Annotated in this window: 41 protein-coding genes and 1 pseudogene (1 of these 42 running past the window's edge); 29 read left to right on the plus strand and 13 right to left on the minus strand. The window is 70.9% G+C overall.

Annotated elements, in window-relative coordinates; translation table 11 throughout:
- On the plus strand, window positions 1-1,031 hold the 3' portion of the coding sequence (locus tag ACIQCJ_RS26360; protein WP_402712708.1) for a Gfo/Idh/MocA family protein. The gene continues 178 nt to the left of window position 1, outside the view; 1,031 of the gene's 1,209 nt are visible here — the last part of the coding sequence; the start codon falls outside the window, past its left edge; it ends in the stop codon at window positions 1,029-1,031.
- Window positions 1,032-1,073: 42 nt separating this feature from the next.
- Here ACIQCJ_RS26360 and ACIQCJ_RS26365 read toward each other — a convergent pair whose 3' ends face one another.
- On the minus strand, window positions 1,074-3,308 hold the full coding sequence (locus tag ACIQCJ_RS26365; protein ID WP_402712709.1) for a glycogen debranching N-terminal domain-containing protein: 2,235 nt from the start codon (window positions 3,306-3,308) through the stop codon (window positions 1,074-1,076).
- A 165-nt stretch (window positions 3,309-3,473) separates the two neighbouring features.
- On the opposite strand from ACIQCJ_RS26365, the gene ACIQCJ_RS26370 reads away from it, so the two are divergent.
- The 5 genes from ACIQCJ_RS26370 (at window position 3,474) to ACIQCJ_RS26390 (ending at window position 9,571) form a co-directional block, all read left to right on the plus strand.
- The gene (locus ACIQCJ_RS26370; RefSeq protein WP_401314143.1) at window positions 3,474-4,559 is read left to right on the plus strand and encodes a LacI family DNA-binding transcriptional regulator; all 1,086 of its coding nucleotides are present in this window, start codon (window positions 3,474-3,476) and stop codon (window positions 4,557-4,559) included.
- A gap of 222 nt (window positions 4,560-4,781) precedes the next feature.
- Entirely contained in the window at window positions 4,782-6,023 is a 1,242-nt protein-coding gene (locus ACIQCJ_RS26375; RefSeq protein WP_355343536.1) for an extracellular solute-binding protein, read from the plus strand.
- A gap of 49 nt (window positions 6,024-6,072) precedes the next feature.
- Window positions 6,073-7,290 (plus strand): sugar ABC transporter permease, encoded by a 1,218-nt coding sequence (locus tag ACIQCJ_RS26380; RefSeq protein ID WP_355343533.1) that lies wholly within the window; start codon window positions 6,073-6,075, stop codon window positions 7,288-7,290.
- A complete protein-coding gene (locus ACIQCJ_RS26385; RefSeq protein WP_355343530.1) occupies window positions 7,287-8,204 on the plus strand; it encodes a carbohydrate ABC transporter permease in 918 nt (305 codons plus the stop codon). Before ACIQCJ_RS26380 ends, ACIQCJ_RS26385 begins: the two co-directional genes overlap by 4 nt.
- A 188-nt stretch (window positions 8,205-8,392) precedes the next feature.
- Window positions 8,393-9,571 (plus strand): isocitrate lyase/phosphoenolpyruvate mutase family protein, encoded by a 1,179-nt coding sequence (locus ACIQCJ_RS26390; protein ID WP_402712710.1) that lies wholly within the window; start codon window positions 8,393-8,395, stop codon window positions 9,569-9,571.
- Here the strand turns inward: ACIQCJ_RS26390 and ACIQCJ_RS26395 are convergent.
- The 3 genes from ACIQCJ_RS26395 to ACIQCJ_RS26405 form a co-directional block, all read right to left on the minus strand.
- Window positions 9,551-10,351, minus strand: a complete 801-nt coding sequence (locus ACIQCJ_RS26395) for an SAM-dependent methyltransferase (RefSeq protein ID WP_402712711.1) — start codon at window positions 10,349-10,351, stop codon at window positions 9,551-9,553. The two genes, ACIQCJ_RS26390 and ACIQCJ_RS26395, sit on opposite strands and share 21 nt — an antisense overlap.
- A 23-nt stretch (window positions 10,352-10,374) precedes the next feature.
- Window positions 10,375-10,785: a MazG nucleotide pyrophosphohydrolase domain-containing protein gene (locus ACIQCJ_RS26400; RefSeq protein WP_402712712.1), complete on the minus strand. Its 411-nt coding sequence runs from the start codon at window positions 10,783-10,785 to the stop codon at window positions 10,375-10,377.
- A 152-nt stretch (window positions 10,786-10,937) separates the two neighbouring features.
- Complete coding sequence (locus ACIQCJ_RS26405) at window positions 10,938-11,516, minus strand: CGNR zinc finger domain-containing protein (RefSeq protein WP_402712713.1); 579 nt, start codon at window positions 11,514-11,516, stop codon at window positions 10,938-10,940.
- A 56-nt stretch (window positions 11,517-11,572) separates the two neighbouring features.
- Here ACIQCJ_RS26405 and ACIQCJ_RS26410 point away from each other — a divergent pair, with 56 nt between their 5' ends.
- From ACIQCJ_RS26410 to ACIQCJ_RS26440, 7 genes are all read left to right on the plus strand, one after another.
- Window positions 11,573-12,772 (plus strand): MFS transporter, encoded by a 1,200-nt coding sequence (locus tag ACIQCJ_RS26410; RefSeq protein ID WP_402712714.1) that lies wholly within the window; start codon window positions 11,573-11,575, stop codon window positions 12,770-12,772.
- Window positions 12,773-12,815: 43 nt separating this feature from the next.
- Complete coding sequence (locus ACIQCJ_RS26415) at window positions 12,816-14,000, plus strand: NAD(P)/FAD-dependent oxidoreductase (RefSeq protein ID WP_402712715.1); 1,185 nt, start codon at window positions 12,816-12,818, stop codon at window positions 13,998-14,000.
- Window positions 13,997-14,257: a (2Fe-2S)-binding protein gene (locus tag ACIQCJ_RS26420; protein ID WP_401314159.1), complete on the plus strand. Its 261-nt coding sequence runs from the start codon at window positions 13,997-13,999 to the stop codon at window positions 14,255-14,257. The genes ACIQCJ_RS26415 and ACIQCJ_RS26420 overlap by 4 nt, the downstream gene beginning before the upstream one ends.
- The gene (locus tag ACIQCJ_RS26425; protein WP_402712716.1) at window positions 14,244-15,785 is read left to right on the plus strand and encodes an FAD-dependent oxidoreductase; all 1,542 of its coding nucleotides are present in this window, start codon (window positions 14,244-14,246) and stop codon (window positions 15,783-15,785) included. The genes ACIQCJ_RS26420 and ACIQCJ_RS26425 overlap by 14 nt, the downstream gene beginning before the upstream one ends.
- Before the next feature lie 10 nt (window positions 15,786-15,795).
- Window positions 15,796-16,725, plus strand: a complete 930-nt coding sequence (locus tag ACIQCJ_RS26430) for a dihydrodipicolinate synthase family protein (protein ID WP_355343503.1) — start codon at window positions 15,796-15,798, stop codon at window positions 16,723-16,725.
- Window positions 16,726-16,800: 75 nt separating this feature from the next.
- Window positions 16,801-18,249, plus strand: a complete 1,449-nt coding sequence (locus ACIQCJ_RS26435) for an aldehyde dehydrogenase (NADP(+)) (RefSeq protein WP_402712717.1) — start codon at window positions 16,801-16,803, stop codon at window positions 18,247-18,249.
- Between the two features lie 329 nt (window positions 18,250-18,578).
- Window positions 18,579-19,256 (plus strand): GntR family transcriptional regulator, encoded by a 678-nt coding sequence (locus tag ACIQCJ_RS26440; protein ID WP_355343494.1) that lies wholly within the window; start codon window positions 18,579-18,581, stop codon window positions 19,254-19,256.
- Window positions 19,257-19,267: 11 nt separating this feature from the next.
- Here the strand turns inward: ACIQCJ_RS26440 and ACIQCJ_RS26445 are convergent, their stop codons facing one another.
- The 3 genes from ACIQCJ_RS26445 to ACIQCJ_RS26455 form a co-directional block, all read right to left on the minus strand.
- A complete protein-coding gene (locus tag ACIQCJ_RS26445) occupies window positions 19,268-19,804 on the minus strand; it encodes a TetR/AcrR family transcriptional regulator (RefSeq protein WP_402712718.1) in 537 nt (178 codons plus the stop codon).
- Window positions 19,801-20,124 (minus strand): multidrug efflux SMR transporter, encoded by a 324-nt coding sequence (locus ACIQCJ_RS26450; RefSeq protein WP_188282846.1) that lies wholly within the window; start codon window positions 20,122-20,124, stop codon window positions 19,801-19,803. Before ACIQCJ_RS26450 ends, ACIQCJ_RS26445 begins: the two co-directional genes overlap by 4 nt.
- Before the next feature lie 181 nt (window positions 20,125-20,305).
- Window positions 20,306-20,710, minus strand: coding sequence for a MerR family transcriptional regulator (locus ACIQCJ_RS26455; RefSeq protein WP_355343487.1), 405 nt, complete (start codon window positions 20,708-20,710; stop codon window positions 20,306-20,308).
- Window positions 20,711-21,141: 431 nt separating this feature from the next.
- On the opposite strand from ACIQCJ_RS26455, the gene ACIQCJ_RS26460 reads away from it, so the two are divergent.
- Window positions 21,142-22,644, plus strand: coding sequence for a SulP family inorganic anion transporter (locus ACIQCJ_RS26460; protein WP_402712719.1), 1,503 nt, complete (start codon window positions 21,142-21,144; stop codon window positions 22,642-22,644).
- 48 nt (window positions 22,645-22,692) lie between these two features.
- On the opposite strand, the gene ACIQCJ_RS26465 is transcribed toward ACIQCJ_RS26460, so the two are convergent.
- Window positions 22,693-23,526, minus strand: a complete 834-nt coding sequence (locus ACIQCJ_RS26465) for a tat (twin-arginine translocation) pathway signal sequence (protein ID WP_402712720.1) — start codon at window positions 23,524-23,526, stop codon at window positions 22,693-22,695.
- A 488-nt stretch (window positions 23,527-24,014) separates the two neighbouring features.
- On the opposite strand from ACIQCJ_RS26465, the gene ACIQCJ_RS26470 reads away from it, so the two are divergent.
- The 7 genes from ACIQCJ_RS26470 to ACIQCJ_RS26500 all read left to right on the plus strand — a co-directional run bounded on the left by ACIQCJ_RS26470 (window position 24,015) and on the right by ACIQCJ_RS26500 (window position 31,564).
- Window positions 24,015-25,247 (plus strand): ROK family protein, encoded by a 1,233-nt coding sequence (locus ACIQCJ_RS26470; protein ID WP_391164298.1) that lies wholly within the window; start codon window positions 24,015-24,017, stop codon window positions 25,245-25,247.
- Between the two features lie 5 nt (window positions 25,248-25,252).
- Entirely contained in the window at window positions 25,253-26,539 is a 1,287-nt protein-coding gene (locus tag ACIQCJ_RS26475) for an extracellular solute-binding protein (protein ID WP_391051737.1), read from the plus strand.
- A 16-nt stretch (window positions 26,540-26,555) separates the two neighbouring features.
- A complete protein-coding gene (locus ACIQCJ_RS26480) occupies window positions 26,556-27,536 on the plus strand; it encodes a sugar ABC transporter permease (RefSeq protein WP_355343472.1) in 981 nt (326 codons plus the stop codon).
- Window positions 27,533-28,375, plus strand: a complete 843-nt coding sequence (locus ACIQCJ_RS26485) for a carbohydrate ABC transporter permease (RefSeq protein WP_355343469.1) — start codon at window positions 27,533-27,535, stop codon at window positions 28,373-28,375. Before ACIQCJ_RS26480 ends, ACIQCJ_RS26485 begins: the two co-directional genes overlap by 4 nt.
- Window positions 28,376-28,440: 65 nt before the next feature.
- Window positions 28,441-29,910, plus strand: coding sequence for a glycoside hydrolase family 3 protein (locus tag ACIQCJ_RS26490; protein ID WP_402712721.1), 1,470 nt, complete (start codon window positions 28,441-28,443; stop codon window positions 29,908-29,910).
- The gene (gene nagA, locus ACIQCJ_RS26495; protein WP_402712722.1) at window positions 29,907-31,079 is read left to right on the plus strand and encodes an N-acetylglucosamine-6-phosphate deacetylase; all 1,173 of its coding nucleotides are present in this window, start codon (window positions 29,907-29,909) and stop codon (window positions 31,077-31,079) included. The genes ACIQCJ_RS26490 and nagA overlap by 4 nt, the downstream gene beginning before the upstream one ends.
- Window positions 31,080-31,195: 116 nt before the next feature.
- Entirely contained in the window at window positions 31,196-31,564 is a 369-nt protein-coding gene (locus ACIQCJ_RS26500) for a VOC family protein (protein WP_402712723.1), read from the plus strand.
- 700 nt (window positions 31,565-32,264) lie between these two features.
- Here ACIQCJ_RS26500 and ACIQCJ_RS26505 read toward each other — a convergent pair.
- Window positions 32,265-32,444, minus strand: coding sequence for a hypothetical protein (locus tag ACIQCJ_RS26505; protein ID WP_402712724.1), 180 nt, complete (start codon window positions 32,442-32,444; stop codon window positions 32,265-32,267).
- A 40-nt stretch (window positions 32,445-32,484) separates the two neighbouring features.
- Here ACIQCJ_RS26505 and ACIQCJ_RS26510 point away from each other — a divergent pair, with 40 nt between their 5' ends.
- The gene (locus ACIQCJ_RS26510; RefSeq protein WP_402712725.1) at window positions 32,485-32,997 is read left to right on the plus strand and encodes an AAA family ATPase; all 513 of its coding nucleotides are present in this window, start codon (window positions 32,485-32,487) and stop codon (window positions 32,995-32,997) included.
- A 531-nt stretch (window positions 32,998-33,528) separates the two neighbouring features.
- Here the strand turns inward: ACIQCJ_RS26510 and ACIQCJ_RS26515 are convergent.
- The gene (locus ACIQCJ_RS26515; protein WP_401857982.1) at window positions 33,529-33,978 is read right to left on the minus strand and encodes a transposase; all 450 of its coding nucleotides are present in this window, start codon (window positions 33,976-33,978) and stop codon (window positions 33,529-33,531) included.
- Between the two features lie 176 nt (window positions 33,979-34,154).
- Entirely contained in the window at window positions 34,155-34,655 is a 501-nt protein-coding gene (locus ACIQCJ_RS26520) for a hypothetical protein (protein WP_402712726.1), read from the minus strand.
- 240 nt (window positions 34,656-34,895) lie between these two features.
- On the opposite strand from ACIQCJ_RS26520, the gene ACIQCJ_RS26525 reads away from it, so the two are divergent.
- From ACIQCJ_RS26525 to ACIQCJ_RS26535, 3 genes are all read left to right on the plus strand, one after another.
- The gene (locus ACIQCJ_RS26525) at window positions 34,896-35,477 is read left to right on the plus strand and encodes a dihydrofolate reductase family protein (RefSeq protein WP_402712727.1); all 582 of its coding nucleotides are present in this window, start codon (window positions 34,896-34,898) and stop codon (window positions 35,475-35,477) included.
- Window positions 35,478-36,694: 1,217 nt separating this feature from the next.
- Complete coding sequence (locus ACIQCJ_RS26530) at window positions 36,695-36,937, plus strand: hypothetical protein (RefSeq protein ID WP_355343450.1); 243 nt, start codon at window positions 36,695-36,697, stop codon at window positions 36,935-36,937.
- An 887-nt stretch (window positions 36,938-37,824) separates the two neighbouring features.
- Entirely contained in the window at window positions 37,825-38,865 is a 1,041-nt protein-coding gene (locus tag ACIQCJ_RS26535) for a hypothetical protein (RefSeq protein WP_402712728.1), read from the plus strand.
- A 920-nt stretch (window positions 38,866-39,785) separates the two neighbouring features.
- Here the strand turns inward: ACIQCJ_RS26535 and ACIQCJ_RS26540 are convergent.
- Complete coding sequence (locus tag ACIQCJ_RS26540) at window positions 39,786-41,477, minus strand: FG-GAP repeat domain-containing protein (protein WP_402712729.1); 1,692 nt, start codon at window positions 41,475-41,477, stop codon at window positions 39,786-39,788.
- A 134-nt stretch (window positions 41,478-41,611) separates the two neighbouring features.
- Window positions 41,612-44,584, minus strand: a complete 2,973-nt coding sequence (locus tag ACIQCJ_RS26545) for a VCBS repeat-containing protein (RefSeq protein WP_402712730.1) — start codon at window positions 44,582-44,584, stop codon at window positions 41,612-41,614.
- 553 nt (window positions 44,585-45,137) lie between these two features.
- On the opposite strand from ACIQCJ_RS26545, the gene ACIQCJ_RS26550 reads away from it, so the two are divergent.
- The 4 genes and pseudogenes from ACIQCJ_RS26550 to ACIQCJ_RS26565 form a co-directional block, all read left to right on the plus strand.
- Entirely contained in the window at window positions 45,138-51,359 is a 6,222-nt protein-coding gene (locus ACIQCJ_RS26550) for an RHS repeat-associated core domain-containing protein (RefSeq protein WP_402712731.1), read from the plus strand.
- A 91-nt stretch (window positions 51,360-51,450) separates the two neighbouring features.
- Entirely contained in the window at window positions 51,451-51,735 is a 285-nt protein-coding gene (locus tag ACIQCJ_RS26555; protein ID WP_366823769.1) for a hypothetical protein, read from the plus strand.
- 338 nt (window positions 51,736-52,073) lie between these two features.
- Window positions 52,074-52,355, plus strand: a complete 282-nt coding sequence (locus ACIQCJ_RS26560; protein WP_402712732.1) for a hypothetical protein — start codon at window positions 52,074-52,076, stop codon at window positions 52,353-52,355.
- Window positions 52,307-52,651: pseudogene (locus tag ACIQCJ_RS26565) on the plus strand (IS701 family transposase); the annotation flags it as partial. The gene ACIQCJ_RS26560 and the pseudogene ACIQCJ_RS26565, both read left to right, overlap by 49 nt.

Here is a 52,651-nt window from a genome sequence, read left to right on the forward strand (position 1 = left end):
CCGAAAGCACCGCCGACTGGCGGGAGTTGATCGCCCGCGACGACATCGACCTGATCGACATCTGCACACCGGGCGACAGCCACGCCGAGATCGCCGTCGCCGCGCTCGCGGCGGGCAAGCACGTCCTGTGCGAGAAGCCGCTCGCCAACTCGGTGGCCGAGGCCCGCGCGATGTGCCGGGCCGCCGACCGGGCGCGGGAGTCGGGCGTCCGCGCCATGTGCGGCTTCACCTACCGGCGGGTCCCGGCGCTCGCGCTGCTGCGCCGCCTCGTCGCCGACGGACGGCTCGGCCGCATCCGGCACGTACGCGCCGTGTATCTCCAGGACTGGATCGTGGACCCGCGGTTCCCGCTGGTGTGGCGGCTGCGGCGCGAGCACGCCGGATCGGGCGCGCTGGGCGACATCGGCTCGCACATCGTCGACCTCGCCCAGCACCTGACGGGCGACCGGCTGTCGGGCGTCGCCGCGCTCAGCGAGACCTTCGTGCCGACACGACTGCTGCCCGGAGCCGTGCCCGCCGCGCGGGGCGAGGTGACCGTGGACGACGCGACGGTGTTCCTCGGCCGTTTCCACGGCGGCGCGCTGGCCACCTTCGAGGCGACCCGTTTCGCCACCGGCCGCAAGAACGCCCTGCGGATCGAGATCAACGGCTCCCTCGGCTCCGCCGCCTTCGACCTGGAACGCCTCAACGAACTGGAGTTCCTCGACGCCGCCCAGCCACCGGCGGAACAGGGCTTCCGCCGCATCCTGGTCACCGAACCCGACCACCCCTACCTGTCGGCCTGGTGGCCGCCGGGTCACGGACTCGGCTACGAGCACGCCTTCACCCACCAGGCCCGCGACCTGGTCACCGCCATCGCGGAGGGGCGCGACCCCGAGCCGTCCTTCGCGGACGCCCTGGAGGTCCAGCTCGTCCTGGACGCGGTCCAGCGCAGCGCCGAGCACGACGCCGCCTGGACCCCGCTCCCTGCCCGTACCGCCGAGAACACCGGCCCCGGACCGGGACCGAAGCCCACCGACCGGGGGCAGTGACCGAAGGAACGGCCCCTCGCGGCTACGCGGGCGCGGCGGCGCTCAGCCCGCCGCGCCGAAGCGGTCCGCGCCCTCCACCGTCAGGGTGTCCGGAGCGTCGGCCCCCGCCCGGCCGTCCGCGTCGAGCCGTACGGCCAGCGGCTGTTCGCCGACCCGCAGACCGCTCATGGTCAGCGGGCCGAGACGGCCCGCCGCCAGCGGGGACATCCGCAGCGACCCGCCGGGCACATCGGCCTCCAGCCCGAGCGCGGCCTGGACCAGCAGGACGGCGGAGGCCGCCGACCACGCCTGCGGACGGCAGGCCGCCGGATACGGGGCGGGCGCGCTGTCCAGCTCGGAGCCGTGCCCGGCGAAGAGCTCCGGCAGCCGTCCGTCGAAACCGGCGGACGCGGCGATCAGGCCCTCGGCCAGCTTGGCGGCCTCGCGGGGGAATCCGGCGCGGACCAGGCCGTGCACCGCGATGGCGGTGTCGTGCGGCCAGACCGAGCCGATGTGGTAGCCGAACGGGTTGAAACCGGTGGAGTCCGTGCTCAGCGTGCGCAGCCCGAAACCGCAGTCCAGCTCGGGTCCCGCGATCCGGGCGGCCAGCAGGGCGCTCTCCCGCGGGTCCAGCAGCCCGGTGCCCAGCAGGTGGCCGAAGCCGGAGGTCACGGCGTCCACCGGACGCTTGTCGGCGTCGAGGGCGACGGCCGGGTAGCGGCCCTGCTCGTCCTCGACCCAGAAGCTCTCCCGGAAGCGGCTGCGCAGCCGGTCCGCCCACTGCTCCCAGCGCTCGGCGCCCGGCCGGTCGAAGGCCCGCAGCAGCGCCGCGCCCGCCATCGCCGCCTCGTAGCCGTACGCCTGGACCTCGCACAGCGCGATCGGCGCCTTGGCGAGACGGCCGTCGCGCCAGCGGATCGAGTCGCCGGAGTCCTTCCAGCCCTGGTTGGCGAGCCCGTGGCCGGTGGTGTCGATGTACTCCAGCAGCCCGTCGCCGTCCGCGTCGCCGTACGTGGCCAGCCACTCCAGGGCGGCCTCGGCGTGCGGCAGCAGCTCGCGCACCTGCCGCGGGTCGAGACCCCAGCGCCACGCGTCGTGCAGCAGGATCACCCACAGCGGGGTGGCGTCCACGGTGCCGAAGTACACCGGCGGGAGCTTCGCGCCCTCGGCCAGGTGCAGGGTCTCGCGGCGCACCTCGTGCAGGATCTTGCCGGGCTGCTCCTCGGTACGGGGATCGGTGACGGTGCCCTGGCGGCGGGCCAGCGTGCGCAGCGTCCCCGCGGCCAGGTCCGTGCCCAGCGGCAGCAGCATCCGCGCCGCCCACAGCGAGTCCCGGCCGAACAACGTCAGGAACCACGGCGACCCGGCGGCCAGGAAACGGTCCTCGGGATGCAGCGGGTCCGACAGAAGCAGCCGCTCCAGGTCGCCCACCGACCGGGCCAGCAGCCGGTCCAGACGGCCGTCGGCGCTGCGCAGCTCGGTGGGCGACCACGGTACGGCGTCCCGCGCGACGGCCGGGAACTGGTCCGGCTCCGCGTCGCTGACACCGCACTCGACCGTCGCCCGCCAGGTGCCGCCCGACGGCAGCTCCACGGTGTAACGCAGCTCACCGCTGTCGGCGTGGGCCAGCGGCTCGCGCGGTCCTGAACCGTCGCCGGAGTCCTGTTCCGGCATCGGCGGGCGGCCGGACGCCGGACCCGACACCGTACCGGCACCGGCACCGGCACCGGGAGCGGTCACGGCCACCGACACCGGCCGCAGCCGTACGGTCAGCTCGTCGTCGCCCCAGGTCAGCCCGGTGTCCTCGGCCCTCGCGGGGAGCGCGGCGACCGTGCGCCCGGACTTGACGTCGGTCATCCGCGCCAGGTCCGTGGCCGCGGCGACCACCACGTCGAGACGGATCCGCCGCAGCCCCGCGTTGACGATCTCCAGCTCCTCGCGGAGCGTGCCCGGCGCCACCGAGCGGACCCGGCGCAGCGTGACCGCGGGGTCGGCGGTGTGTTCCCCGACACCGCGCAGGATCGCGCGGAAGGCGGTCCTGTCGGCGGGGCCGAGGGTGTGGCCGACCGGGATCAGGGGGACGCCCTCGACCCGGACCGCCAGGCTCGACAGCACCCGGCGGTCGCCGTGGAAGAAGCCGTCCGCACCGGCGGAGATGTCCCCGCCTGGTCGGGACAGCACCAGGCTGGGCGCGTAGAGCGTGGTGCAGGCGTCGTGCAGGAAGGGCTGCAAGCCCTCGGTGACGACGTCCGTGGGAGACGGGTTCGCGGTGCTGTGCCCTTGGACGGCCGTGTTCACAGGGTGGTGCCTCTCGTCGGTGGACCGAGATGGTGCCTCAGAATTTGGATCGATCAAAATTCACTCTAACCCTTGCCAACCAGCAGTGAAAGGGAGTTTTATCGATCCATCGAAGATGCAGCGCCGCATTTCGAGTGGTGCGGCGCATGGACAACGGAGGCCGTGGTGCCGCGTACGACCAGCTCAGGCGGGCGCAACAACAAGCCGGTGACACTGGCTCTGGTCGCCCAGCGCGCCGGCGTGTCCGTACAGACCGTGTCCAACGCGCTGAACTCGCCCGATCTGCTGGCGCCCCGCACGCTGGAGCGGGTCCGTGAGGCGATCACCGAGCTGGACTACCGGCCGCATCAGGCCGCCCGCTCGCTGCGCACCCGGTCCAGCCGGCTGATCGGCTATGCCATCCAGCCGACGTTCGCGGGGGAGTCCACCCCCGTGCTCGACGACTTCCTGCACGCGCTGTCGGACTCCGCGGACAAGGCGGGGTACCGTGTGCTGCTGTTCGCGGCGCGGTCCGGCGCGGACGACGAGGTCGACCGCTACGACGCGCTGCTGCGCGACCACTCGGTCGACGCGTTCGTGCTGAGCAACACCCACCGCGGCGACCGGCGCCCGGCCTGGCTGCACAAACGTGGCGTACCCTTCGTGGCGTTCGGCCGGTCCTGGTCGGCCCGCGACACCGGCGACTGGGTCGACGTGGACGGCGCGTACGGTACGTCGGCGGCCGTCGACCAGCTCGTGGCCGCCGGACACACCCGGATCGCCTTCCTCGGCTGGCCGCGTGGCTCGGGCGTCGGCGACGACCGGGCCGCGGGCTGGCGAGAGGCGATGCGGCGCCACGACCTGCCCGTGCGTGACCTGCGGGTCTCCTCGGTGGGAGACGTGAACGCGGCGCGGGACGCGGTGGCGCGGGTCCTGCCCCGCGTGACCGCGGTCGTCACGGCCAGCGACACCCTGGCACTGGGCTGCTACCGGGCGCTGCGGGACAGCGGCCGGACCCCCGGCCGGGACGTGGCGGTGGTCGGATTCGACGACTCCCCGGCGGCCGGTCTGCTCAGTCCTGGCCTCAGCAGCGTCCGTCAGCCGCTGGAGGAGGTCGGCCGGGTCTGCACCCGGCTGCTCATGGCGCGCATCGGCGACCCGCAGGCCGATCCCGAGCATGTGCTGCTGACGCCGGAGCTGATCGTCCGGGAGAGCTCCGCGGCGGGACCGTCCGCCGCGACGTCGCCCGACGACCGGCCGTCGGCCCCCTAGTTCCCGACGGACCGCCTGGTCCGAAGGGTTGAAGGACCGTGGGGTGACATGGACCGCGCCCCACGGTCCTGACCTGGCAGACCGGACACGTCTGTCACGCCATAAAGCTACAAAGCGATAAAGCGGCACGGCCACGCTGGCCCACCGCATCGGGCGCCCTCATCGCCCGGCTCGCGGAGTTCCGTAGGTTCCGGATGATCCGGACAGTCCTGGAGAGAAACGATGACAGTACGCAGAGCCGCGACCGCCACCGCCGTGTGCGGGGTGTTCTTGGTCGCCGGGTGTTCGTCCAACTTCGGCAGCGACAGCAGCGGCAAGCAGGACTCGGGCGGCAAGCAGAGCCTCACGGTGATGATCGGCTCCTCGGGCGACAACGAGACCAACGCCGTGAAGCAGGCCGCGACCGCGTGGGCGAAGAAGACCGGCAACACCGTCTCGGTGATCGCCGCCCAGAACCTCGACCAGCAGCTCGGCCAGGCCCTCGCGGGCGGCAAGCCGCCGGACGTCTTCTACGTCGGCTCCAGCGTCTTCGCCAACTACGCCAAGGGCAACTCGCTGTACGCCTACGGTGACCAGCTCTCCGACAAGGACGACTTCAACAGCGCGCTACGCGCGTCCTTCACCTACGACAACAAGTTCGTCTGCGCGCCCAAGGACAGCTCCACGCTGGCGCTCGCGGTCAACACGGCCATGTGGAAGGAGGCCGGGCTCACCGACGCGGACTACCCCAAGACGTGGGACGACCTGGAGAAGGTCGCCAAGAAGCTCACGACGAAGAAGACCACCGGTCTGGTCGTGAACGCCTCGTACAACCAGCTCGGCCCCTTCATGAAGCAGGCCGGCGGCTGGGTCACCAACGCCGACCAGAGCAAGGTCACCGCGGACAGCCCCGCGAACGTCGAGGCGCTGACGTATGTGAAGAAGCTGCTCAACGAGGGCGTGATGAAGTTCCCCAAGCAGGTCGACACCGGCTGGGGCGGTGAGGCACTGGGCACCCAGAAGGCCGCGATGACCATCGAGGGCAACTGGCTGACCGGCGCGATGACCGCGGACTACCCGAAGGTCGGCTACAAGGTCGTCCCGCTGCCCGAGGGTCCCAAGGGCAAGGGCACGCTGTCCTTCAGCAACTGCTGGGGCGTGGCCAACAAGAGCGCCCACCACGACGCGGCCGTCGATCTGGTGAAGGCGTTCACCACCGTCGACCAGCAGTTGTCCTTCGCCGACGCCATCGGTGTGCTGCCCTCGCGCGACAGCGCGCTGGCGACGTTCAAGGAGAAGCACCCGGCGAGCGTGGCGTTCGCCGACGGCACCGCCTTCGCGCAGGGTCCGGTGACCGTCCCCGGCTTCACCAAGGTCCTGGCCCAGTTCGACACCGACCTGTCCGGGCTGGCCACCGGCGATCCCAAGAAGATCCTGTCCAGCCTCCAGACCAACGGCGACCAGGTACTCAAGAGCGACAACTGACCGTACCGGCCGGGCAGCACCGCGGGGGCAGGAGCAGGAGGAGAAAGAGATGAGCCAGCACGGCAGCGGCGCCGTCGCCGCACCGGCGGGGCCGGGAGCCCCGCCGGGAGGCACGGGCACACGGGGCGCCCGCGGCGGCGGGACGGCGAGCGCCGGTACGCGCCGCGGTCCCCGCTTCGGCGGCGGGCGCCGCGACCGGGCGATCAAGGGGCATCAGGGCCTGTGGGGCTGGCTGTTCGTCAGCCCGATGGTGGTCGTGCTCGGCCTCTTCCTGCTCCTGCCCATCGGCATGGCGCTGTGGGTCAGCCTGCTGCACTGGAACGGGCAGTCGAACCCCTTCAGCGGCGCCGCCGACTTCGTCGGGGTGCGCAACTACTCCGATCTGCTGACCCGGCCGGGTCAGGACCGACAGCTCTTCATGACGTCGATCCGCAACAATCTGTACTACGTCCTGCTGGTCGTCCCCGTCCAGACGGCCCTGGCCCTGGCTCTGGCCGTGGCGGTCAACAGCCGCCGCGTCAAGGGCAAGAGCCTGTTCCGCACGGTCTTCTACTTCCCGTCCGTGACCAGCTCGATCGCCATATCCACGGTGTTCCTGTTCCTCTTCCAGGGCAGCGGCGCGGTCAACGCGCTGCTGAAGTGGGTGGGCATCACCGGACCGAAGTGGTTCACCGACGCGCACGGCCTGGTGTGGACCGTGCTCGGCGGCCTCGGCATCGTCGACCCGGACAAGCCCGTGCCCGCGCTCGCCGCGCACGGCTTCCTCGGACTGTCCTGGTGGGACTGGCTGGCCGGGCCCTCCATCGCGATGTGCACCATCATCATCCTCGCGATCTGGACCAGCTCGGGCACGTACATGCTGATCTTCCTCGCCGCGCTCCAGGACGTACCCGCGGAGCTGGAGGAGGCCGCGCTGCTCGACGGCGCCAACCGCTGGCAGTCGTTCCGCAACGTGACGCTGCCCGCGCTGCGCCCGGTGCTCTTCCTGGTCGTCACCCTCGGACTGATCGGCACCTGGCAGGTCTTCGACGCGGTGTACGTCATGAGCCAGGGCGCACCCGCCAACACGACCCTCACCCCCGCCTACCTGTCGTACACCGCGGGATTCCAGGACGCCGACTACGGGCGCGCGGCGGCCATCGCCTTCCTGCTGCTGGCGATCATCCTGGTGATGACGCTGGTGCAGCGCGTCCTGCTGCGCGACCGCGACGCGGTCACACGATTCAGCCGACTGCGGGCGCGGCTGGTGCGAGGGAGGACGTCATGAGCGCCGGGACGATGGAACGACGCTCCTCCGGCCGGTCAGCGAAAGGCCGTCCCGGCGGCCGGTCCTCCGGCAGCCGGGTGCTGCGGATCGTGGTGTACGGGCTGCTGATCGGCATGGGACTGCTGTACGCCCTGCCGTTCTTCGTCCAGATCGCGACCTCGCTCAAGACGGACCCGGACGCGGCGGCCCATCCCCTGTCGCTGCTGCCGAACCCGTTCTCGCTGGACTCCTACCGGCGCCTGTTCGGCCTCGGCGGCACCGGCGACGCGGTGCCGTTCACCCGCTGGCTGGCCAATTCGATCGTGGTCACGGTCTTCATCACCGCCGGACGCGTCTTCTTCGACTCGCTCGCCGGATACGCCCTGGCCCGGCTGGACTTCCGGGGCCGCAACCTGCTGTTCAACGGGCTGCTGACGATCATGTCGGTGCCCGGCGTGGTCCTGCTGATCCCGAAGTTCCTGGTGCTCAACCAGCTCGGGATGTTCGACAGCTACGCCGGAATGATCGTGCCGCTGCTGGTCGACGCGGCCGGGGTGTTCATCATGCGGCAGTTCTTCGTGTCGGTGCCCAAGGAAGTTGAGGAAGCGGCGCGGATCGACGGCGCGGGCGTCTTCCGCACCTTCTGGTCGGTCGTCCTGCCGATGGCCAAGCCCGCGCTGATCACGCTGACCATCCTGTCGTTCCAGGGCTCCTGGAACGAGTTCACCCACTTCCTCGTCGCCACCCAGTCCCCGCAGTACGAGACCCTCACCACGGGCCTGGCCCACCTGGTCTCCGGCGGCCTCAGCGCGGGTACGCAGTATCCGCTGAAGCTCACCGCGGCCCTGCTGTCGACGATCCCGGTCGCGCTGCTGTTCTTCGTCTTCCAACGGCACTTCGTCCGCAGCGCGAACTCGGGCGCGGTCAAGGAGTAGCTTCCCGACCCGCACTCCGCACCCCGCCCACGGCCTCCGGGCCCCTCAGCCCCCCCGGCGGGCGCCCACCTGACAGGGCGCCCGCCGGGTGTGGTGTGCCGGCGTCCGCGTCGGGCCGCCGAGGGTGCGGCGGCGCGGCGGGGACGCTTCGGCCGGCGCCGAAACGATCCGGTCGTAGCGTCGGGGCCATGAGGCATCAGACGCATGAGTTCGACCGCTGGGCGGACGTGCGGGCGGCGCTCGCCGATCCGGCGCTCGTACCGGAACCGCCGGCCGGGGACGTCGGGTCCGCCGGGGCGAGCGTGGCGTGGCTGCGGTCCGCCGTCGCCCGCTTCAGCTCCGGGCGGACGCACCGCCGACGGCGCGCTCTGGTCGAGGCGGAACTCGCGCGGCTGGAACCCGTGACGCTACGGGACGCGGCAGCCGCCGAGGGCTCGGAAGGTTCGGAGGGCTCGGAAGGTTCGGACAGCGAGACACGAGTGCGGGTGGTGTGTGTCCTGGCCGAAGCCCTGGGGATGCCGGAGCCCGGCGCGGTGGCGGAGGAGTCATCGCGACACGCGCTCGCCCTGGCAGAAGGGCTGCTCCGGCGCCCGCTCACCCCCTTCGCCCGCCTGCACCACCAGGCCGCCCCGCTGCTGCTGCCCAACGCCTGGGACTACGCCAGCGCGGCCGCCCTGGCGGCGGACGGCTTTCCCGCCATCGGCACCTCCAGCCTGGGCGTGGCCGCGGCCCTCGGCCTGCCGGACGGCGCCGCCGCCACCGCGGACGCGACCGTGGCCCTGGCCCGCCGACTCGGCCGCGGCTCCTTCCTGTTCACCGTCGACGCCGAGGGCGGCTTCAGCGACGACGTGGCCGAAGTCGTCGCACTGGCCGAGCGGTTGTACGCGGCGGGCGCGGCCGGGATCAATCTCGAGGACGGCCGCGCCGACGGCACGCTCGCCCCCGTCGCCCTGCACGCCGCGAAGATCACCGCCGTCAAATCCGCCGTACCGGCGCTGTTCGTGAACGCACGCACCGACACCCACTGGCTCGGCCGCGAGCAGGACACGACCTCGTCCCGCCTCGCGGTCTACGAACAGGCCGGTGCGGACGGGGTGTTCGTCCCCGGACTGTCGGACCCGGACGAGATCACCGCCCTGACGTCGTCCCTCGTCGTACCGCTGAACATCCTGTACGCGCCGAGCGGACCGCCCCTCGCCGAACTGGCCGCGATGGGCGTACGCAGGGTCAGCCTCGGCTCCCTCCTCTACCGAGGAGCCCTGGCCTCGGCGGTCTCCACCGCGACGGCTGTCCGGGACGGGCGGCCGACGGATCTCACCGCCCCCTCGTACGCCGAGGTCCAGCGGCTAGGGAACCCGGGCGAGTAGCGCGTAGAGGTTGACCTGCTCGGCCGGTACGGGGGCGTCGCCGGGGCCGGGGCGCCAGTCGGCAGGATTGACGACACCGGGGGAGACGACGTCGAGTCCGCCGACGAGCGCTTCGATCTCGGCGCGCGAGCGGGCGCCGCCGTCCGTGACGTCCTCGCGGTACAGCCGGACGAGGGCGTCCATGACCTCCGGCGCCCAGTCGCGCGTGATGTGCGTGAGGGTGAGATGCGAGCCCGCCGCCAACGGCCCGGTGAAGGCTTCGACCAGCCCGCGCGCCTGGGCGTCGTCCGCGAAGAAGTGCAGCAGCGCGTTCATGCCGAGCGCCACGGGCCGAGTGAGATCGAGGACGCCGGCGATCTCCGGACGCTCGTACAGCGCCGCGCCGTCGGTGACATCGGCCTCCACGTACACGGCCCGGCCCTGCGGTGTGCTGGTCAGCAGTTCGGCCGCGTACGCGCGGACGGCCGGGTCGTTGTCGACGTACACGACACGGCAGGCGGGGTCGACGGCCTGCGCGCTCTCGTGCAGATTCGGGTATTCGGGCGTACGGGTCGGGATGCCCGATCCCAGGTCGAGGAACTGCGTGATCCCGCGGGAGCCGACCAGATACCGCACCGACCGGTCGATGAACCGCCGGTTCACGCGCGCGCTGGTGATCAGATGCGGATTGACGTCCAGCATCCGCCGTGCGGCGGCGCGGTCGGCGGCGGTGTGCAGGGTGCCGCCGAGGTAGAAGTCGAGCATGCGTCCCGCGTGCGGCCTCGCGCTGTCGGCGTCCATGGACGGCGATTCTCCCGGAGTCCTCAACTCGCGCCGCCGGGCGCCCAGCCCTGGCGGCGCAGCACCGCTGACACGTCCGGGGCTTCGTAGTGCTCCCCCTTGAGCACCTTGCCGTCGGCCCGGCGCGAGACCTGTCCGTCGGGGCCCAGCTTGGTCATGTTGGACCGGTGGATCTCGGCGATGACCGCGTCGAGGTCGATCCCGTGCACCAGGGCCGTGCCGTACGCGATGTAGACGACGTCGGCCAGTTCGTGCGCCAGATGGTCCAGCGGACCGGTCACCGAGACCTCGGCGACCTCCGTCGCCTCCTCGGCGAGCAATTCCCCGCGATGCGCGGCGAGAGCGGGCGACACCTCCGTCGGCGTATCGCGGACGTCGAGTCCGAAGGCGCGGTGGAACGCGCGGACCAGGTCGGCGGGTGAGGAAGCGCTCATGCGCCGACTCTAGCCAACCGCGTTGTCGACACGGGCTGTTGGTGTTCGCCACCGCCACCGCCACCGCCACCGCCACCGCGGCCCGCCCGCCCGGTCCCGGTCCTCGCGCCCCGGAGCGCGCGGACGGTCCGCCGGTCGGCGCCCGCGACGCGCTACGTGACCTCGCCCGACTGTCCGGTGGCGTGCGCGCGCCGATGGGCCGCGACGCGTTCGCGGGTCGCGCATCGGCGTGAGCAGTAGCGGCGTTCGGGACCGCTGCCCTGCGCGAGGAAGACGTTCCGGCAACTGGGGGAGGCGCAGATCCCGCCGGGCGGGCGCTGGCGGTCCCAGACGAGAACGGTCAGGGCCATGCACGACGACGCGAGGAGCCATTCGTCCCAGGGGGCTTCGTCGTCGTGGTCGAGGTGCGGATGCCACGGCGTGCCGTCGCCGTGCGAGGACAGGCGCAGCGGTCCCGTGTGGTCCTTGAGCAGGCGGTTGAGGACGGCCGCGGCGGCGTCGGCGTCCTCGGCGGCGAAGGCGGGTCGCAGCAGGGCGGCGGCCGCGCGCATGGCCGCGACGTCGCCGGTGGTCAGGTCGATCGGCTCCGCCTCGCCGTACGCGCGGAGCGTGTCGGCGACCCCGGCCGGGTCGGGGCGCTCGTCGGCGAGGACGTTGAGCAGGGCGGCCGTCCGCCGCGCGGTGGCCAGCACCGAGTGCCGGGTGGACCAGTCGTCGCTTTGGGAGGACATCCGTCGAATGTAACGCATCTTGCCGATATTTAAGTTACCCGCGTAACGTCCTGGAGATGAATAACCGTTACACGCTCCGCCGTTATCTCACCGGAGCGGTCGCCGCCCGCACCGGCGACGAGATGTCGGGACCGGCCCTGATGCTGGCGGGCTTCGCCCTCGCCGGTTCGACCACCGCCGCGTCCTCGCTGCTCGCGGGCATCACGGTCTCCGCCGCGGTCGGCGGGCCGCTGCTCGGCGCATTCCTCGACCGAGCCGTACGACCGGGGCGCCTGCTCGCCTGGGCCCTCGCCCTCTACGCGACCGGGCTCGGCGTGATCCTCGCGGGGCTCGCCCGCCTGCCGTTCCCCGTCACCATCGTGATCGCCGTGGCGACCGGACTGCTGGGACCTGCCCTGTCCGGCGGATGGACGGCCCAACTCCCGCGCGTGGCAACGGGCGACCGCCTGCCCCGCGCGAACGCCCTCGACGCGATGACCTTCAGCGCCGCGAGCCTGGCCGGTCCGGCTCTCGCGGGCGGTGTGGCGGTGGCGCTCGGCGCCTCGACAGCCGTGGTCGTCTCCCTCACGCTCATCGCCCTGGCGCTGCCCGCCGCGTGGACGCTGCCCGGCCGCCCAGGTCCGGCGCGTGGTGTCCGGGCCACGTCGGTGCTCCACGACCTCGCCGCCGGAACCCGGGTCATCCTCGGCCGACCCGCGCTGGCCCGGGCGACCCTCACCTCGGTGATCTCCTGCGTCGCCCAAGGCATGGTGACCGCGTGCCTCCCGCTCCTGGGCGAGCGGGTCCTGGGCGGCGCCGGCCGCGGCGCCCTCCTGCTGTCCTGCGCGGCGGTCTCCGCACTGCTGGCCACCACCGCGCTCGCGCGCTTTCCCCGTGCGGCGGCGCCCGACGCGATCATCTGGGCCGGAGCCCTCGTCCAGTCCGCCGCCTGGGCCCTGGCCGTAGGGGGCCACCCGGCCGCGCTCGTCGCGGCCTTCCTCCTGGCGGGAATCGGCGAAGGCCCCCAACTCGCCGCCCTGTTCGCCGTCCGCCACCGCGAGGCCCCCGCGCACCTGCGAGGCCAGATCTTCACCACGGGCGCCAGTCTGAAGATCACCGCCTTCGCCCTGGGGGCGGCCACCGCCGGACCCCTGGCGAGCCGGTCCCTCTCCTGCTCGCTGACCCTCGCCGCGATCACGGCGCTGCTGGCCGCCCTGGCGTTCTCCGTCATCCCCGCGTCGGGCCGCGTGTCCGGTGGCCTGCGCGTATCGCCCTGAGCCACGTCTATCAATGACACGTGACATGTGACATGCTACAGAAATGCGGAGTGCGGACGTCGTCATCGTGGGGGCCGGGATCATCGGGGCCGCCGTGGCCAGGAAGTTGGCCATGGGCGGATTCCGGGTGACCGTCCTGGACCGCGGCGCGTCCGCCGGAGGGACGTCGTCCAGCGGGGAGGGCAACATCCTGGTCTCCGACAAGGGCCCCGGCGCCGAACTCGACCTCGCGGTGCTGTCCGGCCGCCTGTGGACCGAATTCGCCGCCGAACTGGGGGAGGAGCTGGGGCCCGGCTTCCCCGACCTCGAGTTCGAGGCGAAGGGCGGCCTGGTGGTCGCGACGACGGGGGCGGGGGCGGACGCGCTCCTGGCATTCGCGTCCACCCAGCGGAAGGCGGGCGTGGACGCCCGTGCGGTGACGGCGGCGGAGGCCGCCGAGCTGGAACCCGACCTGACGCCGCGCGTCGAAGCGGCCGTCTTCTATCCCGGCGACGCCCAGGTGCAACCGGCCGTCGCGACGGAGGCGCTGCTCGCCTCTGCTCGTCGGCACGGCGCACGGGTACGACAGGGCGTCACCGTTCTCGGCGGCGTCGTGGACCGCGGACGGCTCGTCGGCGTGGAGACCACGGCCGGGCGCTTCGCCGCCGAGCACACGGTCGTGGCCGCCGGACCCTGGTCCGCCGAGGTCGCGGCCGGCCTCGGCGTCCGCCTCCCGGTGCTGCCCCGACGCGGGACCGTCCTGGTCACCGCGCGCATGCCGCACCGCGTCCGGCACAAGGTGTACGACGCGGATTATGTCGGAGCCGTCGAGTCGGGGGACGCGGCCCTCCAGACGTCCAGCGTCGTCGAGTCGACGGCGGCCGGGACCGTACTCATCGGCTCCTCGCGCGAGCGCCGGGGATTCGACGAGCGGATCGAGGCCGCGGTGGTCGGCGAACTCGCCGCCAAAGCCATGCTGCTCTTCCCCTTTCTGGCCGACGTTCCGGTCATGCGCGCGTACGGCGGCTTCCGGCCGTTCATACCCGACCACCTCCCGGTCATCGGGCCCGACCCCCGGTTGCCCGGCCTGTGGCACGCGACCGGACACGAGGGCGCGGGCATCGGGCTCGCGCCCGGCACAGCGGAACTGATCGGCGCGCTGATGACCGGCGCGGAGCCCGAGATCCCGGCCGCCCCGTACGCCGTGACCCGACCGTCGCTGGGACTGAAGGAGGAGACCACCGGATGAAGATCTCCGTGACGCTGGACGGCGAACGGCTGTCCGCCCCGCAGGGACAGACCATCGCGGGACTGCTGATGACGCGGGGCCGGGTCTCCTGGCGCACCACCGCCGGCACCGGTCGGCCCCGCGGCCTGTTCTGCGGCATCGGCGTCTGCTTCGACTGCCTGGTGACGGTGAACGGCCTCGGTGACGTGCGGGCCTGCCAACGGCTGGTGGCCGACGGCGACATCGTCGAGACGGGGGCGAGCGATGTCGAGCGTTGACGTGCTGGTGATCGGAGCGGGACCGGCAGGGCTCGCCGCGGCTCGGGCGGCCCGGCTCAGCGGGGCGCGGGTCGTCCTGCTCGACGCGTCGGCCGTCCTGGGCGGCCAGTTCTGGCGACACGCGGCGACCGGGAATTCCGCCCCGGAAGGCCATGCGCCGACCGGGAATTCCGATGAGGACAGCCACGCGGCGGCCGGGACTTCCGCCCCGGACAGCCACGCGCCGCAGCACAAGTGGTCCCGCTTCACCGCGCTGCGCGCCGCGCTGACGCGGGACCCCGACTGCGAGATCGTCACCGGCGCCCAGGTCTGGGCGGTGGACCGCCGCGACGCGGGGCCGCCGGTCGTCCACACGCTGGTCGGCCCGGCCGACGGCGCTGACCGGCGCCGCCGGGTCTTCGAACCCCGCGCCCTGGTGATCGCCACCGGAGCGCACGAGCGCACGCTGCCGTTCCCGGGCTGGGACCTGCCGGGCGTCTACACGGCGGGCGCCGCGCAGGCGATGGCCAAGGGCGACGGCGTCGCCGTGGGCAGGCGAGTCCTGGTCGCGGGCACCGGCCCGTTCCTGCTTCCCGTGGCCACCGGCCTCCTCCACGTGGGCGCGAGCGTGGTCGGCGTCGTCGAGGCGAGCACCTGGCGGCGGATCGCCCGCGGCTGGCTGCCCCGCCCGTACGAGATGCGGCCGAAGGACGTGCTGTCCAAGTCCGCCGAACTCGGCGGATACGCCGGCGCGTTGGCCGTACGGCGCGTCCCCTACCGCACCGGCGCGGCCGTCGTGGCCGCGCACGGCGACGACCGGGTGACAGCCGTCACCGTCGCCCGGATCACCGACGACTGGACACCGCGCGAGGGCACCGAGCGGCGTATCGAGGTCGACGCGGTGTGCGTCGGCCACGGGTTCGTCCCGCGCACCGAGATCGCCATCTCGGCGGGCTGCGCGCTCACCGCCGACGGAAGCGTGCGCGTGGACGACGAACAGCGCACCTCCGTACCCGGTGTCTACGCGGCCGGTGAGATCACCGGTATCGGCGGCGCGGACCTGGCCCTCGCCGAGGGCGAGGCGGCGGGACGAGCCGCGGCCGGTCGGGCTGCGGCCGGTCGGCCCGCTGTGGGCCGGGCCGGTGGCACCGCTGAGGTGACCCGCCACCGCGCCTTCGCCGACCGCATGCACCGCGCACACGGCATCCGGCCCGGCTGGCGGTCATGGGTCGACGACAGCACCGTCGTGTGCCGCTGCGAGGACGTGACCGCGGAGCGGTTGCGCGCCGCGGCCACCGCCACCGGGAGCTGCGGGCTGCGTTCCCTCAAGCTCAGCTCCCGCGCGGGTCTTGGCATGTGCCAGGGCCGCACCTGCGGCCGGAACGTCGAGGACCTCCTGCCGACCGCGCCGCTGGACCAGGGACGTATGGCCCAGCGCCCGATCGTCGTACCGGTCCGGCTCGGCGACATCGCCACGGTCCAGCCGGCGGCGGCCCCATCGACCACCACCCCCCTCCCGCCGACCCACCTCAGAACACCCCACCGATGAAAGGCAGACCATGACCAGTGAGCACTTCGACCTCGGCGGCGTCATCGTCGCGACGGCGCTGCCCTACAAGCCGGACAGCTCCGCCCCCGCAGGGCTCGCCGTCGACTACGAGCGATACGCGGAGCACTGCGACTGGCTGATCAGCAACGGCTGCCGCGGCGTCGGGCCGAACGGCTCGCTCGGCGAGTACTCGTCGCTCACCGACGAGGAGCGCCGCCGCGTGGTGCAGGTGGCCGTCGAGGCCGTCGGCGGGCGCGGACTCGTACTGGCCGGTGTGCACGGCGCGGGCTGGCACCAGGCCGAGCACTGGGCCGAACTGGCCAAGGCAGACGGCGCGGACGCCGTACTCGCCCTGCCGCCCACCCTCTACCGGGCCAGCGACGAGCAGGTGGTCGAGCACTACCGGCACATCGCCGGGGTCGGCCTGCCGACGATGATCTACAACAACCCGGTCGACACCAAGGTCGACCTCCTGCCGCCCCTGATCGCGGAACTCGCCGAGATCGACGGGGTGGTTGCGGTCAAGGAGTTCAGCGGCGACGTCCGGCGGGCCTTCGAGATCAGCGAACTCTGCGACATCGACATCATCGCGGGCGCCGACGACGTCCTCCTGGAGCTGATGCTCGACGGCGCCGTCGGCTGGTTCGCGGGCTTCCCCAACACCTTCCCCGCCGAGTCCGTCGCGATCTACGAGCACATGGTCGCCGGGCGGTACGACCAGGCCCGGGAGCTCTACAAGCAACTGGTCACCGTCTTCCGCTGGGACTCGCGGACGGAATTCGTGCAGGCCATCAAGGTGGGAATGGACATGGTCGGCCGATACGGCGGCCCGTGCCGCCCGCCGCGCGGACCGCTCACCCCTGACCACGAGAAGCAGGTGCGCGCCGCGATGGACCGCGCGATCTCCGGCATCGAAGCGCTGTCCGCGGAAGCGGCCTGACATGCGGGCGCGACGACGGCTGCGCCCGGCAGCCGGCCCGTGCCCGGCGGCTCTCACGCCGTCCGAGGAGGCGGCATGGATCTGACCGAGACCTCCCCGGCCGAGCGCGCGGCGCTGCTCAACGCGATCGCGGACGCGCTGTCGTCCGCGGCCGACGAGCTGATCCCGCTCGCCATGGCGGAGACCGGACTGGCCGAGGCACGCCTGACCGGAGAGCTGAAGCGCACGGTCGTACAACTGCGGATGTTCGCCGACGTGTGCGCCGAGGGGGAGTTCCTCGACGTGCGGCTCGACGCGGCCGACCCGGACTTCGTCCTGGGCCCCCGTCCCGACCTGCGGCGGTTCAATCTGCCGGTGGGGCCGGTGCTGGTGTTCGCCGCGAGCAACTTCCCCTTCGCGTTCTCCGTCGCCGGAGGCGACACGGCTTCCGCGCTGGCGGCCGGCTGTCCGGTGATCCTGAAGGCGCACCCCGGCCACCCGCGGCTGTCGGCGCTGACCGCCGAGAAGGTGCGGGCCGCGGTGGCCACGGCCGGCCTGCCCGCGGAGACCTTCGACGTGGTCCACGACCAGGACGCCGCCGTGCGGCTGCTGCGCGACGACGACCGGATCGCCGCGGCGGCGTTCACCGGCTCCTACAAGGTCGGCCGACTGCTCGCCGCGATCGCCGCCGGACGTGAGCGCCCGATCCCCTTCTACGGCGAACTGGGCAGCGTGAACCCGGTCGTCGTGACACCGGGCGCGCTGGCCGAGCGGGCCGACACCCTCGCGACCGGCTTCGTGGCCAGCGTGTCCGGCTCGGCGGGACAGCTCTGCACCAAACCCGGCTTCCTCTTCCTTCCGGACGGCCACGGCCTCGCCGACACGCTCGGCTCGGCGGCGGGCGCGGTGCCCGGCCACCCGCTGCTGCACGAGGGCATAGCCGCCGCCTACGCCGCGCGCCGCGCCGCCGTGCTCGCGACCCCGGGCGTGTCCGTACTGGCCGAGGGATCGGTGGAGGTCGAGGTATCCGGCCGGAGCCTGGCCGCACCGACCCTGGTCGAGGTCGGACTCGGCGATCTGCTGAAGCACCGCGCCACACTGCTCGACGAGGCGTTCGGTCCCCTGTCGGTCGTCGTGCGCTACGACCCCGACCGCCTCGACCTCCTGGTGGCGGCGGTCGGGGAGTTGTTCCCCGGCGCGCTCACCGCCACGGTGCATCGCGCCGCGGGGGAGAGCGACGCGTGGCTGCGCGGCCTTGTCGCGGTGCTGAGGGAACGGGTGGGCCGCCTGCTGTTCGACGGCTGGCCGACCGGCGTCGCGGTGACCCCCGCGATGCAGCACGGGGGGCCATTTCCCGCCACCACCTCCCCGGCGACGACGTCCGTCGGCACGGCCGCGATCCAGCGCTTCCTGCGCCCAGTGGTCTTCCAGGACTGCCCGCCGGAGCTGCTGCCCGCGCCGTTGCGCGACGACAACCCCTGGCGGGTTCCCCAGCGGCGCGCGGCGGCGGGTGCGTCGCAGAACTGGGGACACCGCTCCGCCTGACAGCGGCTGGCGGCGGTCACCGGGCGGAACCGGAATCCGGACACGTCGATCGCCGCCATGGCGCCGGGCAAGCAGATCCGGCGCACCGCCCAGGTGGCACTCGACGCGACCCGTCCGTTCCACGACCGGGACACCTACCGCCGAGGACGCGGCAGCGGCCGGATTGGACGGACTCACCGTGCGCGGGCCACGCCCCGACGGCCGGGGCGTTCCGGCCGCCGCATTCGACACGGTCGTCCCGACACACGCCGCGTGCGGGACCTGACCGATCGGTAAGATGTGCCATTGCACTGACAGGGAATGGCTGTTGACTGGTGATGGGGACGATCATGGCGATTGAGGACAGCACATCTCTGGGGCTGCTCACCCCCTCGACCAGCCTGCGCGAGCGGGTCGAGGAGGCGATCGCCGCGGCCATCGTCTCCGGTCAGATGCCCGCGGGCGAGGTGTTCTCCGCGCCGACCCTCGCCGCCCGCTTCGGCGTCTCGGCCACCCCGGTCCGCGAGGCCATGCTCAACCTCGCCAAGCGCGGCATGGTCGAGATCCTGCGCAACAAGGGCTTCCGCGTCACCGCCGTGAGCGAGGACGATCTGCGCGCGATCGTTGACGTCCGCCAACTGCTCGAAGCCCCGGCGGTCCGCCGCCTGTCGGGCCGGCTCACCCCCACCGACCTGGCCCATCTGCGCGGCCTCGCCGAGGAGATCGTGCGCGGCGCCCGTGACGGCGACCTCGCCCGCTACCTCCAGGCCGACACGACCTTCCACCTCACCCTGCTCAAGCTCGTCGGCAACACGCGCCTGCACGACATCGTCGCCGACCTCCGCGCCCAGACCCGCCTCACCGGCCTCGCCGACCTGGTCGCCACCGAAGAACTCCAGGCATCCGCCCGCGAGCACCTGGAGATGCTCGACCTCCTCGAAGCGGGCTCCGCCGACGCGTGCGAAGACCTCATGGTCCGCCACATCGGCCACGTCCTCGGCTGGTGGTCCGGCCACACCGAAGCCTGACTTCTTCCCCCTTAGCCGAGCAGGGCGGCGAGGGTCGCCGACAGCGAAGCCGCGCTCAGGGGCTCGTCGCGGGTGAGTCCGTGGAGGAGAGCGCCGTCGAGGTACGTGACGGCCGCTCGCGCGGCTCGCGGGCTGGCGTACGCGGTGAGGATGTCGGTGAGGCCGTCGGTCCAGACACGGGCGGCGGGGCGGAGTTCGGGGCGGTAGGCGGCGGCGAGATAGAGCTGCATCTCGGTCAGGGCGCGGGGACGGTCGGCGAGATACGCGGCGGTCAGCTCGGCCAGCGCGGCCGGAACGTCGGCGCTGTCGTGGAGAGCCGTCTCCCAGGCGCGCAGTTCCTGCGCCGAGAGGTCGGCGGCGTAGCGGAGCGCGGCGGCGGTGAGGTCGTCCAGGCTCGCGAAGTAGTACGTGGTCGCGCCGAGCGGCACCCCGGCGCGCGCGGCGACGAGGCGGTGCGTGACGGCGTCCACCCCGGACTCGGCGATGACCTGGCACGCGGCCTCGGTGATCCGCCGCCGACGCCCCTCGGGATCGCGCCGCCCGGTCAATGCGCACCGCTGAGGTTCAGCACCGCCACCCCGGCGACGACCAGGGCCACCCCGAGGACCTTCACCGCCGTGACCGGCTCGCCCAGGAAGAGCGCCCCGATGATGACGATCAGCGTCGTCCCCAGCCCCGACCACACGGCGTACCCCACACTGACCTGCAACCCCTTCTGCACGGCCACCGCCAGGGCGACGAACGCGCCCGCGTACGCGACCAGGCACACCACCGTCGGCCACAGCCGGGTGAACCCCTCGGTGCTCTTGAGCAGGCTGGTGCCCAGCACCTCCGCCACGATGGCCAGACCGAGCAATACGTACGGCACGCCGGACGCCTCCCGAGTAGTACGGATGTACAAGTACAAACGTACTACTCGGTGGTCTCACGTCGTGGCCCGGGAGCCGACGAGAAGACGCGCGAACGGCGGGACAGAGGTCGGCGAGCGCCCTCCTGAGAGCCGCTCACGGCAAGGACCGCTCCGGGTCCGGACGGGCGGTGACGGGAGGTCAGGGCCGGGGAGCGCGGTCCAGGCGTACGCGGAGGGTCGCGGCGAAGTCCTCGGCGCGCGCCAACTGGACGCGCAGATCGTGGATCTTCTGGACGGCGGCCTGCTCGTAGGCCCTGACACGCTCCAGGAGCGCGTCGCGCTCGGCGCCCGGAGCGAGGTCCGCCGCGTCGAGCCGGTCGGTGGCGTCGAGGAGGTCGCGCATCTCCTCCAGGGTGAAGCCGAGCGGCTTCATCCGGCGGATGACCATGAGGCGGGCGACGTCGGTCTCGGTGTAGAGCCGGAAACCGCCCTGGGACCGGGCGGAGGGGGTGACCAGTCCGGCCTCCTCGTAGTGCCGGATCGTCCGCAGGGACAGCTCGGTTCGTTCGGCGACCTCGCCGATCTGCATGTGTGTGCTGCCCACGACCGTCTTCTCGGCCCCTTCTCGTCGCGGGACGCCGCCCCGGTGGTGAACCGCCGCGTCCCGTGCGGCCCTGAATCCATCTCTACCCTAACGTTAGGGTAGAGTCGCTGCTGTTGAGGACGACGTGCGTCGTTCCCCAACGGTGCGCGGCTCCGTCGTGTCCGCCCACCGCCGTGTCGGGGCCGACGACGCCCCCGCTCATTTCGCGAGCAGGAGAGACGAAGCGTGCGCATGCCACAGCCGTACGCCGCCTGCTGCCCGCCGTGACATCACCAGCGTACTGAGTCGCCTCCGCCAACTGCCGTGCGGCTCGGCCGCGCTCCCGGACGTCCGCCCGCGCCGACGGGCGATCCGCGCACCGCCGTCCCGGCCCTGCGCCCCACGACCGCGCTGCCCCGACCGGCCGCGCCCGAGCACGACAGGTCACCCCGGTGTTGCCGACCTCCTTCCCGTTCTCGTCCGCGCGCCTGCGCGCTCTGCCCCCGCCCCCGTGGCTGTCCCCGAAGGTCTTCCGCGTCGAGGTCCTGGCCGGTCTGGTCGTCGGACTCGCGCTGATCCCGGAGGCGATCTCGTTCTCCGTCATCGCGGGCGTCGACCCCAAGGTCGGCCTGTTCGCCGCCTGCACCATGGCGATGGTCATCGCGTTCGTCGGCGGCCGGCCCGCGATGATCTCCGCCTCCACCGGCGCGGTCGCGCTCGTCGTCGCTCCCGTGGCCCGCCAGCACGGCCTTGGCTACCTCATCGCCACGGTGATCCTCGCCGGGATCATCCAGATCGCGCTGGGCGCGCTCGGCGTGGCCACGCTCATGCGGTTCGTACCGCGCGCGGTGATGGTCGGCTTCGTCAACGCGCTCGGCATCCTGCTGTTCGCCGCGCAGATCCCCAACCTCCACGACGTGCCCTGGCAGGTCTATCCGCTGGTCGCGGCCGGTCTGGCGATGATGGTCTTCTTCCCCCGGCTGACCAGGGCGGTGCCCGCGCCGCTGGTCTCGATCGTGATCCTCACCGTGGTCACCGTCGCCGCCGGTATCGCGGTGCCCACCGTCGGGGACAAGGGCAAACTGCCCTCCTCGCTGCCGGTGCCAGGACTGCCTGACGTGCCCTTCACCGTCCACACCCTGACCGTCATCGCCCCCTACGCGCTGGCGATGGCGCTGGTGGGGCTGATGGAGTCGCTGATGACCGCCAAGCTCGTGGACGAGATGACCGACACCCACTCCAACAAGACCCGTGAGTCCATCGGGCAGGGCGTCGCCAACATCGTCACCGGCTTCTTCGGCGGCATGGGCGGCTGCGCGATGATCGGCCAGACGATGATCAACGTCAAGAACGGCGCGCGGACCCGCCTGTCCACCTTCCTGGCCGGGTTCTTCCTGCTCATCTTGTGCATCGTGCTCGGCCCGGTCGTCTCCCACATCCCCATGGCCGCCCTCGTGGCCGTCATGGTCCTGGTCTCGGTCGGCACGTTCGACTGGCACTCGATCAAGCCCGCCACCCTCAAACGGATGCCGGTCGGGGAGACCGTGGTGATGGCCGTGACCGTCGCGGTCGTCGTCGCGACCAGCAATCTGTCCATCGGCGTCGTCGTCGGCACGATCACCGCCATGGTGATCTTCGCCCGCCGCGTCGCGCGCTTCACCGAGGTCACCGCCGTCACCGACCCGGACGGCGCCAGCGTCGTCTACGCCGTGACCGGCGAGCTCTTCTTCGCCTCCTCCAATGACCTGGTGACCCGCTTCGACTACGCCGCCGACCCCCGCACCGTCGTCATCGACCTGACCGACGCGCACATCTGGGACGCCTCCTCCGTCGCGGCCCTGGACACGGTCACCGCCAAGTACGCCGCCCGCGGCAAGAGCGTGGAGATCGTCGGCCTCAACCGGGCCAGCGCCCAGATGCACGGCAATCTCACCGGTGAACTCACCAGCACGTGACACGCGTGTCCGGGGCGGCCGACCTCAGCGGCGGTCGCCCCGGACGGGTCACCACCCGCCGGCGAAGAAGTCGGCCAGCGCCTGCGGCGAGTGCGCCGCGCTGCTGGCGTTCGCGAAGGCGATGACGAGCACGATGAGCGTCATCGCCGCGCCGGCGGCGACGCCGAACGTCATCGTGCGCTTCGACCGGGCGTCGGCCGCCGCCCTGGACCGCCTCCACAGCAGGACGCATCCGACCGCTGCCGCGAGCGCGACGAGCGCGGCCATGGCGGCCAGGACGGCGTGGTAGACGGCGAAGTCGTTGACCATGACGGTGAGCGCGGGGGAGTGCTGACCGGCGGGATAGTCGGCGAGCTGCCTGCGTACGTCGGTCAGGGTTCCGTCGAGTGCGCGGTCCGTGCCGCCCCCGGTCAGCATGGGAAGCAGCGAGGCGAACGGCGCCGTCGCCCCCTGCACGTTGGCCACCAGCGCCACCAGGGCGAAGAGCCCGAGGAGCGTGACGACGGCCCCGGGCGCCACGACGGACAGGCGTCCCACGCGCCCGCCGGTCCGCTGCCTGGCCTGGCGCCACAGGACGACGCCCAGCGCCACGACGGTGGCGAGGAGCAGTGCCGAGACACCGGCTTTCACCACGTGAAAGCGGAACCAGAAGCTCACCGTCGCGTCCAGTTGGCCCGGAAAGCCCTCCCTGCCCGAGCCCCAGTAGGCGACCATCCCGCGGCGGAACGTGTCGCCGACGTTCCCCGTGTTGACCGAACTGCGGGCGAGCGCGTTCGGCGCGATGAAGAAGGCGACCAGAAGCGCCCCGGTCAAGGCGGTCAGCGCCCCGGCCTGCCGTCGCGGCGTGGCGGTCAAGCGGGGCAGAAGTCCCAAGCTGTTCATGTAGATCTTCCCGAGTAGGAGCGAGCGCCGTTCCGCGCGAGGTCCGGGAGCCGCGTCTCCTCCGCGATCCCCGCAACCGGAAGCTATCGAGACCGCGCCCCGCCGGTCTGTGGGGCCAGCCTCCAACTCGGGGTGGGGTTAACCCCCTTCCGCGGGCGGCGCGGACGTCTCCCCGGTGCGCGTGCGTACATGGCGACGCCGAACTGCGGTGCGCCAGGACCGCGTTGGCTCCACGCATCAGACGCCCCGCGCCCCCCCGACGCGCTCCCGCCCGGCCGTCAACTCCCCCCGCACAGCGGCGCGCCCCGGCCCCGGGCCCATCACACACCCCGCACGCCTCCGCGGCACCGGCGGCTCCGCCGCCCCCCGGAGTCGTCACCATACGTGACCACTCGTGCTTTACCGGAATGTGATCCGCATGTCTGGATCTGTTCGCCGATTGGTCGCTACAGTAAGCGCATCGAATTAATCTCAGCCTGAGAGGAATTGTGGCAACTACCTCGCTACCCCGAGCGTCCAACCGCAGCGCGGTCCTGGCGGCGCTGCTCTCGGGTGCCCAGATGGACCGTCAGCAGTTGATCGCGACCACCGGCCTGAGCCGGGCGACCGTGTTCCGGATCGTCGACGACCTGATGGAGGACCGGCTCGTCCACGAGGGCGAAAGACTGGTGCGCGAAGGCCCCGGCAGACAGTCCACCGCGGTCGGTTTCAACGCCGACTCGGCTCTGGTCTGCGGAATCGACCTCGGCGGCACCAACTGCCGGGTCGTGGTCGCCGACGCGCTGGGCCGCGCGGTGATCAGGAGCCGGGACGCGACTCCGCGCGGCGCGACCGACGAGGAGCTGGCCCGGTGGGTCGCCGACCGGGTCACCGGCCTGGTCGCCCGGTACCGGGAGGACGCGCCTTTGCGAGCGGTCACGATCGGCCTGCCCGGTGTGGTCAGCGGCGACGGCACGACCGTCCTCGCGTCGCACAATCTCGGCCAGATCAAGGGCACCGCTTTCATCGACGCGGTCTCCGACTTCGTCGGAGTTCCGCTTACTGTCGGTAACGACTCCAATGTCGCCATGCTCGGTGAGCTCCAGTACGGATCGCTCCCGGACCGGGAGACCGCGGTCCTGCTGGCGATGGGCACCGGCCTCGGCTCCGCGGTCTCGATCGACGGGCGCGTCCTGCTCGGCGAGCAGGGGCTGCTGGGCGAGTTCGGACGGCTCCCGCTGCCCGGCCGCGCCGAGCGGCTGCGCGATCTGCTGTCCGGCGCGGACCTGGTCGCGTACGCCGCCACCCGCGGCGTTCAGGTCCGCGGCGCCCAGGAACTGTTCGCCGACCCGGTGACGTACGCCGATCTCCTCGCCGAGGTGCACGCCTCGCTCGCCCACCTCGTGTCGATCGTCGCGCTCGCCTACGAGCCGAAGACCGTGGTGCTGACCGGCGGATTCTCCGAGTCGTTCGGCGCCGACGCGCTCACGGCCATCAGCGACCAGGTCGCGGAGACCGTCGGGGTGCGCAGCGCGGTCAGGCACTCCGACCTGGGGGACTCCGCGGGGCTCCTCGGCGCCATGGCGTCCTCCCTCGACCGGCACTACACGTCGCTCGGCATCAGCGCCGAGCACATCGCGGGCATCGACGTCGACCGGCACTTGGTGCTCGAACGGCTCGGCGCATGCCCCACAACCAGCACCACGCAGGGCGACCAGCCCACCCCAGCAGCAGAAAGGTGAGAAGGATGAACCGTGCACGGTGGCGGTACGCGGTCACGTCGGTCCCGGTCATGGCGCTCGCGCTGACGGCCTGTGGCGGCAGCGGCGGCGCGGACGCCGCTTCCGACGGCAAGCTGACGGTCTGGATGATGACCGGCGGCCCCGGTGACAACGCGCTCATCAAGGACGTCAACGCCGCGTTCGCCAAGCAGCACCCCGACATGAAGGTCGATGTCCAGATCCAGCAGTGGGACGGCATCGCCACGAAGATCACCACGGCGCTGGCCAGCGGGAATCCGCCGGACATCGTGGAGATGGGCAATACGCAAACCCCGCTTCAGACGTACTCCGGCGGCCTCGCCGACCTCACCGCCGAGAAGGCCGGCTTCGAGAACTCGGCGAAGTGGCTGGCGGGGCTGTCCGGCCCGTCCCAGTACGACGGCAAGCTCTACGCCACACCGCTCTACGGCGGCACGAAGGTCGTCATGTACAACAAGAAGCTCTTCGCCGACGCGGGCATCCAGCAGCCGCCCACGACGGTCGCCGAGCTCCAGGAGAACTGCGGGAAGCTGGCGGCGGCCAACAAGAAGACGGCGAATTTCTCCGGCTTCTACCTGCCGGGCCAGTACTGGTTCAACGGCATGCCGTTCCTGTTCGGCAAGGGCGGCACCATCGCCACGCAGAAGGACGGCACCTGGAAGGCCGAGATGTCCTCACCGGCCAACCAGGCGGGCCTCGCCGCGTGGCGCACCTTCCAGAACACCTGCTCCACCAAGTCCTCGGTCGGCGTCAACACCGACAGCCCCGACCAGGACCAGCTCTTCGCCGACGGCAAGGCCGCGATGGTCTACGTCAAGGCGTGGGAGCCCGCGGCGGTCCTGGAGAAGAACCCCGCGCTCAAGGACGACATCGGCTTCTTCGCGATGCCGGGCTACACCGCGGACAAGACCATGCCGGTGATCGTGTCCGGCTCGACCATCGGCATCGCGGCGAACAGCCCCGACAAGAAGGCCGCGCAGGACTGGCTGCGGATCATCACCGGCAAGCAGTTCCAGCAGAAGATGGCGCTCACCCTCAATCTGCTGCCGATCTCGCCGGACTTCACCCCGACCGGTGTTCCCGAGCAGTTGACCGTCGCGTCGAAGGCGGCGGAGATCAGCCAGCCGCTGCCGGGCAGTCCGGGCGAGGCGACGCTGGAGACCGAGCGGTACAACGAGCAGTTCTTCTCGAAGATCGCGGGCGGCGCCGATATCGCCAAGGCGTCCGCCGACTACGACAAGCACGCCACCGACGCATTCAACTCGCTCCACTAGGACCTCGGGGAACCCGATGGCAATGACCGAAAAGCGGAGCGCCCGGCGCGCTCCGACCGGTGTCCGCCCCCGGCCGCAGGCCCGGGGCGGCGCTGCCCGGCGGCGTCTGCTGCCGTGGGCGATGATCGCCCCCGCGGCTGTCGCGCTGCTGTTGATCCAGGGGTATCCCCTGCTCCGCCTGCTGGTGCTGTCCACGCAGGATTTCGGCCCCCGGTCGCTGTTCACCGGGCACGCCGATTTCGTGGGCGTCGACAATTTCACCCACCTGTTCTCCGACGCGGACTTCCGCTCGGTCCTGCTGCGCACGGTGGTCTTCACCGTGGTGTGCGTGGCACTGCTGATGGTGCTCGGATTCCTGATCGCGCATCTGCTGACCGGCGTCTCGGCGTGGGCCCGCGTGGTCACGACCGTGTCGCTGGTCCTGGTGTGGGCGATGCCGATGGTCGCGGCGACGCTGGTGTGGCAGTGGATGTACCAGCCGCAGTACGGGGTCGCGAACTGGCTGCTCACTAAGGTGCGGGTCTTCGGAGACCTCACCGCGTACGACTGGTTCTCCCACCCCCACCAGGCGCTCGGGCTCGTCATCCTGCTCACGGTCTGGAAGGGCCTGCCGTTCGTCGCGCTGACGCTCTTCGCGGCGCGCGGCCAGATATCCGAGTCGCTGTACGAGGCGGCGCGCCTGGACGGTGCGGGGACGCTACAGACATTCCGGCACATCACGATTCCGGTGCTGCGGCCGGTGCTGGCGATCCTGACCCTGCTGGAGGTCATCTGGTCGGTGAATTCGTTCACCCCGATCTGGGTGCTGACGCAGGGCGGGCCCGACGGGCAGACCACGACGCTCGGGGTGTACGCGTACATCACCGCCTTCAGCCGCAACGACTACGGCAGCGGCGCGACGATCGCGGTGGTGACCGTACTGATCCTCGCCGTGTTCTCCGTCGCCTACGTCCGCAGGACGGCGAAGCAGGGAGACGACCAGGGAGAGACGGCATGAGTATGCGCATGACCCCCGCGCGGCGCCGCCGCAGCGTCAACAACACGATCGCCGTGGTGATCTCCGCGGTGATGCTCTTCCCCGTCTACTGGATGGTGGCCACCGCGCTGAAGCCGCGCGGGAAGATCCTCAGCGCGGTGCCGCAGTTCATTCCCTGGCCGATCAGCCTGGGCAACTTCCAACGCGCCCTGGCCAAACCGCACTTCTGGGTGTTCGTGCGCAATTCGCTGACGGTGACCCTGTCGTCGGTGGTGCTGTCGCTGGTAATCGCGCTGTTCGCGGCGATCGCCATCGCCCGTTTCCGGTTCGCGGGGCGGAAGGTGCTGCTGGCGATCCTCGTTCTGGTGCAGATGATTCCGGCGGCGGCCATGGTCATCCCGGTGTATCTGATGCTGCGCTCGATCAACGCGCTGGATTACGTACCCGGCCTGGTGCTGACGTACATGACGTTCGTGCTGCCGTTCACGATCTGGACGCTGCGCGGCTTCGTGGACGGGGTCCCGGTGGAACTGGAGGAGGCGGCGCTGGTCGACGGGTGCGGCCGGTTCCAGATGTACGTACGGGTGCTGCTGCCGCTGCTGATGCCGGGCATCGTCGCCACTTCCATCTTCGCGTTCGTCAACGCGTGGGACGACTATCTGTTCGCCTACGTGATCATGAAATCGCAGGGCAATTACACGCTCCCGGTGTGGCTGGTGTCGTTCAAGACGTCGGAGAGCGTCGATTACGGCGCGATGATCGCCGCCTCCACCATTTTCTCGCTGCCGGTCCTGGTCTTCTTCCTGCTGGTGCAGCGCCGTCTTGTCGGCGGGATGACCAGCGGCGCGGTCAAGGGATGACCCGCGTGCCGCGTACCGGACCGGCTTTCGCTGTAGGGCTTACCGATCGAAGGAGTGAGGATTCCATGACCGAGCTGTCACGCCTTGCCCATGGCGTGCTGTTCCCCGCGCTGGGGCGCAAGACCGTGCCCCGGTGGGCCCGCGCCCGTGTCGAGGAGGGACTCGGCGGCTTCGTCCTGTTCGGCAAGGACATCGCCTCCGCCGAGCAGATCCGGCAGTTGACGTCCGACCTGCACGGCCTGCGTGAGCATGTGCTGCTGTCCGTCGACGAGGAGGGCGGTGACGTCAACCGGCTGGAGTCGTACGGGGGTACGTCGGTGCCCGGCAATCACGCGCTGGGGCGGCTGGACGATCCGGAGTCGACGCGTGAGGCGGCGTACCAGATCGGGCTGTCGCTGGTGGCGGCCGGCATCGACTGGGACCTGGCGCCCGCCGTCGACACGGCGGTCAATCCCCTGAGCCCGAACGGCATCCGCTGTTTCGGCGCGGACCGGACTCTGGTGGCCCGGCACGCCGCCGCGTGGGTGGAGGGTCTCCAGGCGGCGGGGGTGAGCGCGTGCGCCAAGCACTTCCCCGGCCACGGGCTGAGCTCCACCGACGCCCACCTGGGCACACCGACCGTCGACCTCTCCCGCCAGGAGCTGGTCGACCACTATCTGGACCCGTTCCGAGCGGCGATCGCGGCGGGCGTCGACAGCATCATGGTCTCCCACGTGCTGCTGACGCAGCTCGACACGGTGCCCGCCACGATCAGCCCGGCGGTTCTGACGGGTCTGCTGCGCGGTGAGCTCGGGTACGACGGGGTCGTGATCACCGACGCGCTGGAGATGCGCGGCATCAGCGATGTGGCGGGGCTGCCGGAGGCGTCGGTCCGGGCGATCGCGGCGGGCGCGGACGCGCTGTGCCTGGGCGCGTGGGCGTTCGGCGACGACGTGGACGCGGCAGCCGCGGCCCTGGTCGCGGCGGTCGAGGACGGCAGGCTCCCGGAGGAGCGGCTGCGCGAGGCCAACGCCCGTATCGCCAAGCTCGGCACGCGCCCCAGGGCGACCGGCGCCGTGCACGACGACGCGGTGGGCGCGCGGCTGGCGCGCGAGGTGGTCGAGGTCCACGGCGACCCGGTGCTGCGCGGCCGGAAGGTGATGGTGGTCCGGCTGGACCCGACGCATTCGCCCGCTCAGGGCGGTGCGTCGTGGGGGATCGCGGAGCCGTTGCGGGCGGCGGGTCTTGAGGTGGAGTCGGTGGCGGTGGCCGGTGACACGTACAACGCGGAGGGAGTGATCAGGGCCGAGATCGGCCTGTACCTGGACGAGTTCGGGTCGGACGCCGACGTCGTGCTGCTGGTCCGCAGTCCGCACCGCTTCCCCTGGCAGCGGCCGGTCCTGGACGAGGTCCTGGCCCGGTGGCCGGAGTGCGTCGTGGTCGACATGGGCGTGCCGGGCGACGACTTCGGCGGATTCCGCGGCTGGGTGCGGACGTTCGGCGCCTCCGGGGTGTGTGCGCGGGCAGCGGTGGACGTGCTGCTGGCGGCCGGGTGACCGGCGGCGGGCAGGTGCTGACCGGCGGGCGCTTCGTGCGGGCCGACGGCGGTGTGACACCGGGGTGGCTGCTGGTCCGCGGCGGTCTGATCCATGCCATGGGCGAGGGCGGTCCGCCCCCGGTGCCGGAGCCGGTGGTGGATCTGCGGGGGCGGCTGGTCGTGCCGGGGTTCGTCGATCCGCACTGTCACGGCGGGGCGGGCCGTTCGGTCTACACCGGCAACGCCGACGACGTGCGGATCGCCGCGGCCGGGCACCTCGCCCGCGGCACCACGTCGATGCTCGCGTCGGTGGCCAGCCTCGCCCTGCCCGCGATGGAGGCGGCGGCGCGCGCGGTCGCCTCGGTCATCGACGACGGATCCGCGCCCAACGTGGCGGGCATCCATTTCGAGGGGCCGTTCCTGTCGCCGGGCCGCCGCGGCGCGCAGAGCCCGGACGCGCTGCGGGCGCCGGACCGTGCGGTGGTCGAGCGACTGCTGACCGCGGCCGGGGGCCACGCGGTGTCGATGACGGTGGCTCCGGAACTGCCCGGTGCGCTGGAGCTGATCAGGGAGTACGCCGATCGTCTCGTGATCAGCCTCGGCCACACCGAAGCGTCCGCGGCGGTCTTCGCGCGGGCGGCCGGTGCGGGCGCCCGCTCGGTGACCCACCTGTTCAACGCGATGCCCCCGCTGGACCACCGGCAACCGGGCCCCGTCGCGGCGGCGCTCCTGGACCCCCGGCTGTCCTGCGAGCTGATCGTCGACGGCCACCACCTGGCCGACGACACGGTGCGCCTGGCCCACCGCACGGCAGGCGCCGACCGCCTGCTCCTGGTCAGCGACGCGATGCCGGCGGCGGGCATGGGCGACGGGACGTACCGTTTCGCGGACCGTGAGGTGACGGTGTCGGGAGGCGCGGCCCGGCTGTGCGGCACGGACACTCTCGCGGGTTCGACGCTCTTCGTGTCCCGCGCGTTCGGTCGCTCGGTCACTACGGTGGGTCTGCCGCTCGCGGACGCCGTCCGCATGTCGTCCACCACCCCGGCCCGGCTGCTGGGCCTGTCCGACCGCGGCGCCCTGCGCCCGGGCCTGCGGGCGGACTTGGTCGAGCTGGACGCGTCCCTGTCCCCGTCCCGTGTCTGGCTGGGGGGCCGCCCGGTCCTGCCCGGCGGCGGCGCGGGCCGGTAGGGGAGTCCGGTGGGCGGGCGCCCGGTGCCGGTCCGGGTGCCCGCGTGCTGGGTCCGATGAGTTCGCCGTCGTCGAACGGTCTACCCAGCGACACGACCGTTCTCGACAGGAGTGCCATGTCCACCATCCAGCCCGTGATCGTGACCGCGAACCAGGACGTTCTGCTCGGCTTCTATACGCAGTTGTTCGGTGCTGAGGAGATCTTCCGGGAGCCGGCGGAAGGCCCGGCCTTCTACCTCGGCTTGCGCATCGGCGACACCGACCTCGGGCTGGTGGCCAAGGCGGACCCGGGTACGCCTGCGGCGCCGCGGATCCTGCTCAGCATCGGTGTCGCCGACGTCGAGGAGACGCTCGGGCGGGTGGAGGCGCTGGGCGGCTCGGTCCGCGGCGGCCCCACCGACATGCCGTGGGGACAACGTGTGGCCCACATCTTGGATCCTGACGGTAATCCGGTGAATCTCACGCAGCCGGTCCCGGCGTGCTGAGGCTGCTGTGGGGTGTGTTGTTGTTGTGGTGGTGGTTGTCGTATTTGATTCGCGGTGGCTGGTGGTCCGTGCGGCGTCCCGTGGTTTCGTGTTGCGGGGCGGTATCTGTGCGGGTCAGGGGGTGGGGCGGCCGGTGAGTGTGTCAGAAAGCCGGGCGGTGCGGTCCGCCCTGCGCCGGCACGACACCGGGACAGCATTCTCCTGATGGAGAAAAGGGGCATGACAGCACTGATGTTCAAGGCCGCGTCGGCGGCGATCGGCGCTCGCTCCGGTGTGCGGGGCGTTCATCGTGGGTCCCGCACAGAGCGCTTTCGCCGTCGGACTGCGGGAGCTGGGGCTGGGGCACCGGCGGCACGGCCGGGGACATCGCGGGGGCCTCCACGCACGGGGAGGGATGCGCCGCTGGGCAGCGGCAGGGTCCAGATCGGCGTCACCGTCGAGGACGCCGAGGGCGAGGGCAAGGGGGGTCTGCGCGTAGTTCCGCGCCACGTATGCCGACGGTGGGACCCGGGATGAGTGGGTGTACGTCGCGGGGGCCGGCCACACCCTGGACCCGTCTTTCAGCTATGCCTCCAGCGTGCGCGGGATCTGGGTCCGGGAGGGCCTGGGCAACAACGGTAAGTGCACCCGGATGGCCGGGGGCATGCACACGGTCCGGCCCAAGTAACAGGGCCCCGTTTCCCCGGTGGGCGCGGCAGCGCTACACCCGCCCGGAGCTCACCGAGTGCCAGGCGCCGGACTCCGGCGCCTGGTCCTCGCTGCCGTCACCCCGTACGCCGACCGTGACCTCGTTGCCCGGCAGTTCGCCCGCGAGGAGGAGAGGCTCGGCCGCAACGGGTCGGGCCAGTGTCCCGGTCCGGCACCAGCGCTCCCAGGGCACCGCCTGCTTCGTGGCTTTCCGGCTCCGGCAGGATGGGGGCATGCTCATTGTGATCGGCGGACTCCCCGGCACCGGCAAGACCACCCTGGCCCGGCTGGCTGCGGCGCGCATCGGCGCGGTCCACCTGCGTATCGACACCATCGAACAGGCCATCGTCCGCTCGGGCCTGGCACAGCACCCCGTCGGACCGGCCGGCTACGTCATCGGATACGCGCTGGCCGAGGAACATCTCCGGCAAGGACTGACCGTGATCGCGGAATCCGTGAACCCCATGGCGGTCACCCGCGACAGCTGGCAGAGCGCGGGGACCCGGGCGGCCGTCCCCGTCGTCGAAGTGGAAGTCATCTGCTCGGACCCCGCCGAGCACCGCGAGCGCGTGACCACACGATCGATCGACATCCCCGACCTGCCCCTGCCCGACTGGCAGCAGGTCCTCAACCGCGACTACGAGCCGTGGAACCGCGAACACCTCGTCATCGACACCGCCGGACAGGACCCGCAGCAGTCACTCGCCCTGCTCCTTCACCATCTTGACCGCTCCGGCGGCCGCTAACCGAGGCCACCGAAGGCTGACGCACCGCGTTATGTCATGACCGGCTCAGCAACGGGCTCCTACCTTGTTTTTTAACCAGTTCGCCGGGGTTTGGTGCCGACCTTGTGGTGGGCCGGTCGTCGGTATGCCTCGCTGCCGGTGAGGACTCGTCCCACGTCGTGGCGCGGCGAGCCATGCGGCCCACTGGGTCAGCCTGGGGTGCAGCCGGTCCCACGCCTGGGCGGCTGCCGTGCCGTGGTGCCGGGTGTCGGTGACGGCCTACTTCTGGCCCCAGGTGGCGGGGTCGCCGAAGACGAACTCCCCGCCGTGCTTGGGCAGCCGGCCGCCCTTCGGGTGTGCCCGGTGGAACTCCTCCCACGAGGGTGCCGACCGACGCATCACCCGGTCCGAACGGGGTCGGCCCAGGGTCTCGACCGGCAGACCGGACAGCGGGTAGGCGATGCGCGGCGCGTCTAGCCGGCGTCCGGAACGATCAGGATGTCCGGATCCCCTTCACCCCACTGAACTGCGGCGATGGGGCTCTCGATGACGTCACGGACCTGGGCGGCGGTAGTGGCGGCAAGGTCGACGCCGGGGGGTGGGACGGACCGCGTCCAGGAGGGCGGACCAGGAGGTGCGGCCGGTCTCCAGCGTGACGATGACCGAGTACGGCCAACCGGGCATCGTCTGATGCTTCGCGCCGCCGCGGCCGTAGGTGTGGCAGAACGAGCGGTCCGGCACGGTGCCGGCGTCCGGCCGCAGCCACGGTGAAACGTCGACGGCCAGGACCAGCCGCCCGCCGGCCGCTCGCGGCAACGGCGCCCCGGCCAGAGCCCGCAGCCGGGTGACATCGAGCCCGCCGCGGTTCAGCCCGGCGTAGAGGGAAGCATGTTCCCGGCGATGCTCCGGCGCCAGGGCGAGATCGATAAGCGACCGCACCGGCCCGTCGGTGCACAGCACCGCGTCGGCCAGGTCGAACAGCGCGTCGGCACGGGCGGTCAGGCAGTCCTAGCAGTCCGTCCGGAACCGGGACAACCCAGCCAGGGACTCGACGCGGACAGCGTCGTGCAGCAGCCTCACCTCGCGGCCTTGGCATGATCGACAACGCACATGATCACACCAAGGCTGCGCCGCTTTCCGGAAAAGGTGGAAACGCTCCTGGCGCTGGCAGGAGACCGTCAGGCACAGACCAGTGATGCGCGGATTCGAGCGATGCCGCGCAGGATCTCGTCCCGATTCTTCGCGCGCTTGATCCACGGTGGCAGACGGGCGACCAACGTCATCTTCTTCCCGGTGTCGTACCAGGGCGCTCGTTCGCGCAGCGACGCTTGGACGAAGCGCCGCAGCAAGTCGAGGTGTTCCAGGTCGTAGGCCCACAACCACCCGTGTCGAGTCTCAATTTGGAGCCACAACGGCACGCCGAAGTATGGATCCGTCGCTGGCGCGGCGGTGCCCCGGGAGAGGGTGACAGTACGGCCGCTCCACAGCCGTGACAAGCCGCAGCTACGGCAGACCAGACGCCTCGGCCTGAACAGGGTCCGACCTCCGCAGCCAGAGCTGTCGGCCGCTGGAATGACAAGGGCGGCTTTCGCGCAGCCAGGGCATCGCACCATGATCGAGCCAAGGAAGTCGTACTTGGTGCTGCGCGGATCTCGGAACCGACCGGAGGACGAGGCCATGCGGTGAGTATGCAACTGCCCACGGAGCTAGCGCACCCCGATTCGACGCCTCGTGTGCGACCCCCTGCCATCCCCGCCGAGAGCCACGCGAAGGTTGAACAACAAGCGTACGGCGAGTATGGGCCGCCGCAGGTCGGGCTTCCTGGCTGTGGATTGGCCGGGATCAAGCCACGGCGAGCCCGGAAGCGACAGTTCACGACACGCTAATTTTGCGGCACCCCAACAGCAGAGGAGAGCCCCGTGGGCAAGGTGGTCATGTACAGCTCGGTGTCGGTGGACGGCTTCGTCGCCGACGACAAAGACCAGCCCGGACCGCTGTTCGACTGGCTGTCCAGCGGTGACGTCCCGCTGGACGAGAGCGGCGTGCTGACGGTGTCGCAGGCGTCCTACGACTACATCCGGCCGTACTGGGACCAGATCGGAGTCACCGTCGTCGGCCGCCACGTCTTCGACCTGACGGACGGCTGGGACGGGAAGCCGCCGAGCGGGATCGACCACGTGGTCGTCGTGACCCACCGGCCGATGCCCGAGGGTTGGGACCCCGAGGCGCCCTTCCACTTCGTCGGCGGCGTCGAGGCAGCCGTGGCCAAGGCACAGGAGCTCGCGGGTGACCGCCTGGTCGAGGTCGCCGCCGGCGACGTCGGTGGCCAGGTGCTCGCCGCCGGCCTGGTCGACGAGGTCCGCATGGACGTCGTGCCCGTCGTGTTCGGCTCCGGCAAGCGCTACTTCGGTTGGGCCCCCGCGCAGCACCTGTTGGAAGACCCTGACGTGGTAATCCAGGGCAACCGCGTCCTTCACCTGCGCTATCAGGTGCGCCGCTGACCGACCTAACCGGACTCCGCGAAGAAGTCCACCGCGATCGAACACACACAGGGCGCCCCCCTCGTGGCCAGACACAATGCGGTCCCCAATGCCGGGAGTTGACCTGCGGCGGTTCGAACCCCGCTGACGCGAACGACTCCCGGTCCAATTGTGTTGGCACGCGCCCGAGCTTCGGTGTCACAGGACAGCGGGGGCTACCAGCCTGTTTTGTGGCGGTTGTCGGGGTTGGCGGGGCTGTGGGCGGGACGGCGTTTGCGGGTATGGCGGATGGGGGTCGCCGGTCGGGGCTGGCTCGTGGTGCTCGGGCGGCTGCTGGACCGGGAGGGCCAGGCCGTTCAGAGTAACCGAGAACTTTATGCCGGGCTCAGTACGGTTGTCCGGGCGTGTCGCGCTGCGGGTAGGGACGTGGTGTTTGCCGTCAGGGGTGAGGAGTCCGTGGTCGCGGATGCCCTCGGCGCGGCGGTTCTCGAGATAGGCAAAACGGTTGGCCGGTGCGTGGGTGCCGGCTGTCGCCTCGTCCGGCGCCTGCGGCTGATTCTCTCGGGAGGGGGCCTGTCTGCCGTGCGGACGCGCGGCTTGTTCGGGCGAAGGGGTGGTTCGCGGGGTCCTCGTCCGGTGCGGTGTATCTGCTCCGGGATGCGTTGCGTGCCGAACTGGGTGTGCACGGTGCGCTGTCCGTCGAACAGCTCGGAGCCAAGGTGGTGGCGCTGTCCGGTGCCCGCGTGGCCCTCCGGCAGGAACGACGGCGCCTCCAGGCCCGTCAGTCCGAACTGGTGGGCCGGGGCCGGGATGCGCGCCCGGCCGCTGTCCGCTGTGTGGCCGTTGCGCGTTTCTTGTAGGGTTCCGCACTACGGGGCGGGTGCCCTTTGCCGGCGGATCGTCTGGGGCTGTGCGCGGAGTTGTTGGCCGGCGGGCTTGGGTGCCAGGGCGTGCTGGGCGTAGGTGCCGGTGTCGGACCGGCCCCAGGGCCTCGTCGCGGGTCCTGAGGGTGTGGGAGGTCCTGCGCGGTGGCGTCGGCCGCGCTGGCGATCTCCCCACGGGGCGCGGGGCAGCGTGGTGGGGTAGACCGTTTCGATGGTGCCGGAACGGATCTTGCCGTCCACCGGGTTGACGCCGCCGCCGTGCAGGGGGACGGAGTCCTGCGGTGCGTCCTTCCCGGTGGTTTCCCGGGGGTTCGCCGGCGGTTTGGGGGTCAGACGCGGGGGCACGCGGCCGCTATGGCCGATGAGACGACTGGAACACCCGCCGAAGACCACCTCCTCCTCAGCGTCGACACCAACGGTGACGGAAAACCCGACGTATGGATGACCGACACCACCGGTGACGGCAAGCCCGACCTCTACCAATTCGACACGACCGGTGACGGCGCGGTGGACGTGACCATCGTTGAAGAGCCCGGTGCGGGGGAAGCGGGACGCACCGTCATCGAAGGCGACGGAGGCCACCCCGTCTCTTCCTGACTGTCGTGCCTGCCCCGCCCCCTGTGTTCCCGGGGGCGGGGCAGGCGGGTGTGATGCGGGGTGCGGGGTCTGCCTCGTGCTGCGCATGGTCGCTCTGGCCGCCCGGAGGCGGCAGGCCGGTCACCCGTGCAGCCGGCCTGATAGGCCGCGACCCCAGCGGTCTGCGCCGCGCCCTTGCCGACCGCTGTCGAGTTTCTGCTGCCGCGCCGCCGTCACCGACGCGCGGGGGTGCGGGCGCAGACGGCCTGCCGTGCCCTGCTTGTTCGGGCCGTGTCCGGTACGCGGCTCGCGGTGGGCTGCTGTCCTGTTCCGGGCTGTGTCCGGTATGCGGCTGTCCCGGTGTCGTGGGCGCCCCCCCGGCAAGAATGTCGCCGTGCGCCGGGTGTGCGAGGTGCGCCGGGACGGGGCGACAGCGCGGGGTGAAGATGGCCGCGTCGTCGGGCGGCGGGTGGATCCGCCGGATCGCCGGGCGCCTGCCCCCCCGGGAACCTGGGCCGCCCGGTGACGCGCGGGCCTGCGGGGTGCCGCGGGGCGGTGGCTCCGGCGCATCGCCTCTGGGGGCTTCCGAGAGGTCTGCTTCAGGGGTCCGCGGTCCGCCGCGCGGCGGACCCTGAGGCGCAGTCCACAGGCATCGGTTCCGTCGGGCTCGGCTTCCAGCAGCCGGCCCGTGTGGGCCATCGGCTGCCGGGCCCGCACGGGCGCGGCGTGTTGTCTCCGGGACGGGCGGGGCGGGACGTACCTGTCGGGGTATGACACGACGCACACGAACAGTCACAACGGTGGGCCTGGCCGCGGCCGTCTGCGCGATGACGGCCGCGGCTGGCCTCGCACCGGCGCACGCCGGGACAGCGCCGGGGACGGCCGGGGACCGGGGTCTCGTGGTCTCGATGGGTGACAGCTTCATCTCGGGTGAGGCGGGGCGCTGGCAGGGCAACAGTACCGCGGTGACCGGCAGCCGGAACGGCACCGACCGGGCCTACCGGAACGGGGCCTACCTGCCCGCGCTGGTGTACGGGGCAAGCTACGCCGACCACTGCAACCGTTCCGACTCGGCGGAGATCGACAATACGCCGTTCACCGACGGCGCCCCCGAACGCGTCAACCTCGCCTGCTCCGGCGCCCTGGCCAGGGCCGTGTACGCGAAGGCGGACGGCGGAGAGCGGTTCAAGGGCGAGGAGCCGCAGGCGGACCAGTTGCGCGCGGTGGCCGCCGGGCACCGGGTGAGGCTGATCGCGTTGTCCGTCGGCGGCAACGACATCGGCTTCTCGGACGTCATCCTCGCGTGCGCCAAGGAGTTCCTGAAGCCGGGCAGCAGCCACACCTGCGCCGCCGCCCAGCAGAAGGCGGTGGAAGGCCGCTTCGCCCGGATGCGCGAGGAGGCTGGCAGAGCCGTGGACAGCATCCGTGCGGTGATGCGCCAGGCGGGACAGCAGGACGGCTCCTACCGGCTCGTCCTGCAGTCCTACCCCTCCCCGCTGCCCGACGCCGCCCGGAACCGGTACCGGGCCAGGGGCTACAAGCGCTTCACCACGGGCGGCTGCCCGTTCTCCGACACCGACCTCGACTGGGCGCACGACACCCTGGTGCCCGAGATGACCGCGGAACTCGCACAGGTGGCCACCGCGCGGCACACCGAATTCCTCGACCTGTCAGCGGCCTTCCAGGGCAGGGAGGTCTGTGCCGACCAGGCCCGCCAGGCGACGGCGGGCGAACCGCCCGCCCCCGCCGCCAGTGAGTGGGTCCGCTTCCTGGTCACCGGGCTCGCACAGGGCGAGCGCCAGGAGAGCCTGCACCCGGACTTCTACGGCCAGCTCGCCCTGGGCCGCTGCCTGGCCTTGGCCGCCGGCGAACAGCAGAGCGAAGGACACTTCCGCTGCGCCGACACCGCCGGCAAGGGCCCCGAAGCGATGACGCTCGCACACGAGTAGCACACCGCGCGGGCGGCAGCTGTCAGCCGGCGGGTGACGAGCGGGGGCCGCACAGCCGGCAGGACCCCGCCGCCGCCGACGCCGCCGGCCAGGTCCGCCCCGCGGCCGGCGGCCCCTGGAGTTCCTGCGGCCAGCCTCCGCACCGGGTGGCCGCGGCGGCCCGGCCCTTCCCCAGGGCCGGCGTCAGCGCCGACGCGAGCCTCCTTGACGCCTGCCGGACGTCAAGAGCGCTGCGGCACCGCACCCGACGGCAGACTCTTCCGCGCAGTACGCGGCGGACGCGTCCGCTCCACCGAATACTGCGGCATCTGGCAAGACGCCTGACAGGACACACTGCACGCACAGGATGTAGAAAGCCTTTTTGCCGAGGTCCACTACTGCCTACGCCACGCGGGCATCTCTTTGTGGATCACCGCCGGGATCCCACCCGCCGAAGCCGCCCGGCGTGCCGGGCACAGCCACACCGTTCTCTACCGCGTCTACGCCAAACCGCTCCAGGGCTACCAGCAAGAGGCCAACCAGCTCATCGCAGCCGCTATGCATGAGATTCAACGGTGAATCGTGGATGCGCGGATGTACTAGCGCCCGCGCACACGGCCGCAATCATGATGACGATCCGCGAGCACATCCGCCCGTTGCCCATCTGCCTGGTCGGGTGTGGCGACGGCGATGGTGAGCGCTGTGGGCAGTGAAGATCTCCAGTACGTAGCTGAGGGACTGCGCAGCGCTGCCGACGGTCTCGGCATGAGGCCATCGGCGTGAGGCGCGATGAATGAACGTGGCGCGTGCCATGCTGACCGACGAGGGCCTTCTTGCGGGGCGGGAGCCCAAGCAAGGATCCGGTCGGCGGGTTCCTCTTGGCGTCCTTGTCAGGACGCCAAGAGGAACCCGCGGGTACGAGGTCCGGTTGGACGACGCGGTCAGAGCAGGACGGAGTACATGTTCCAGCCGGTGCCGACCTGGACCCGGCGCGCGTAGGGCGCCTTGGGGTCGCCGGTGCCGCGGTAGTACCAGAGTTTCCCTGCGGAGTCGGCGGCCAGCAGATCGGGGTGTCCGTCGCCGGTCATGTCGCCGACGCCGACGATGCGGCTGTAGGTGTTCCAGCCGGGACCGACCTGCGTGCGGCGCGTGTACGGGTCCGTGGTCCTGCCGGTGCCGCCGTAGTACCAGAGGGTTCCGTTGTGGTCGCGGGCGATGAGGTCGGGGTGTCCGTCGCCGTTGACGTCTCCTGCGCCGACGATGGTGGTGTAGGTGTTCCAGCCGGGTCCGACCAGGGTCCGGCGTGCGAAGGGCGCCTTGGCATCGCCCGTGCTGCGGTAGTACCAGAGGGTTCCGTTGTGGTCGCGGGCGATGAGGTCGGGGTGTCCGTCGCCGTTGACGTCTCCCGCGCCGACGATGGTGGTGTAGGTGTTCCAGCCGGAGCCGACGCGCGTGCGTGCCGAGAACGGGCCGCCGGACTTGCCGGTGCCCCGGTAGTACCAGAGCACGCCGTCGTGGTCGCGTGCCACCAGGTCTCCGGTACCGGCCGCGGTCAGCGAGCCAAGCGGGGCGATCGTGGTGTAGGTGTTCCAGCCGGGGCCGACCCGCGTCCTGGGCCCGAGCTTGCCGGGAGCGGCCGGGTCGGGAGTGGCCGGGTACTGCCACAGGGTCCCGGCGCTGTCACGGCCGTAGAAGGCGGCGCGGTGGCCGGCGGGGACGGTGTCGGCCGTCAGCGTCAGGCGGGTGGCCGCACTGTCGTAGGGGCGGCCGTCGGCGCCGATGGTCTCAAGACGGCCGTCGAGCGTACCGGCGGGCAGCCCCCAGTCACTGGTGACTTCCAGGCGCTCCAGAAGCTCGCCGTCCGCCGTGGTGTCCCACTGATGGGCCGGCAGTTGCAGCGTGAGGGATCCGTCGTCGGTGATGCTCCAGGAGGCGGTGCGGAAGGCTGTGCCGTCGGTGGCGTAGGCGACGTGCAGTCCGGCCGCGAGTTGCCGGGCGGTGTATCCGGCGGCGGTGATCGCGTCGGCAGGCAGTGTCCATCGCGTCGACGAGGCGGCCGGAGCCGTACCTACCCGTCGTGTCCGTACGGTTGCCGTCGTCGCCCGGGTGTCGCCGGTCGCGATCGGGACGGCGGCTCCCCACGGCACCTGCGTGCCGCTCGCGGACGTCCAGGAGGCCGAGAGGTGGGGTTGGGCGATGAAGATGCCGCCGTTGGTGGCGATCGTGCTGTGTGCGACGACCTTGCCGTCGGAGCCGGCGATGATGGAGCCGGTCACCGGGATCGCCTCCGCGATCGGGTATCCGGCCGACACGTGGAGATGCACCGTTCCCGCTTGGAGCGGTGCGCCGGGAATGCCGTTGTGATCGCTGTCGGTGTCGCCGATCGTGACGGTCGCCGCGAGGCCGGGCCGCCGCACCACGGGTACGGCGTTGCCCGTGTCGTCGGTGACGCGGAGCTGATCGAGCCCGGAGTCCTGCAGGTCCAGGCGTATGTAGGCATCCGCGGCCGGAGGTGCGGTCACGGTGACGTCCAGATCGCCCGGCTCTCCGTACATGGCGATGTGCGCGTCACCGACGGCGATCGCCGGTCCGGAAGGCGGTGCGTCCGCCGCGGCGACGGGCGGAAGGCTCACGGCGGTGCCCGCAGCCAGAGCCACGGCGGCCGCAGCCGCTACGCGTCGGTGAGAGACGTGCTTCACGTGCGATTCCTTGAGGTGGAGTGGCGGGCCGCGGTGCGGCCCGCCGCGAAAGGAGTGCGGACTTCGGGTCAGGCGATTTGCTGGAAGCCGTTCCAGCCGGCGGTGCCGACCGCGGTGCCGGAGCCCTGGATGCCGGAGTAGAAGTAGAGCTTGCCGTCTCCTCCGGAGGACCAGACGTCGGGCTTGCCGTCCCCGTCGGCGTCCGGGGCCGCGGTGAGCAGCGGGCGGTTGGCCGGCGTCCAGTTGGTGCCGATCACGGTCGGAGCCGAACCGAGCCCGTCGCCGTTCGTTCCGGTGCCGTTGTAGAACCGCAGGTCACCGTTGGCCTTGCTGCGGGCGACGAGGTCGACGTGGCCGTCGCCGGCACGGTCGCCGGGCGCGGTCAGGTCGAAGCCGGACCAGCTGCCGTTGCCGACCAGGACGGGCGGAGTGGTCTCGTCGAGGTAGAAGGAGTCGGACCCGAAGTAGAGCCAGAGCAGGTCGCCTTCCTTCACGAGCAGGTCGGGGTGCGGAGGCACGTCGATGGTGCCGTCGCCGTCGGTGTCCAGCCCGCCGTCGACGTCGCCGATCGCGAGGATCTGGTCGGCGTCGGAGAAGTGGTCGTTGGCCGGGTCGTAGACGCTGAGCTGCTGTTCGTCGTAGAGGCAGGACTGGGACTGTCCGTCGGCCTGTTCGTCCCTGGCGGTGCAGGCGTAGCCGAATCCGTTGTTGGGGAAGACCTCCAGCGACTTTCCGTCGGTGCCGGGAAGGAGAGCGACGAGGTCCTCGTAGCCGTCGGCGGTCCAGTCACCGCGGTGGGTGATGGAGGCGGCGTTGAAGTCGGTGGCGCCGCCGGCGGTGTACGGGGCGAGGAAGCCGCTGCCCTGGCCCGCGTAGAAGCGCAGGTCGCCGTCGGTGGTGACGCCGTACATGTCGGAGGTGCCGTCGCCGTTGAGGTCGCCTGCCTTGTCCGGGGTGGCCGGGCCGTTGGCGTAGAAGCGGTAGGAGAAGGTGTCCGACCTGTTGCCGCCCTTGTCCAGGCTGCGCACGGCCAGCGTGTGGGCGCCGGCGGCGGGCGGTGTCAGCTTGATGGCGACCGAGCCGCCCGCGGTCTTGGGTGTGGCGTTGCGGACCGTCGGGTCCCAGTCGGTCCAGTACTCGTAACTGGCGACGTCCGCGATCCCACCGCTGCTGAGGGTGAAGGTGCCTTCGGTGCGGGACCGGCCGGTGGTGGCAGGCCAGCCGTCCACGGCTTCGGGAAATTGCTGGGAGTCCGCACTGGGCGGGTTGCTGGGCCGGGCGGCGTCGAACGTGAAGTGGCAGTTGGTGCTCCACGGTCCGCTCAGCGAACTGTCCTCGGCGCTGGCGCGCCAGCTGAAGTTGCCCGCCCCGGTGATGCCGTCGTCCTTGAGCAGCTTGGTCAGGGTGGCCTTGGGGATGAGGAGCCTGGCGCTCTTGCCCGAGGTCACGCTGACCGTCGTGTTGACCTCGTTGGTGGCGCCGCCGTGGCCGGTGGGCCACAGGTTGAAGTGCGCCTTGATGGTGCCTCCGTCAGGGTCGGAGAAGGTGCCGCCGAGCGTCACATCGGTGTTGCCGATGGTCGTGTACGTGCTGTTGGCCCCGCAGTCGTTGCCGGAGGACGGGTTGGTGTAGAGGCCGGACGGCTTGCCGGGGTAGGTGTTGTAGTCGGTGGAGAGCACCGCGCTGCTCGCCGTGAACTTCTTCCACGCGTACACGTCGGTCTCACTCGTGGCCCGCATGCCGAGCGTGATGTTCGGCCAGTGCTTGGTGGCGGCTTCCTTGGCCGCGGCGGTGACGTCGTAGGCGAGATTGCCAGCGGGGCAGGAGGAGTTGTAGCCGTGGGAGTCCGTGCTGGTGGACAGCTTGGTGGCCCACGACGGCTGGTTGTTCCAGCTGGTCGACGAGGAGATCGATCCCGTCAGCCACGTCTCCGCCTTCGCGTCGTTGCACGACCATGACCACGAGTTCTTGATCCGGAAGGTGGACTTGGTGATCGCCTTGTTGGTGTTCCAGAGGTTGTTGGAGTCCATCCGGAAGAACGAGCGGGCCAGGCCGTTGGTCTCGTTCTCGTAGCCGACCCGGGCGTCGCCGGTGGAGGAACCGCTGCCGCCCCAGCCGGCACCGTTGTAGAACGTGCCCGTCGGGTACTTCTTGTACGCGATCGTCCACGCCTCTTTGGAGCCGCCGATCGTGGGGTCGATGTAGACGGGGTACGTGACGTCGTCGCCGGTCAGCAGGGACTGGTCGGGCGTCAGCGTCACCGTGGAGGACGTGACGTCGATCGGGACGGCCGCCTGCTGCGAGCCGTGGCCGGGCTCGAACTCGTCGGTGGGGACGGCGGGTCCGGGCGTGTCCTGCGCAGACGCGGCGAGCCGGGACCGCTGTCCGGCCGAGGGTGCGGCCGCCGGTGCGGTGGAGCTGTCCCACATGCGCGGGACGGGCGCGGTGAAGACCTCCTGCCCTGCAGGGTTGATCGCCCGCAGATTGCCGGTGGCGTCGGTGCTGACGTCGACGCCGTCGGAGGCCAGCTTGAGTCTGAGGGTCTTCAGCGCCGGATCGGCCGCCGCTTCCGCCGACTTGACCACGAGCAGCTCGCCGAAGCCCGATGTCCCGGCACGCACCTTCAGGTCCACGCCCGGCAGCACCTCCGGGTACGTGGCGCTGTCGCCGTTGACCGTTGGCGCGGGCAGGGCCGTGGGCCAGGACAGCGACATGCTGCGGCCGTCCCGGGTGATGGTGGCCAGCGGAGCGGTGCCGCCGCCGGAGAACTCCAGACCGACTGCGGTCGCCGCGGGCGCGATCCGGCCGTCCGTACCGCGGTGCAGTGTCGTGTCGATGTCGACCAGCTTGTTGCCCTGACGGACGCGCTGCTCGGTCGCGTACTGGTCGCGCGTGAACGTCCCGTCCGGATTGGCGAACAGCTGTGCCGTCTCGGTGCGTTCCGAGAGCACCTCGGCCCGCTGCCCGGTCTTGGCGGCACGGGCGACGGCCTCGGACACCTCATCGGTCGTCCCGGTCCCCCCGGTGGCCGTGGATGACATGCTGTCAATTGCCTGAGCGGGTAGGGCAGTTGCCGCCGGAGACAGCACGGCGGCCACCACGAGAGCAGCGAGTGGAATTCGCCACCTTCCTGTGCGCATCGCTCCCCTTCGATACTTCAAACCAGGATCCTTTCAGTTGCCACGTGAAGCACGGATCGTCGTGTGGCATCGGAGAAAACCGCGCGGTCACCCGCGTTCGGAGGCGGGTCTGCGCGTGCATTGAGTATGCACATGGATCAAGCCAGTCTGGACCGCCCGTGGAGTCCTTCTGGTCATCTGTGCAGCTCACGATGGCGGAGCAAGTTGGGCATAGGCGTCCATTAGCACCGGTAAGCGGTGAAGCCTGTCAAATATTCAAATTCTTGTGCTATGGGAATCGAAGCGAAGAATTCGCGGTCGGCCTGATTCTTTGACGGCTCTTTTCGGGTGCTAATGTCAGCCGAATCGTCAACACTGCGTGAGCCCTTGGGGGGGTAAAGTGTCCGTTTTGCGGACCCATTTTCAGCGGAGTCCCGCACGGGCCAGGACACGTCGGCAAAGAGCGGCCTATGCCGTGAGTCTTTCGCTCGTCGTGTATCTGCTGCTCGGATTGCTGGCCGGTCCTGTGGCGGCCGCTGCCGAACTGAGCCTGCTCAAGTTGTCCAAGCCGCACCCGGTTCCGGCCACACCGGTCGGGGCGAAGCCGAAGGCGCGTACGGACGAGGCCGCGCAGCACGCCTGGAAGGGTGCGCCGAAGGTGACCTGGCCCGCGGCCGGGACCGCGACGGCGGCGATACCCGCTGCGGGCACGGCCCGTAAGGCGGCCGGTTCGCTCCCGGTACGCCTCCGGCAGAGCGCGGCCCGAACACACACGGCCGAGGGAGCCACCGACCCCGGGCCACAGCAGGCACAGGTGCAGGTGCTCGGCCAGGACACCGCGAAGAAGCTCGGCATCGACGGCGTCGTGATCGCGGTCAAGCCTGCTCAGGGCGCCAAGGGCGCAGTCGACGTCCAGGTCGTCTACTCCGGCTTCCGCAGTGCCTACGGCGGTGACTGGGCGTCCCGGCTGCAGCTGCGCAAGCTGCCCTCCTGCGCGCTGACCTCCCCGACGGCCCCTGCGTGCAACGCCGGCGAGGCTCTGACGACGGACAACGACACCAAGGCCGGAACGCTGACGGCGGCCGTGGACCTGACGGCCGCGACGGCCTCCACCGCCGGTACGCAGACCGCACCCGTCGGCAAGGCGCAGCCGGCCGCGCGTTCCGTGACCGGTCTGAGCGCCACCGACGGCACTGTGCTGCTGGCCGTGACGGCTTCGGCGGCCGGTGCCGCCGGTGACTTCAAGGCGACGTCGCTGGCCCCGTCCGCGTCCTGGTCGGCGGGCGGCAGCAACGGCGGCTTCTCCTGGACGTATGGCATCGACACCCCCGAGGCGGCGGGCGGTGTGCAGCCGGACCTTTCGCTCGGTTACGCCTCCCAGTCGGTCGATGGCCGGACCGCGGCCACCAATAACCAGGCGAACTGGATCGGCGACGGCTGGTCGATGGACCCCGGCTACATCGAGCGGCAGTACGTGTCCTGTGCTGACGACACGTCGGGCAGCAACACCACCGCCCAGGTCGGTGACCAGTGCTGGAAGAAGGACAACGCCGTTTTGAACCTGAACGGCCACAGCAACACACTGGTCAAGGACGACACCACTGGCGAGTGGCACCTGGAGAGCGACGACGGCACCAAGGCCGAAAAGCTCACCAGCTCCACGAACAACAACGGTGACAACGACGGTGAGTACTGGAAGGTGACCACACCGGACGGGACCGTCTACTACTTCGGCCTCAACCGCCCGGCGGGCTGGACCACTGGCAAGGACGAGACCAACTCCACCTGGACCGTGCCGGTGTACGGCAACCAGGCCGACGAGCCCTGCCACGCCACCGCCTTCGCGGACTCCTGGTGCCAACAGGCGTGGCGATGGAATCTGGACGCGGTGGTCGACCCGCACGGCGACGCGATGACGTACTACTGGGCCAAGGAGTCCAACTCCTACGGCCGCAACGTCAATCCGGACACCGGCGCCGCCACGTCCACCCCCTACACCCGCGGCGGCTACCTCAAGCGCATCGAGTACGGCCTGCGCTCCAGCAACTTCTACGCGACGCCCGCGGCGAAGGTCGACTTCACCGTCGCCGAGCGCTGCCTGACCGACTGCGGTACGTTCGACAAGGCCCACGCGGCGAACTGGCCCGACGTGCCCTTCGACCAGTACTGCGCGACCGGCGCGACCTGCACCGGGAACTACTCGCCGTCGTTCTGGACCCGCAAGCGGTTGACGAAGATCGACACCTCGGTGCTGGTCGGCACCGCCTTCAAGCCTGTGGACACCTGGGACCTGACCCAGCAGTTCCCGGCCACCGGCGACGGCACCTCGCCCGCTCTGTGGCTGGCCTCGATCGCCCGCACGGGCCACACCGGTACCGGCGATGCCGCGCTGCCCCGGGTGACCTTCCTCGGCCAGCAACTCCACAACCGGGTCGAGGGTGCCACGACCGGAGGCTCACCCGACCCGGTACCGCCGATGATCCGCTACCGGGTCTACGGCATCGACAGCGAGACCGGCTCGAGTCTGGGTATCACCTACACGGCCAGGGACTGCAAGGCGGGCGACGTACCGTCCCCGTCGTCCAACACGCGCCGCTGCTACCCGGTTATCTGGTCCCCGCCCCAGGCCCCCGGCGCCGAGTACGAGCCGTACCTGGACTGGTTCCACACCTATGCGGTCACGCAGGTGATTGAGCAGGACAACACCGGCGGCGCACCCGCTAAGGAGACCGATTACAGCTATGTGGGCGGCATGGCCTGGGGCAAGGACGAGGACGAGTTCACCAAGGCCAAGTACCTCACCTACGGCGAACGGAAAGGCTACGGCCTGGTCCAGGTCCGCACCGGCGCCGGCTCGGACCCGAAGACGCTCAAGGAATACCGCTACTTCCGGGGCATCGACGGCGCCCAGGTCACGACCCACGACGGCACCGCCTACACCGACCACAGCTCCTACGCCGGCATGACCCGCGAGGAGATGACGTACAACGGTGACGGCGGCAAACTGCTAACCGCCACCAGCTACGAGCCCTGGCACGGCCCGGCGACCGCCAAGATGAGCCGCACCGGCCTGTCCGCGCTGTCGTCGTACGCCACCGGCAACGGCTCGGAATCCACCGCGACCGCGGTCGGCACCGGCTGGCGCACAACCAGGACCGAGCGCACCTATGACGCGGACGGAAAGGTCCTCACCGAATCCCGGCTCGGCGACACCGCCAAGTCCGGTGACGAGGAATGTGCGACGACGACGTACGCGCCCAACGCCGCGGCGAATCTTCTGACGCTGATCGCCGAGGTCCGGACCGTCGCCAAACCCTGTGGCACGACTCCGTCGTTGCCCGCGGACCTGGTCTCCGTGGAGCGCCACTATTACGACGGCGCCACCAGCCTGACCGCCGCGCCCACCAAGGGCGACATCACCCGCGTCGACGAGCAGGACGCGGCCGGCACCGGTTATCTGACCACCGCCACCCACACCTACGACCAGCACGGCCGTGAGCTGGCCGAGACCGACGCGCTCGGGCACAGCACGACCACCGCCTACACCCCTGCCACCATCGCGGCGCCGACGTCCTCGACCGAGACCAACGCGCTCGGCCAGACCGTCACCAGCGAGTACGACCCGACACGCGGTGTCGTGACCGGCTCGACCGACGCCAACGGCAAGCGCACCGACGCCGTCTACGACGGACTCGGCCGACTGACGAGTGTCTGGAAGCCCGGCTGGGCCAAGGCCGCCCACGCCACTCAGCCATCGGTCCAGTACGCCTACTCCATCTCCCGTACCGCCGCGAATGTAATCACAACCAAGGCGATCAAGAGGGACGGCACCTACAGCACCATCTACAGCTTCTACGACGGTCTGCTGCGCCCCCGCGAGACGCAGACGCCGGCCACCGGCACGCAGGACCGGCTGGTGAGCGAAACGCTCTACGACACTCGCGGCTTCACCCGCAAGACGTACGGCACCTACTACGCCTCCGGCTCCCCCTCTGCCACGTTGGTCAGCGGCGACGACACCAAGGTGCCCGACGCCACCTCGAACGTCTACGACGGCAGCGGGCGGATCACCGACGCGATCACCGTCAAGTACGGTGACGAGCAGTGGCGTACGACCACGGCCTACGACGGCGACCGCACCACGGTGATCCCGCCGAAGGGCGGCACGGCCACCACCACCGTCACCGACGCGCTCGGCCGCAAGACGGCCCTCATGCAGTACACCGACACGGCTCGGACGGCATCGCAGACCACCACGTACGCCTACGGCAAGTACGACGAGCCGGTGAAGGTCACCGACCCCGCCGGCAACGTGTGGTCCTACACCTTCGACAACCGCGGCCAGCAGACGAAGGCGGACGACCCCGACAAGGGAGTGTCCACCACCGGCTACGACAACGACGGCCGTCCCGTCACCAGCACCGACGCCCGCGGCGTCACGCTGACGACGGAGTACGACAAGCTCGGCAGGAAGACCGCGCTGAAGCAGGGCGGCACCACGCTCGCTTCCTGGACGTACGACACGCTTGCCAAGGGGCAGTTGACCAGCAGCAGCCGTTTCGTCGGCGGCGCCGAGTACACCACCGCGACCGGCGGCTACAACGACCGCTACCAGCCGACCTCCACCTCGGTGACCATTCCGGCCGCGGCCGGCGGACTGGCGGGCACGTACTCCTGGACCTACGGCTACAACGACCAGACCGGTCTCCAGGACTGGACGTTGACACCTGCCGTGGGCAATGTCCCGTCCGAGCGGATCACGACCAACTACAACAGCGACGACATGCCGATCCGCACCAGCCGGGCCGGCGTGGTCCTGGTCGCGAACACGACGTACGACGCCTTCTCCAGGCCGGTGCGCACCGAATTCGGGGGCACGGTAGGCAAGAAGGTGTACCAGTCGCAGCAGTACGACGAGTCCACCGGCCGCCTCATCCAGCAGACCACGGACCGTGACCTGGCACCGCAGCGGATCGACGACACCTCCTACGTCTACGACCCGGCCGGCAACATCACCTCGATCAGCACCGCCAGCGGCCAGGACACGGCCAAGTCCACCGACACGCAGTGCTTCACCGACAACGCGCTCGGACAGCTCACCGAGGCGTGGACGGCGGCGACCGACTGCTCCAAGGCGCCCGCCACGAGCACCGTCGGTGGCCCGGATGCATACTGGCAGAGCTTCCGTTACGACCTGGCCGGAAACCGCAGCGAGCAGACCGACCACGGCACCGGGGCCTCCGCGGGGACCGATGCCGTCACCACCTACACCCAGCCCGAACCGAACACCGGGCTGCCGCACGCGGTGCAGCAGACGTCGGTCGCGGGCGGTGCCGACAACGGTGCGACCAGCACCTTCGGCTACGACAAGGCGGGCAACACCACCAAGCGCACCACCGGCGGCCAGGTCCAGGACCTGACCTGGGACGCGGAGGGCCACCTGGCCACCCTCACCCAGGCCGGCAAGACCACCAGCTACCTTTACGACGCCGACGGCAACCGGCTCATCGCCAAGGACGTCGACGGCACTGGCACCCTGACCCTGCCCGACGGCAGCGAACTCAAGCTCGGAGCCGACGGCACCACCAAGACCGGCACCCGCTACTACACGCACAACGGCGACACCGTCGCCGTCCGCAGCGGCGCCACCATCTCCTACCTCTTCACCGACCAGCAGGACACCGCGACCACCGCGGTCGACTCGACCACCTTCGCGGTCACCCGCCGCAAGGAACTCCCCTTCGGCCAGATCCGGGCGACCTCAGGGACCTTCCCCGGCACCCAGGGCTTCGTCGGCGGCACCACCGACCCGACCGGCCTGACCCACCTCGGCGCCCGCGAATACGACCCCGTTCTCGGTCGCTTCATCTCCGTCGACCCCGTCATCGACACCGGCGACCCGGCCCAGATGAACGCCTACTCCTACGCTCACAACAACCCGGTCACCCTCTCCGACCCCGACGGCACCCGCCCCCTCGGCCCCACCGACGGCGGCACCACCACCGACAACCAGTGGGCCAACGACCGCGGCATGAACGCCGGCTACACCTACAAGAACGGCAAATGGGTCTGGCAGCAGTCCCCGAAGAAGGACACGACCTCCCGCCAGAAATACGCCGCCTACCAGGCCAACCCCACCCACTACATGATCGACGACGGCTACGCCTACGCCCGCGCCCAGCAGCAGGCCGCCGCAGCCGCCCGGATCAAGGCCCAGGCCGCGGCACGCGCGAAGAAGCTCGCCGAAGAGAAGCGGCGGAAGAAGAACAGCATCTTCGGCAAGATCAAGTCCGGAATCAACAGCGGCTGGGACGCGGCTTCTTCAGGCGTGAAGACGGCTGGTCAGTGGGCCTACGACAATCGGTCCAACATAGTGAAGGTCGCCGCTATCGGCGCCTTCGGAGTCTGCACTGTTGGCACGGCAGGTGCCTGCGCCGCAGTCGGGACCGCGGCATTCACGCTTTCGGTGGCCAATCGCGGAATCGCCTTCGGGCAGAGCAAGAAGACCAACGCCGACTGGGCGGCACTCGGTAGCGGTGTGGCCTTCGACACTGTTGCGTGGCGGGTGAACGTGGTCAGGGAGGGAGGTACGTTTGTCAAGAACCTGCCGCTGCTGTACTCAGTCGGCACCAGAGCAGGCCAGGCTCGCCTGTACCAGCAGGCGGCGGCAGCGGTGTGGGGGACGCTGGGCTGGTAGCCATGGCATGTGAAGTGGTGTGGCGCCCGGCGGTGGGTTTCCGCCGGGCGCCACGGTCTCGCGCGGTTGTACAGGATTGGACAGAAAATCCATGGGTCATGATTTGATCGCCAAGTATTCGTCCACTGGAGGCATTGCGCCGGTGGGCATACTCGTCATGGTAGCTCTTTTGGCTGGATTTGTTTGGGATGCTCGTAGGTTCCCGGACGGGCCGTTGCTGCGATGGCTTCTTCCCGTCGGTCTTATCCCATTTATGGTCGGGGCGCTCCTCAATATTCTTGCTCTCATTATCGGCGGGGCCGTGGTCATGGGCGTCGGCTTCTGGGCCTCACGAATTTCGCGCTCCAAGAAGAGGGACGGGCAGCTCTGGAAGTGAACGGAGCTCCCGCCGACGACATGCCAAGCGCGAGTGCCACCGCTCTGACCGAGTGACATCGGAAGAGCGGCAGACCCGGGTGCAAGCGGACGCCTGGCTCCCACACTCGGTACCGCGCCCTATGCCGCCGTGCGCTCGGGAACGGTGGCAAGGAGCCAGCTCCCCGGGACGCCGTCCGGTGCAGTGAAGAAGCCGTGCGCCGCCGCTAGGAGGTCGCCGACAGGTCTGTGATCAGGTAAAACGATGGTTGGGTCGATTGGTGCCACTCTGTTGGCCCGGGTATGGTCCGAATCTTAGCGTCCGCTTGGAAGCGGTTCTCCGACGACGCCTTCCTGCGCGTGGAGTACAACCGGCCGTCGGCACAGATCAGCATGTCGCAGCTGACGTCGAATTTCGGAGGCACGTGCGGCAAGCCGGGCGCGGGTAAGTACGTTCGCTCGCTGCCCACCCTCACGGCGTACAACGTCACCGATCTCGACGGCGGGGGCATCGACGGCGACAAGGTCGCCGTGCAGTTCGCGGTGAACTGGGACACCGGTGACGGTAGGGAGATGATTCCCCGATGGGCGTCGCCGCTGTCGACCTACAAAACCCCCGGCACAGAAGCCGCCGGTTGCTGATCCGCCGCAACCGGAGCACCGGCTAACTCGCCTACCACCGTTGCTACTCGCCCGCACCGGTGCCCCTGAACACCCTGGTGCGCGTCGCCGGATCACGATGGCGAGTGGAGGAGTACTTCCAGGCCAGCAATGGCCTGGCTGGCCTGGACGAGCACCAGGTCCGCCGCTACTCGTCCTGGTCCCGATGGGCCACCCTCGCCATGCTGCGCACGCCTTCATCGCCGTCGTCCGCGCGGACGACGGCGACCGCCACCCCGCACCCGACACCCGCACCCCGCTCACCTGCAACGAACAAC

This window comes from Streptomyces sp. NPDC093221 (assembly GCF_044753885.1).
Lineage (GTDB): Bacteria > Actinomycetota > Actinomycetes > Streptomycetales > Streptomycetaceae > Actinacidiphila.

Bases quoted from the DNA above. Each gene is read 5' to 3' on its own strand.
- ACIQCJ_RS26375 (WP_355343536.1), top strand. From the start codon at position 4,782: ATGACAGTACGCAGAGCCGCGACCGCCACCGCCGTGTGCGGGGTGTTC.
- ACIQCJ_RS26380 (WP_355343533.1), top strand. From the start codon at position 6,073: ATGAGCCAGCACGGCAGCGGCGCCGTCGCCGCACCGGCGGGGCCGGGA.
- ACIQCJ_RS26385 (WP_355343530.1), top strand. From the start codon at position 7,287: ATGAGCGCCGGGACGATGGAACGACGCTCCTCCGGCCGGTCAGCGAAA.
- ACIQCJ_RS26390 (WP_402712710.1), top strand. From the start codon at position 8,393: ATGAGGCATCAGACGCATGAGTTCGACCGCTGGGCGGACGTGCGGGCG.
- ACIQCJ_RS26395 (WP_402712711.1), bottom strand. From the start codon at position 10,351: ATGGACGCCGACAGCGCGAGGCCGCACGCGGGACGCATGCTCGACTTC.
- ACIQCJ_RS26400 (WP_402712712.1), bottom strand. From the start codon at position 10,785: ATGAGCGCTTCCTCACCCGCCGACCTGGTCCGCGCGTTCCACCGCGCC.
- ACIQCJ_RS26405 (WP_402712713.1), bottom strand. From the start codon at position 11,516: ATGTCCTCCCAAAGCGACGACTGGTCCACCCGGCACTCGGTGCTGGCC.
- ACIQCJ_RS26410 (WP_402712714.1), top strand. From the start codon at position 11,573: ATGAATAACCGTTACACGCTCCGCCGTTATCTCACCGGAGCGGTCGCC.
- ACIQCJ_RS26415 (WP_402712715.1), top strand. From the start codon at position 12,816: ATGCGGAGTGCGGACGTCGTCATCGTGGGGGCCGGGATCATCGGGGCC.
- ACIQCJ_RS26420 (WP_401314159.1), top strand. From the start codon at position 13,997: ATGAAGATCTCCGTGACGCTGGACGGCGAACGGCTGTCCGCCCCGCAG.
- ACIQCJ_RS26425 (WP_402712716.1), top strand. From the start codon at position 14,244: ATGTCGAGCGTTGACGTGCTGGTGATCGGAGCGGGACCGGCAGGGCTC.
- ACIQCJ_RS26430 (WP_355343503.1), top strand. From the start codon at position 15,796: ATGACCAGTGAGCACTTCGACCTCGGCGGCGTCATCGTCGCGACGGCG.
- ACIQCJ_RS26435 (WP_402712717.1), top strand. From the start codon at position 16,801: ATGGATCTGACCGAGACCTCCCCGGCCGAGCGCGCGGCGCTGCTCAAC.
- ACIQCJ_RS26440 (WP_355343494.1), top strand. From the start codon at position 18,579: ATGGCGATTGAGGACAGCACATCTCTGGGGCTGCTCACCCCCTCGACC.
- ACIQCJ_RS26465 (WP_402712720.1), bottom strand. From the start codon at position 23,526: ATGAACAGCTTGGGACTTCTGCCCCGCTTGACCGCCACGCCGCGACGG.
- ACIQCJ_RS26475 (WP_391051737.1), top strand. From the start codon at position 25,253: ATGAACCGTGCACGGTGGCGGTACGCGGTCACGTCGGTCCCGGTCATG.
- ACIQCJ_RS26480 (WP_355343472.1), top strand. From the start codon at position 26,556: ATGGCAATGACCGAAAAGCGGAGCGCCCGGCGCGCTCCGACCGGTGTC.
- ACIQCJ_RS26485 (WP_355343469.1), top strand. From the start codon at position 27,533: ATGAGTATGCGCATGACCCCCGCGCGGCGCCGCCGCAGCGTCAACAAC.
- ACIQCJ_RS26490 (WP_402712721.1), top strand. From the start codon at position 28,441: ATGACCGAGCTGTCACGCCTTGCCCATGGCGTGCTGTTCCCCGCGCTG.
- ACIQCJ_RS26500 (WP_402712723.1), top strand. From the start codon at position 31,196: ATGTCCACCATCCAGCCCGTGATCGTGACCGCGAACCAGGACGTTCTG.
- ACIQCJ_RS26510 (WP_402712725.1), top strand. From the start codon at position 32,485: ATGCTCATTGTGATCGGCGGACTCCCCGGCACCGGCAAGACCACCCTG.
- ACIQCJ_RS26520 (WP_402712726.1), bottom strand. From the start codon at position 34,655: ATGGCCTCGTCCTCCGGTCGGTTCCGAGATCCGCGCAGCACCAAGTAC.
- ACIQCJ_RS26530 (WP_355343450.1), top strand. From the start codon at position 36,695: ATGGCCGATGAGACGACTGGAACACCCGCCGAAGACCACCTCCTCCTC.
- ACIQCJ_RS26535 (WP_402712728.1), top strand. From the start codon at position 37,825: ATGGGTGACAGCTTCATCTCGGGTGAGGCGGGGCGCTGGCAGGGCAAC.
- ACIQCJ_RS26545 (WP_402712730.1), bottom strand. From the start codon at position 44,584: ATGTCATCCACGGCCACCGGGGGGACCGGGACGACCGATGAGGTGTCC.
- ACIQCJ_RS26555 (WP_366823769.1), top strand. From the start codon at position 51,451: ATGGGTCATGATTTGATCGCCAAGTATTCGTCCACTGGAGGCATTGCG.